Source organism: Corynebacterium sp., assembly GCF_043426755.1.
Classification (GTDB): domain Bacteria; phylum Actinomycetota; class Actinomycetes; order Mycobacteriales; family Mycobacteriaceae; genus Corynebacterium.
Genome location: NZ_JBHWRP010000068.1, coordinates 1 through 55,592 on the forward strand (window position 1 = coordinate 1; position 55,592 = coordinate 55,592).

Consider the following 55,592-nt stretch of genomic DNA (forward strand, 5'->3'; position numbering starts at 1 on the left):
AACATGATGATTGGATCCAGCAGAAGCGGTACATGTCATTGACGAGCTTGGAACAGACCAAGGTGATGATGGCCGCAAACATCATCGACTCGGGCGACATTACTGCGGAGATCATCCGGAAGGATGTGTCATGAGCCAGGGTCATTATTTAGCTCGTGATGGTCCTTAAGGTCGTTACGCTGCTTGTTTTATCGAAAGGGCAGATACACCACTCCCGCGGACTTGACCAAGCCAAAGCGTTTTCCAATGTCTCCCACCTGATGAGCGCCGTATTCAGGCGAAGATAGTGCTTGTTTGGCAAACTCCAAACGTGTATGCAACACGTAGCGACTAACGGTCGTCCCCGCTTCAGCAAACAGTCGACTGAGCTGGCGTTCACTGATATTTACGGCGGCGGCCACTCTGCCAGTACTCAAACTGGGACTAGCGATATTGAAATCGATGTAACTTTTAGCGGCAGAAAGGAGACCTTTTTCACTGCTGGCTGTCTCTCCTAAAACATTGCGAACTAGAGCGACTGCTTGTTCTTCTAGTGCGGAACCGGGAGGGCTCGCATCTCCGCGGAAATCCTGATGATCTATATGGCGTAATGAACCGTGCTCGATGTGTTGTAGTGATTCATTAATCAAGTGAGCTAGGGCCTGTTGGTTGCGTCTTTTAGTGTGGTGTATCTGTAGCCCGCGGTAAGCCTTGTGCCGGTACACGACAAGGCGACCATCGCGGGTACCTTTCGAATCAACTCTCAAATATCCCCGAAAGGAAGAAACCCACGATGGCCGCTGACCCCCATCATATCGACCCGACTGCTTACCTCGAAGAACTACTGACCCAAGCCTCACCAGACTTACTACGCCAGATGCTCGGCGACTTCATCAACCAGATCCTGTCTGCCCAAGCAGACTCAGTCTGTGGTGCTGAATACGCCACCGTCTCACCAGAACGAACCAACACCCGCAATGGGTATCGCCACCGCCAACTCGATACGCGAGTCGGCACCATTGACGTAGCCATCCCAAAACTACGCACCGGCGCTTTCTTCCCCGACTGGCTACTAGAACGCCGTAGCCGCACAGAACGCGCCCTAACCACAGTTATTGCTACCTGCTACCTCAAGGGAGTCTCCACCCGCAGAATGAATGACCTGGTAGCGACCCTGGGAATCAACAACCTGTCGAAGTCTCAAGTCAGCGAAATGGCCAAAGACCTCGACACCATGGTCGACCAGTTTCGTACCCGCCCCTTAGACCAAGGCCCCTACTACTACATCTCGTGTGACGCGCTGACCATGAAAGTCCGCGAAGGCGGACGAGTCGTGAAAACCAGTGTGTTGCTAGCGACCGGTGTCAACGCGGACGGCTACCGGGAACTACTAGGCATGCAGGTTGCTACGGCTGAATCCACCGCATCCTGGACCGGTTTCTTCCGCGACCTTATTGCCCGTGGTCTGACCGGGGTGTTCCTGGTTACTAGTGATGCCCACCTTGGTATCCAAACCGCTGTCAGTGACTGCTTGCCGCAGGCAAGCTGGCAGCGGTGCCGGACGCACTTCGCGAAAAACTTATCATCACAGGTACCCAAGACCTAAGTGGCCAACACTATCAGCGATGTTTCACACGATCTTCCAGCAACCCGACGCTGACAGTGTGTGGTCCCAGGCCCGAGAGGTTGTAGAGTTCTGCCAACAGAAATTCCTTCATGTGGCGGACTACCTGGAAGAATCACTGGATGAGTTGTTGGCGTTTACCGCGGCACCGAAAGCAGTCTGGTCCAAGATCTGGTCGAATAACCCTACTGAGCGGCTGAACCGGGAGATCCGCCGGCGTACTGACGTGGTCGGTATCTTCCCAGACCGCGGTGCTGTTATCCGCCTGGTCGGCGCGGTCCTAGCGGAACAACATGATGACTGGATCCAACAAAAGCGCGATATGTCGCTGACCAGTCTGACCCAGACCAAACAGATCATCACCGCCGGGGTCATCGACGGTATAGCCACCGACGACAAAGGAATCGCAGCATGATCACGCCGTGCTACCAGCCCCGAGACGGGCCCCAACTACCTGCCCAACACTAACCAGAGATTCGAAACACAGATACACCACTACCCAGGACTTGACCGGCCTGTTCATTTGCTGTCCCTTTTGCCCCAAACTCGAAGACCGCAGGTAGTTGACGCCTTTTAGGGCCGACAATCTCCTCATAAATAGGCTTGGGAATTGTGAGAACCAATTCTTGAAAGCGGTTGTTAAACCCTCGCAGAAATGGCATATCTGCGTCATAAACAATGGCTTGTCCTGGGCGCAGGGAGATATGCCCGCGAGTATGAAAGAAGACAGCCTCTCCTTCGGTGGCAAAAAAGACGGCGACAACTCCGGTCGGATTGTCCGCGATAAACTTCTCTGAGCGCTCAACGAATTGGGAAGTCCCAAATACACTGGCCATTCGAACTGAGGGGAGATGAAGGTTCGATTCTGTAGCGTGGAGAGGTTTGCCATCAATGGTGCGAATATCAAGGGGCAACAACGCTCGTGCATTATGCCCTTCCCACATCTGGACTCGATCATTCGGCACGATCCCATGAGTGCTAAATTTCAAAAATTTCGGAGACTCTTCGAATAAGCGATTCGGTATAGAATCCATGTTGCTGGTTACTCCATTTAAGCGATTTGTGCTCCACTTCCGATTAGTTGGTTTAACAATTTTCGGGTGCTAGCACGATGTCGAACGTTGCACGGGTCCAACTTTGCTCAAGAACACCGCCGTCGGGAGTAGGGTTGGCGGGGCTATGTTCTTCGAACTTTTTAATCAATGAGTCTTTGACCCCGAAAACAGAATCACCGATCTCTAGCTGCGGGTCTCCTTCGACGAAAATATGGGTGACCAATTTGCGTTGGCCGGGGGCATCAACCATGAAGTGCAAATGTGCTGCACGAACTGGTGAGCGTCCCGTAGCCTGCAACATTTTTCCAACTGGACCGTCGTGCGGAATCGGATACGGTGTGGGAGTTAGTCCCCAGAATCCGTATCTTCCTTCACTATTGGTACGCATCCATCCACGTCCTGCAGCTTTCTGGTCTTCATATTGCACGTCGTAAAAGCCATCTTCGTCGGCTTCCCAAACATCGATACGGGCACCTGCGATTGGATTGCCTTCGGTATCTCGTACAGTTCCTTCTACCCAGCAAGGCTGACCAGATAAGCCGCCTGAAATATCACCCCCAAATTGCACTTCTGGTGCCTGGTCGACGAAGAACGGGCCAAACACCGTAGCCTCAGTCGCATTACCGTATGCTTCGTTGTTTACCGCGATGGTCAGCATCGATGCTCCAAGGACATCAGATAGAAGCACGAACTCTTGGCGCTTGTCGTCAGTAATTTCGCCGCATTCAGTGAGAAAAGCTATACCCTTCTCCCATTCTTCTTCGGTTAGGCGAACGTCACGTATGAACGCATGGAGGTGCGTCGTCAGTGACTGCATGATTTCTTTCAATCGAGGATTGTCTGTTTCGCTGAAGGAGTTTAGAACGCGGTTTGTCACATCCTGTTCGATTGCTTCTTGGCTAGGGAAAGATTGCGAGTTCATCGTGGATCCTTTCAGGGGATGCGTGTTTACATTGCTTGGTGGAACAATTCGGTTAGCGACGCTTCCGTAACGGGCATGGGATTGTTCTCTGGGGCTACTGCGAGGATGCGTGACACAGCCTCTGGGATGTCGGTCTCGTGGAAACCGAGTTTCGAAAGGCGACGAGGAGCATTGATTGCTGTGTATAGTTGCTCAAGCCCTGCGACGACGTCGTGCGTACCGAATGCCTCGCTTAACCGGTCGATAGCGTAGTTTTCAGAGGCCTGTGCGTTGAAGCGCAGGACATGGGGAAGAACTACTGCGTGCGTTTCTGCATGTGGCAGATTGAACGTCCCGCCAAGAACATGGCAAATCTTGTGGTGAAGCCCAGAGCCTGCCGACGAAAAACTAAGTGCGGCTAAATAGCAGCCTTGCAGTGTAAGCTCCCGCGAGGTTACTTCGTTTTGGTTTTCGGTGAATCCTTGAAGGCCGTCTCTTAATAATCGAGCCCCTTCAAGGGCATGTGCGCGATTTATCGGGTCGGCCCGAGGAGCCCAGAGCGAGTCGATGCAGTGCGCCAGCGCGTTAAGAGCGGAGGCAACAACCATCTCGTGTGGCAAAGTGGCTAGAAGATTGGCATCGTAAACGACTGCCTTTGGCAGAACCTTAACGTCACTGCCTGTAGTTTTCGTTCGATTTTCGGTCATTCCCCAGGTGGCAGTTGCTTCGGAACCTGCGTAGGTAGTGGGGATTGCGACAATGGGCAGGTCTTCTGTAAGAGTAATCGCTTTTGCGAGGCCCGTAGCCGATCCTCCGCCAAGGGAAATAACAGCGTCCGCCTCAGTATCCCGTGCCACTTGACGTGCTCTGGTCGCGACCTCTGTCGGAACGTGCATGACGACGTCTTGAAAAACACTAGCTAGCGTGAGTCCTTCAGTCAGATTCCGGGCTTGCTGGTGATTACGTTCAGACGTGATGAGTAATGGACGACTTGCTCCTAAGCGCGCCAAGGCTCTGCGAAGGTGTTTGGGTGCTTCTCCAGTACCGAAATATATCTCTTGTTCCAAGAAACGATGGGTGAAAATTGTGTGAGACATGCTCTAACCCCTTGTGCCTCCACTACGCCGTTTACGTAATTTCAGTGGCTGTTGTGATTTGCTCTGTCAATTGTGCCAAATTGTGACGCAAGGCACATCCACGATGTTACTTGAAGGGGTTTTAAAGGGGGTGTATATCGGCCACTAAGGTAGTGCAACCATGAAAATGCGACGCTGCAACCGACGATCATGTCTCTAATCTCGGTGTGATGGCGCGCGGGGCCCTAAACTGCTGGAACTAAACTGTTGGATCTGGGGCGATGTGCGCGAAAAGTAGGCGCTGCGGGGCCTGTTCCAACAGTTTAGGTTCGACATTTTGCAGGAAGTGGCCCAGAAGAGTGTCCCGCAACAGCCCTAAACCTCACTTTTCTCGCGTTTGCCCGCCTTCTTGGCTGCTTTCTTCACGCTCAGCGGCTTGCTGGGGCGATCCTTGCCCTTGCTATAGGCCACAAACGCGGCTGACTCGTCGACAGTGCGGAAGTTCTCTGCCCAGGCGTCATAGTCATCGCCAACGGGAATGCCGCCCAGGGCGTCGCTAAGTGCGCGATGCAAGTTCTGGCCGTGCTTCTTCTTCAGCGTGTCGGTCACGGGGTTCTTGTGCTTCTTCTTCTGTTTGCCGAAGGGCTGCCACAGCACATCGTCGCCGGTTAACCACGGGCTGAACAACAGGATGAAGTTCAGCTTCTTGCCCTTCTCGTTGACGGGGTGAACGTGCCATCCATAGTCGACGGTGTCCCCGGCGGTGTCGGAGATGAGGAGGTGGGCAAGACGGTTCTTCAGGCCGGGCGCGGTGGAGAAGGAGACGGGGCGGGTGTTCCACACCTCGAAGCCAGCAATGCGCACGTCGCCAACCTTTGTGGGCTCAACGGGGGCGAATTCGACCAGCTCGCTGATATTGAAGAGCTTCGCGAATGCTTCCGGCTCCGCGACGGTAGAAGGAAGGGCATCTGCCCAGTCAGCAATGGGCTCAAGGTGATCCAGTATGGCGCGCTCCGCGGTGGCGGGCCAAGAGGAGTGGTAGCCCCATTGTTTGGAGCGGCGCAGGTGGCGATATAGCGCCTCGAGTTTGTCTGCGCTCTCGAGTGCGCGGGTGCGTTCGTCGGCACGCGTCGTGGTGTTGTCGGCTGCGATGGCCTTGCGGAGGGCTTTGATCGCTGGTCGCATGCTGTGTGCCTTTCTTAGTGTGCGGATTCGTTAATCTCCAGTTTACGGAAAATTCTCTTTACCTCCGTCTTTCATCCCCCGCTGGTGTTCGCATTTTTCCGCTGACAGGTCATAATGGAATGCATGACTCGACTTTTTGGAACTGACGGGGTCCGCGGCCTGGCCAATAAGACCCTCACTGCATCTCTGGCGCTGAAGCTTGGCGCGGCGGCTGCGAATGTGCTCACGAAGGATCGTGGCTCGCACAAGCGCCGTCCCATTGCTCTAATCGGGCGTGACCCTCGCGTCTCCGGTGAGATGCTGGCGGCCGCGATGGCGGCGGGTATGGCCTCGCGTGGTGTAGATGTGCTGCGGGTCGGCGTGATCCCTACCCCTGGCCTGGCGTTTCTTACCGACGATTATGGCGCCGATATCGGTGTGATGATCTCCGCTTCTCACAACCCCATGCCAGATAACGGCATCAAGTTCTTTTCCGCAGGTGGCAGGAAGTTGCCGGACGCGGTGGAAGATGAGATCGAAAAGGAGCTGGAGAATCTCGAGGAGGGCGGCCCGACGGGCACGGGCGTGGGCCGCGTGATCGAGGAGGCGCCGGATGCGCAGGATCGGTACCTGGCGCACTTGAAGGAGGCCGTGGAGTCGGATCTGCAGGGCATCACGGTCGTCGTCGATGCGGCAAATGGCGCGGCCAGCGCGGTTGCCCCGAAGGCCTATGAGGCTGCGGGTGCTACCGTGATTCCGATGTTCAACAAGCCGGACGCCTTCAACATCAATGACAACTGCGGTTCCACCCACATGGAGCACATCCGTAAGGCTGTCGTCGAGAATGGCGCGGACTTGGGGTTGGCCCATGATGGTGACGCGGACCGGTGTCTAGCCGTCGATGCTGAGGGCAACGTGATTGACGGGGACCAGATCATGGCCATCCTTGCGGTGAGCATGAAGGAGAAGACCAACTTGCGCCAGTCCACTTTGGTGGCCACGGTGATGAGCAACCTGGGCCTGAAGTTGGCGATGCAGCGCGAGGGCATCGAGATGGTGGAGACGGCCGTGGGCGATCGCTACGTGCTTGAGGCGCTCAACGAGGGCAATTACTCGCTGGGCGGCGAGCAGTCCGGGCACATTGTTTTGCCACGACATGCGACCACCGGCGACGGCACCCTGTCCGGCCTGATGCTGATGGCGCGCATGGCCGAGACCGGTAAGTCCTTGGCCGAGCTGGCCTCCGTGATGCAGGTGTTGCCGCAGGTCCTGATCAACGTGCCTGTGCCGGACAAGTCCGCGATCATGAAGTCGGAGGACGTGCAGTCCGCCATCGCAGACGCCGAAGCTGAGCTCGGCGATACTGGCCGCGTGCTGCTGCGCCCCTCGGGGACTGAGGAGTTGTTCCGCGTCATGGTGGAGGCTGCCGAGGAGGAGCACGCCCGGAAGGTCGCTGGCAGGCTGGCTGCGGTCGTCGCTGCGGTGTAGCTGTTCGCTTATCGACGAAGGTTCCATTCGGACTCGCAAAAGTTTTTTGGGTTCGGATGGAACCTTTTTGTGTCTTTGACAGTCCAATAGGGGTGACGGCATAGATGTGCCGGTGTTGAGCGATCAAACAGTGATCAAACAAGGACACAACACGAGGGGGGAGACCTTCATGAAGGGACTGGACGCAGATGTGGATGCGATCCGTGGCGCGCTGCGGCAGGCGCAGGATGATGTTTCTGCGTTGCGGGTGAAAGCGGAGCGGGATTCGCCCCATTTTCCTATCGCCGCGGCAGGCGCGGGGTTTGCGGAACGTGGTCGTCGGCTGGCTGCGGCTTTAGAGCAGGTGCAGCAGGGCACGATCAGGCGTTTGGACGCCAGGCTGCACCATTTTTCTCAGATTGCGGAGGCGACAGATGCGATCGCCAGTGCTGAAACCGATCTGCGAGAGGAGTTGAGCCGACATGACCTTAGCTAGCCCCACCACGCTGGTGTGTGAGATTCGCCGTGAACTTGATGGGCACAACATCATGCAGGCGCCGGATTCGGGCCAGATTGCCGACCAACTAGACACCGTGGAATGTTCTATGAACCTGCGCGATGGTTTCGATGCTGGAGCTGTCGACTTAGCTGTCGCGGGGCTCACGACGATGCGTGACGACGAGTGCGTGAAACCTCTCCCCGCGGTTCTAGAAGGAGTGGGTGACGGGCAACCCGCCAAGAAAGTGCAACACCACGAAGAAGACCAGCAGTTCTATGCCGATTGCGTGGCCGAATTAAGACAGCAGCTCTGTCAGGGTGCTGGGTCAATGGCGGAGATTGTGAAGTCGACTGACCTGACGCTTAGCCTCACTCTGAACGCGGTTCTTGAGCTGCTGAAGCTTACCCGGTGGACTCCAGCGGACCTGATCGACGACTGCGTGGTCGACACGGTTCTGAGTGGCTTATCTGCAGCCGGCGGAACGAGCGAGGACACCAACAGCTGTATCGGCGAAGTCCTCGATGAAATGGAGGGCCTGTGTATTGATGTCAGCGAGTTGCCGGAAGCTGACACAACGGCCGCTGAAGATTGCGTCGTCGACAGCGGCGGTGAACGCCAGCGGACCGAGGGCCTGGCTACGCACGCCGCTAGCGCCGGTGGCCTTGCCATCAACTTTGACATCGCCATAGATCTGAATGGGGGCTCCTCGCTTGATCTCGAGGAGCTGCAACAGTGGTGCCCGCCGTCGATAAGCGTCGACGACATCGGCCAGATAATGACCGGCCCGCTTGGGGAGCTCGGTGGGGCCTCATCTTTGGGTGGGCTGGGAGTGATCAACAGCGAGATATTTGAAGCCTGCGAATGCCCTCTTATTGTGGAGCCCGAACCAGAACCGGTGGAGATCCCAGTAGAAATCCCGGCGGAAGACGGTGTGATCCCACCACCAGAGGAACTGGCGGAGGTGGAAGAGCCTGCGCCGCCGCCGAAGAAGTTACTCGCCGGCACCGCTGACCCCGAGACGATGGCCGCGGCAACCCAGCCGGCGCAGCAGGATGCCGCGGTCGATATGTCGCCTCCTTCTGATCCTGCACCGCACACCGACCCAGTCGATAATCCTGCATCGCGCGTCCGAAAGGTAGAGACCTTCTAATGGATTTTTATGAATTTGCCGAACAGTTCCAGCGGCGCACCATGAAGCGCATGGCTGACTTTGAAGCGGCGTTGGCCAAAGCACAATACCAGTTGGAGGAAACCGCGCGTCAGCAGGAGATTGCACGAAAAATGAACATTAAAAAGCCGCCACGAACTTTCCCTAAGGGAACGATTCATGGCGGCCGAGTGCAAGGTGTTCTGCGGAAAGACCCACCCGGTAAGGCGGGCTAGCGGTAGACCGGGCTGGCCGGGTGCAGGTCATCGCGGTCGATGCCTGCCTGATCAGCCAACTTCCCACCCCAGTAGGAGGTCAGGTTCGGGCCTTCTGCATCGGGTGCGGAGAAGTCGGAGTACTTCTTCTCCTTGTCCAGCTGGTGCAGCAAGAAACCAGTCACCAAGCCACGTACTGTTTCTCGAGCACTGGACTGTGGCATGCCGAAACCGAGGACAAACTGGAAACCAGTGTCTTCTGAGAAGCCCTGCTGGTTGCCTTTATCGATCTCGCGGTAGGAAATTTTGCCCTTCCAGTTGTACGCCAACTTTGCAGGATTCCCGGCTTCAAAAATATCGCCCTTGTTCGAGCCGATGACCAAACCGGGGGTCTCCAGAGAGCGGGCGGCTGCGACAGCGGACGGTGCCACGTCGGCGGGGTAGATCGCCGCCACAGCGTTTACCTTCTTGTTGTCGGCTGCTGTCAAGACGGCCGCTCCTCCGCCCATGCCGTGGCCCACGACACCTAGTTTGCCGGGGCTGACGGTGACGTTGCCATTGCCCAGCCGCACACCGGCGAGAATTTGCAGGCACGTCTCTAAGTCAGAGGCGAAACCCGTGTGATCGGGGTTGAACCCGATTTCCGTATCCGGTGCGGCTACGGCGATGCCCCAGCTGGCCAAGTGGCGCAAGGTGGCGTGGTAATCGTCGACAGTCTTTGTCCAGTCGTGGCCGAATGCGACACCGGGTACGCCGTTGCCTTCGGCGGGCGTGTATACCTTGCCGGGAAGGCCGGTAAAACCGAGGTCACCGACCATGACCCGGTGGGGGCCACGCTTGGACAGTTTGTTCAGATCTTTCTTCAAATTCGCAGACACGTTTCCTACGATACTGGAAGATGCATGTTAGGGGAGGGAACAGGGCACTTAGCAGGAACTTTTCCTGGATGGTTTTTGGCCCGGTGTGCACGTGCAAAATTTGTTGGGGATCACATAAGAAATGTGTTTCATCCACACTTATTGGTGGTTTATTCTGGCAGGCATGTGTGGAATCGTCGGATATATCGGACAGCAGCAAGGCATCGATGTCGCAGTGAACGCGCTGCGCCGCATGGAATATCGCGGATATGACTCATCCGGTATTGCCGTTGCGGGGGAACAGGGCCTCCGACTGGCCAAACGTGCCGGCAAGCTTGCCAATCTTGAGGACAAGATTGACGAACTCGGCGAGGACACCTTGAAGGGTACGACGGCTATCGGCCATACCCGCTGGGCAACCCATGGTCGCCCGACGGACGAGAACGCGCATCCTCATCTGTCTTTCGACGGCAAAGTAGCCATCGTGCACAACGGCATCATTGAAAACTTCGCGGCACTTCGCGAAGGGCTCGAGCGCGACGGCATTGAGCTGAGCAGCGACACCGACTCCGAGGTGGCCGCCCACCTGCTGGCCCAGGTGTACAACGAAGGCGAGACTGCCGGCGATTTCCGTGCCTCCGCGTTGAAGGTGCTCAACCAGCTGGAGGGCGCGTTCACCGTGTTGTTCATGCACGCTGATCACCCCGACCAGATTATTGCGGCGCGCCGTTCCACTCCGCTGATCGTGGGCGTAGGCGAGGGTGAAATGTTCTTGGGCTCCGATGTGGCCGCATTCATCGAGCACACCAAGAACGCTGTGGAGTTGGGCCAAGACTCCGTGGTGATCATCACGAAGGACTCCCATGAGATCCTCAACTTTGATGGCACCCCGGGCGAGGGCAAGGAATTCACCATCGACTGGGATCTCAAAGCTGCAGAAAAGGGTGGCTTTGATTCCTTCATGATGAAGGAGATTTTTGAGCAGCCTGCTGCCGTGCGCGATACGTTGGCTGGCCACTGGGACGGGGAGCGGGTGACTCTCGACGAAAACCAGCTCTCTACGACCGATTTGAAGAGTTTCAACCAGGTCTTCGTCGTGGCGTGTGGTTCTGCGTACCACTCCGGTCTGGCCGCAAAGTATGCGATCGAGCACTGGGTGCGTATCCCAGTCCAGATCGAGGTGGCTTCGGAGTTTCGCTACCGCGATCCAGTGTTGGATGAGCGGACCTTGGTGTTGGCGATTTCACAGTCGGGTGAAACCGCCGACACCCTGGAGGCAGTGCGTCACGCGAAGACCCAGGGCGCGAAGGTGCTTGCGGTATGCAATACCAATGGGTCTCAGATCCCGCGCGAGTCGGACGCCGTGATTTATACCCACGCCGGCCCAGAAATCGGCGTGGCCTCCACCAAGGCGTTTTTGGCGCAGGTGGCGGCGAACTATATCGTCGGCTTGGCTCTGGCACAGGCGAAGGGCACGAAGTACCCGGACGAGATCAAGGCGATCTGGAGTGAGCTCGAGCAGATCCCCGCCAAAGTGGAGGAGGTGCTCAAGGTGCAAGACCAGGTCCAGTATGTTGCCACCACGCTTGGCGCGGTCAAGACCATGCTGTTTTTGGGCCGCGGCGTCGGCTACCCGATTGCCCTCGAGGGCGCGTTGAAGCTCAAGGAGCTTGCATATATCCACGCCGAAGGTTTCCCCGCCGGCGAGCTCAAGCACGGTCCGATCGCGCTGATCGAGGATGACCTGCCCGTCGTCGTGATCGTGCCCAGCCCGCGAGGCGTGTCTCAGCTGCACTCGAAGATCGTGTCGAATATCCAGGAGATCCGCGCGCGTGGCGCGAAGACCATCGTGATCGCCGAAGAAGGCGATACGGCCGTGGAGCCTTATGCGAACTGGTTGCTGCGCATCCCGCAGACCCCGACCATCATGCAGCCACTGCTGGCTACCGTGCCCCTGCAGTTCTTGGCCGCAGACATCGCCCGCGAGTGCGGCAACGAGGACATCGACAAGCCACGCAACTTGGCCAAGTCTGTGACGGTGGAGTAGCTTTTGCTTAACGGCACCTTCCTAATTTGTTTTCGCACTGCTTGAAATTGGATATAGGACGTTGATATAACCAAACAAATCGATATAACCAAACAAATCGCAACATTACGTCGTGGGGTTCTGCCGTGCAGGAATGGGGCATCGGGGCTCAGTCTTGTGAATATCCGCTCGGGACTCGTTTCTCGTAGAGCGGGGGCGGGAGCCTAAGACGGGGATCGAAGTGTAAATCGTTAGTGCTGAAGAGATCCGGTTGCGTGGCCTTGCAGGTCATTTGGTGAGTGATTTTTCGTGGAAAGAGAACACATCCACGCTGATCTTCTGGGACCACGCAGTATACCCGTCCAGTATTTCGGTTCAAACGGGGGCTCCCCCCTCTGTGTCAGGCTGGAAGTGAGTCACCACCCAGACTCATCGCCTAGCGAAAGGGGGCCCCAGGATGAGCGTCACCCCGGGGTACACCGATCAAGAGATCATCGAATACGTACACGCCTACGACTGCGCCCCACACGGCACCAAACAGCACTACCTCACCGAACACGGCCTGACTAACGACCGTATGCGCAGATGGCGCCGCATCGTCTACGACGGCAACATCGACAAAGGGCTTGACCCCAGGAACACTAAAGGCATGAACACCTCGAACCCGAAGCGGCGCTCCACTGCAGAACTCGAGTCGAAACGAGCACAACGCATTGCCGAACTCGAAGGCCGGATCACCGAACTAGAAGACTCCAACACCGTTTTGCGTAATAGTAACGAGGCCTTGGGAAAAGCTATCGGGCTCTTGCACGAGACGGGCGTGCCAAGCTCCGCCAACAGCCCGACACCCCCACCTCCCGCCGATTCCTAGACATCGACAACGCCCTGGTCAAGGAACTGTCCACTATCACCGGCTCGCAACGAGGCGCCCTGCGACAAGCAGGACTGTCCCGTTCTAGCTGGCACTACCGCCATAAGCCGCGGGCGAGAACACCCAACCCGGTCGCTCACCGGGACAGAAACTACCCCAATCGCCTTGATGCGACGACACGTGCTGAGATCACCGACCGGATCGAACAGGCGTGGGCAAACAGCCTGTCGGTCGATCACGCCTTCGCCAGTGCCTGGGATGAGTCCGTGATGGTGGCGTCCAGGCGCTCGTGGTGGCGTATCGCCGCTGACATCACTACCACCACGCGTCCGGTGATCCCGCGGAAGTCGACCACTTCGAAAGGCACGGGTGCACGGGCTAAACCGGTGGTCGCCGCTGATGGGCCAGGTCAGGTGTGGTCGTGGGATATCACTGACCTGAAGGGCCCCTATATCCGGGTGATGTACAAGGCGTATTCGGTCATCGACATTTTCTCCCGGAAGATCGTTGCCTGGCGGGTCGAGGAACGAGAAGACAAGACACTGGTCACAGAGATGTTTGAACAGGCGCTCGCCAGCCATGGTCGACCACACACCGTCCATGCTGACAACGGACCGAGCATGAAATCCGATGATCTGAAGTACGTCTTGGCTGATCATGGTGTGGACATGACGCATTCTCGTCCGTCGGTGTCCAACGACAATCCCTACTCTGAGTCAGAGTTCAGGACGATGAAGTACCGGCCGAACTATCCTGGTACCTTCGACGACCTCGACCAGGCTCGAGAGTTCATGGCCGAGTACGTGCCGTGGTACAACGCCTTTCACAAGCACTCTGGTGTGGGATTGTTTAGTCCGCAGGAGGTCCATGACGGGTCGTGGACGACAAACTGGAGCATACGAGATCAAGCACTCCAGGACTACTACGATCAACACTCGGAGCGTTTCCACCACCGACCGGTTACCCCTCTACCTCCCGGGCTGGTTGGAATCAACCACAAAGATCCTTCTACTGACTCCAAACAGCTTGACAATTAGCGCCCGGCCAGCTATTTGTGCAAGCACCGACACTACCTGTTCTGCGTTCCTGCTCGGACCTCTGCTGAAGTGCGCCGGTCTATCTTTCCGTTAGTGCGGTAGAAGCAGTTGATTCTACTGTTGATTTGTGTCTGGTACGGCTAGGGCCTTTTGTGGCTGCATCCAACTTCGGCCACGTGTCTCACCACAACCCAAAATGAGGCACGTCAGGACCTATTCGGTGTTTTGGAACTCTAAAGTCGAGATCGACAATTCTGGTAACGGTAACGCTGCGATTTGCTGTGCTTCATCGGCAGAAACGCCGACCATGCGCAACATCGCACGCGCAAAAGTCGAATCAAGGCTCTGGTGGCTGTCCATGGTTAATCCTTTTTGGATAGTGCCGTAGAGGGCACCGAAAGCACAAACAACGGCAACGTCGATGTCATCAATCATCATTCGGCCTTCCTTCACACCCCGAGAGAGATCTCTATGCGCCCTCGGTCCGAAGGTAGACATGAGTGCAGGGTGAGCGGCACCCATGTTGACAAAGAACCAACCCCAAACACGTTCTGAAAGGGCGTAGCGCACTAAATACCGCAGGGAGGCAGACCATACCTCGGCAGGATCATGCAGGCGTGAGACGGACACATCGAGCGATTGTCCCACCTTTTCGAGGGATTCTTCAGCGGTTGTTTGAAAGATCTCCTCGCGGGAGGAGAAATGGTTGTAGAAGGTTCCAGTTCCCACGTCAGCCCCGGCGGTGATATCGGCAACTGTGGTGTCTGCGCCACCTTTTTCGGATAGCAAAGAATAGGCAGATTTAAGTAGTTTTGCTCGGGTTTCCGCGCGCCGTCGCGCTTGTCGATTGGGGGTGGAAGACATGAAATTACCATAATCCAAAAGCGCTGGAAGAAGGTGGCAGCGGGGGTGAAAGCAGAAAGTGAATCATTTTTCAGAAATGAACCATGTGTCATCATGTGTCCTACGTCATATGGCGTATGTCACCTAATAGGACGGGAGGGGTTTATGTCATACCAGGAATTTGATGCTGATGTCGCAATTGTCGGCGCCGGTCCAGTTGGAACCATGCTGGCTGTTCTGCTGGGACAACGGGGCCACAGGGCAATCGTTGTGGAGAAAAGGCCAAAGTTTTACGAGCGGCCACGGGCTGTCACTTTTGACCATGAAATTGCCCGAATTTTGGGCTACATAGGCATCGATGCTGATAATCATCCAGCCATCGAGCAGTACGACAGTTTGTACTACTGGAAGAATGCAGAAGGAAAAACGCTCATGGAGGTGGACTGGAACTCCATGACCGACTCTGGATTCCGTACTCGCTATTGGTTCTACCAGCCTGATCTAGAGCGTCATCTTCGTGAACTCGCCGGGTCTCTCGATGGTGTCGAGGTGCGTCAGGGTTGGGAGGTCGTAGGGTTTGAACAGGACGAAGAGTCGGCGACCATCACGGGAAGGCTCGAAAGTACTGGCGGTTCGGATACGATCCGCGCAAAATACGTTGTCGGAGCGGACGGTGCGAACAGCTTCATCCGCGAGCAGTTAGGTAGCTCTTATGATGACCAAGGATACTTCTTTGACTGGTTAATTTTAGATGTGATCCCAAACGAATTGGGGGACTGGAACCCAGCTCATTGGCAGCTATGTGACCCAAAACGCCCAACAACAATTGTGCCTGGTGGGCCGGGGCGTCGTCGTTGGGAGTTTCAAGTTCTGCCCGGCGAAGATTTAAAAGAGATCGCGAGCGTTGAGTCTGCTTGGAAGCTGCTTGAGCCGTGGGGGTTGACTCCAGAGAATGCCAAGCTGGAGCGGTCTGCTGTTTATCGCTTTCAAGCCGCTTCTGCAAACAAATGGCGTGAGAAAAGGGGCCTCATCGCAGGAGATGCTGCGCACCTCATGCCTCCTTTCGCCGGTGAGGGAATGTGTGCGGGGATGCGGGATGCTTTGGCCTTGGGATGGCGCCTCAACAGCATTCTTGATGGTACTGGCAATGAGACCTTGCTTGATACCTATGCGACGGAGCGTCGTGAGCACGTCAATTACTACATCGACTTCTCAATGATGCTCGGGAAGGTTATTTGTATCACTGACGAGCAAGAAGCGGCCGAACGAGACGCTCGCATGCTTAAGGAAATGGAAAACTACGACGGCACCCCCGTTGACACAGACGTTGCAACGCTCGGGCCAGGGTTGTGGATTGAACAATCACCTTTGGCAGGGGAACTGTCAGCGCAGGGCTTTGTCACTTCCAACGAACTCAAAGGTCGCTTTGATGATGTCGTAGGCCGTGGCTGGACCATTATCGGATGGAATGCTGATCCAAAACAGCTTGTCGCTGATTCCCTGCAAGTAGAACTCGAGCGTTTCGGATTCCGTTATATAGAACTGGGGCCTGATGGTGCTGGAACTAAATTTACAGACTCGGGAATTTTCACCCGTTGGTTTGAGACTAATGGCCACACTTTTGCAGTAATCAGGCCTGATTTCTACACGGCAGCTACTGCGACCACTGTCGATGGCCTAAATACCCATCTTGCCACCTTGCTTTCGAAGTTAACATCGCGAGCGTTTGCGTAGTCAGAAAGGAAATATCGCAATGAGTTTGAAGTTTAATCACGAAACACTCGGCCAACGCGTGCTGTTCGGAGCTGGTGAAGCGGCGAACAACCTGGAGAGCGAAGTCGAACGCCTTAGCGCGAAGAGAATAAACGCCTTAGCGCGAAGAGAATAATGGTCATTGCCGGCAAGCGGGAAATGGAGTTGGCAAGGAGCGTAGCATCACGGACTGAGGTGGCCCTTTTTCATGATGAAGTAGTCATGCATGTGCCCGTGGAAGTCGCAAATCGCGCGCGTAAATCCGCTATGGAAAACGAGATCGACCTCATCGTTTCAGTTGGAGGGGGATCTACCACAGGTACGGCGAAGGCGATCTCTCTGACGACCGGAATTCCTTCGATTGCTGTGCCAACAACATACGCGGGCAGCGAAGCCACAGACGTGTGGGGAATGACAGAGAATCAGGTCAAGAGCACTGGGTCGGATCTTAAAGTACTTCCAGTAAGCGTGATCTACGACTCTCAACTCACATTGAGCTTGCCGGTTGATATGTCTGTCGCCTCAGGACTCAATGGGATCGCACACTGTGTTGATTCAATGTGGGCTCCCCGCGCTGATCCAATCAACGCAGCGATGGCGGCTGAAGGTATTCGCGCACTGGCCGAGGGCTTACCACGAATTAGGGAAGATTCCACTGATATTTATGGGCGTGACTTGGCTCTTTATGGTGCGTACCTATCAGCGGTATCGTTTGCATCAGCGGGCTCTGGAATCCACCACAAAATCTGCCACATCTTGGGCGGTACATTCAATCTTCCGCATGCGCAGACGCATGCAACCGTGCTTCCGTATGTTCTAGCGTTCAACCTGACCGATGCTCCGGAAGCTGAACGGCGCATGGCAGCTGCGTTTAATTCGGAATCAGCACTTGATGGTTTACAGAATCTTCGTGAAGTACTGGATGCGCCAAAGTCACTGAAGGATTACGGATTTAGGGAAGACGGAATTCCAGAGACGGTAGCGCAGGCGTTGAAAAAATCCCAGCGTCGAACCCACGTGAAGTAACAGAAGAGAACTTGACCGATTTGTTAATCGCCGCACTTAACGGCGACGACCCGGCGCACCTCGTTCGGGCATAAAAGAAGGGAAATACGTGATGTCAAAAGATCAAATCTCCTCGGAACAGGTTGTAATTGAGCAAAAGCTTGTCGACGAAGTCGTGGCCTCGTTCGAGGAAACCCAGGATCCGCGGTTAAAGCACTTAATGCAGCGTCTGGTCGTCCACCTGCACGAGTACATCCGAGATGTACGTTTGACGGAAGAGGAGTGGAACTACGCAATTGATTTCCTGACGCGAGTCGGCCACATTACCGATGACAAGCGTCAGGAGTTTGTCCTACTTTCAGATACACTGGGCGCTTCCATGCAGACGATCGCGGTTAATAATGAGGCCTATAAAAATGCGACAGAGGCCACAGTATTTGGTCCCTTCTTCGTCGAAGATGCGCCAGAAATCGCCATTGGCGGAGATCTGTCGTTCGGTGCGAAAGGGCAGCCTGCTTGGATTGAGGGAACTGTTACCGACACCAATGGTCAACCCGTGCCTGGTGCCAGAATTGAAGCTTGGGAGTGCGATGAAGATGGATTGTACGATGTGCAGTATGACGATGACCGTACTAGTTGTCGTGCGCACCTTTTTACTGATGAGAACGGTTACTACGCTTTCTGGGGCCTAACACCAGTGCCGTATCCGATTCCGCATGACGGCCCTGTTGGCCAGATGCTGCAACAAGTGGGCCGATCGCCATTGCGGGCCGCTCACCTTCACTTTATGGTGACGGCTGAAAATTTGCGCACACTAGTGACCCACATCTTTGTCGAGGGGGATCCCCAAATCGAGGCAGGAGATTCGGTGTTCGGTGTGAAAGAGTCTCTAATTAAAAAGTTCGATGAGCAACCAGCGGGAACCCCTACACCGGATGGTCGAGAACTAGGAGAGCAGTCGTGGGCCAAGTGCCGCTTTGACATTGTTCTTGCTCCGGCAGATTTTTAGGTTACCTGGCTTATTCGTAACGAAGATTTGCCCGCGAGTGCGGCAACGAGCACATCGACAAGCCGCGCAACCTGGCCAAGTCTGTGACGGTGGAGTAGCGACACAGGGGCGTAGAGTACCCTTGCCCCTATGCTCGCAGCGCTGCAATTTGCTCTTATTGACTCGATCAACCTGCTTCTTATCGCGGTGGTCGTGGCTGTCGGCATCGCCACCCCCGCGATCCGGGGCAAGTACACGAAGATCACCAGCCTGCTGATTTTCGGCGACTGGCTGGGCGTGGCCGCCCTGTCGCTTCCGGTGCTTTTGCTGTTCGACCAGATCAGCGGGCAAATCCAGGCATTCTTGGACGGCCCGATCTTCGGCTGGATCCTCATCGCCGTCGGCCTGATCGTGGGCCTAATGTCGCTGAAGGGCGACGATAATTCGAAGCTTGTTGAGTTCATCATGGCTCCGCTGCGCAACGCTGGGCCGAAAACTGTGCTCATGGGTTTCGGCCTGGGCGTGATCCAGTCCGCCACATCAGCACCGTTCTACTTCGGTTTGGCGATTCTGGCCGCCGAGGAAGTGGCCTCCCGCTATATCTTCCTGTTGTTATACGCAACGGTGGCATTGAGCTTGCCGACGATCGTCGCCCTCCTTGTGTGGGTGGTGCGGCAAAAGCCGGAGTCGATCGTCGGAAAGCTGTTTGATAAAGCGCGGAATAACCCGCAGCGATTGTCCCTGATCGCGTCGTGGGCTGTGGCCCTGATGCTGATCGGGCTGGGCGTGGCCCACCTGGCTTAAACCCAGCTGACAATCCTGGTGTAAAACTAGAAGGCATGAGCTTGCTGTCCACCCGCATTGACCTGTCCGCCATCGCGCACAACACCCGCGTGCTCAAAGAGATGGTCGCGCCGGCGAAGCTGATGTGCGTGGTCAAAGCAGACGGCTACAACCATGGCAACCACCAGGTCGTGCCCGTGATGGAGGCTAATGGTGCCGATCGTTTCGGCGTGGCCACCATCGCCGAGGCCCGCGCGGTGCGTGAACTGACCGATAAGCCGGTGTTGGCGTGGATTTGGTCGCTTGACGACGAGGCCCCCGCCGACATCCAGCTGGGCGTGCCCACCCTGGGGCATCTGCGCAGGCTTGTCGACGATCCCACCGAGCGCACCGTTTACTTGATGGTGGATACGGGGATGAACCGCAGCGGGATCGATGAACAGGAGTGGTCCGAGGCCTTTGCACTCGCCGCCGGAGCTAGCCACCTGCACGTTGAGGGGCTGATGACGCACCTGGCCTGTGCCGACGAGCCCGCGGACCCTTTCACTGACGAACAGGCCGACACGTTCCGCCGCGCTATCGCCCAGGGACGTGCGGCAGGCCTTGAGCTGCCGACGAACCACCTGGCTAATTCGCCCGCGACACTCAGCCGTCCTGACCTGTACTTCGACCAGGTGCGGCCTGGTGTCGCGCTCTACGGTTTGGAGCCGATCGCAAACACCGGCCACGGCCTCAGACCCGCCATGACGTGGCGGGCCGAAGTCGCCGCCGTCAAACCGATCGCGAAGGGGGAGGGGACCAGCTACGGGCTGACGTGGCGCGCGCCCGACAACGGCTTCACCGCCGTAATCCCCGCAGGCTACGCGGACGGGGTGCCGCGTAACTGGCAAGACACCATCGAAGTGACCATCAACGGCAAGTCGTATCCGCAGGTGGGGCGCGTGTGCATGGACCAGTTCGTCATCTGGCTGGGCGCCCAGGAACCGGAGGTGCGCGTGGGCGATGAGGCCATCATCTTCGGCCCCGGCGGCATGAGCGCTACCACGCTTGCCGATCGCGCCGGGACCATCAACTATGAAGTCGTGTGCCGCCCCACAGGCCGCAACCAACGCGAATATATTCAGACCACACTCAAGGAGGCTTAAACCATGCGCGACACCTTCCCCTACGCGGGGCAGCAGCAGTGCGATGAGTTCACCGACACGCACGCGCTCGGTGAGCAGCTTGGTCGTGCGCTCGAGGCCGGCGACGTGGTCATCCTCGACGGCCCGCTGGGTGCAGGAAAAACCACGCTGACCCAAGGCATCGCCCGTGGAATGCAGGTCAAAGGCCGAGTCACCAGCCCCACCTTTGTGATCGCGCGTGAGCACACCAGCACCGTTGATGGGCCGAATCTGATCCACATGGACGCCTACCGGCTGATCGACGAGTCCGGCTCCGGCGACCCGCTCGGCGAATTAGACGCGCTGGATCTCGACTCTGCTCTCGACGATTCCGTGGTGGTCGCCGAATGGGGCGGGGGCCTCGTCGAAAAGCTGAAGCAAGATTATCTACTGGTCACCCTTGATCGTGAGACACTGGTACGTGAAGACCCTGAATCAGAGGGTCGCATAATTTCGTGGAGGATGCACCATGCCGGCTAACACCCCAACCACATTCGACTGGGGCGAGGACTACGCCAAGTTCCGTCCCACCTACCCCGACGAGCTGCCCGGGTTGCTCGCCGGGCTTGTCGACGACACCGGCCGCGCCCTCGACGTCGGGTGCGGTACCGGGCAGCTGACAGAGATGCTCACGGAATCCTTCGACACCGTGGTGGGTATGGATATCTCCGCTTCCCAGGTGAGTGCTGCCAAGGGGGAGGCGCACTACATGGTGGCGGAGGCCTCACAGGTGCCGCTGGCTGAAAAGTCCATCAACCTGGTGACGGCGGCGCAGTCCGCCCACTGGATCGACGTGGACGAGTTCTATGCGGAAGCGCGACGCGTGGCGGCACCAGGGGCTGCCATTGCACTGGTGAGCTACGGGCTGTGCATGATCGACGAACCCGAGGTGGACCGCATCTACCAAGAGTTTTATCAGGGCGAGTTCCACAAGTTCTGGGATGCGCGCCGCGTGCACGTGGAAACGGGGCTGCGGAACCTGCCCTTCCCGTTCGAGAAAATCGATGTGGAGTGCCCGGACATCATCAAGACGATGGGCGTGGAAGACTTCTTAAGCTACATCGGTACCTGGTCGGCGTCGAAGAGTGCTCAGGCGCAAGGTTCCGGTGATCTCCTCGATGAGCTGGGCGACAACTTGCGCTACATGTGGGGCAATAGACAACTGGATGTGCGCTGGCCGGTTGCTGTTCGGGCCGGTGTACTGGGACAATAGTCCCTATGCTGGACTATTTAGCGACCAATCCTCTTTTAGCGCTTGCGCTTATCCTCGCGGTCGGTCTGGCACTGGGCAAGATCCGTATTTTTGGGATTTCACTCGGTGCCGCGGCCGTGCTTTTCGTGGCACTGGGCCTTGCCACCGCTAATCCGGAGATCCAGCTGCCGCCCCTGCTCTACCAGCTGGGGTTGGCGATGTTCGTTTACGTCATCGGCCTATCCGCCGGCCCCGTATTCTTCCGCGAGTTCGCCACCCGCGGGTGGAAGCTGACGCTATTCATGATCGTCTTGCTGGTGGTGCTGGTCGGCCTGGGCTGGGCACTGATCAAGGGCTTCGACCTGAACGCTGTGACTGGTGCCGGCATGTTTGCCGGTGCGCTCAGCTCCACGCCGGGTATGGCGGCGATCGTCGAGATGGTGCCAGACGCACAGTCGCAGGCACCGGTGGTGGGGTATTCATTGGCCTACCCAGGCGCGGTGATCGGCGCGATCCTCGTCGCCGCCATCGGCGCGGCCGTTCTGAAGGTGGACCACCACAAGGACGCTGCGGACGAAGGCATGGTCAGCGCGCCCTTGCAGTGGCGGGGCGTGGAGATCGGCGAGGGCATCCGGGGGCGTGTCGACGAGCTGCGCGCGTTGAGCGGGCAGGACGTGATCGCCACCAGGATTGAGCGCGCGCCGGGTGACCACGTGTTGGCCCACCCGCATGATGTGATTCGGCCGGGGATGCGCCTGCTGCTCAACGGCACCGACGATGCTCTGAATTCCGCGATTGCGGTGCTGGGCAGGCCTTATGACATCAAGATCGAAGACACGGGCATGATCTTCCAGGAGTACACCGTGTCTTCCAGTGAGGTGGCCGGTCGCCGCATCCGCGATATCGATCCGCTCTCGCGCGGTTTTCTCATCGCGCGTGTGCGCCGCGGCGACTCGGACTTCGTGCCGACCTCCTCGACGGTCCTGAACTACTCAGACCGCATCCGCGTGATCACAGCCCCCGGCAGGGTAGAAGAGGTCCGGGAGTGCGTGGGTGACTCGGAAAAGGCGCTGGGCAATGTGGACCTGCTGCCTTTCGCGCTGGGCCTCTCACTGGGCTTGCTGCTGGGTGCCATTCCTCTTCCTTTGCCGGGCGGGACCACGCTCACCCTTGGGTTTGGTGGCGGCCCGATTGTGGCCGGCCTGATCCTGGGTGCGATCAACCGCACCGGCCCGATTCATTGGCAGCTTCCGTTCCACGCCAACAAGACGATTTCAACGCTTGGCCTGGCCTTGTTCTTGGCGGGCGTGGGCACGTCGGCCGGCGCCGGTTTCCGTCAGGCGTTGACGGACCCTTCGTCGCTTGCCTATATGGGCGTGGGTTTCGTGATCACGGTGTTCTCCGCGGTGGTCATCGGTCTTGTCGGCGTGTGGCTGTTCCGCTTGAAGTGGGATGAGGCGATGGGCGTGTCCGCAGGCATGACGACGAATCCTGCCGTGATTACCTACTTGAATACGCAGACGGGTACTGATCTTGCGGACCGCGGTTATGCCACCGTGTATCCCACCACCATGATCGGCAAGATTGTTGCCAGCCAGGTCTTATTCTTGCTGCTGGTCTAGCTGGCGGTAGTATCGTGGCTATGAATCTCAGGAGCAAGGACAAAGGTTGGTTTGGCATCGTTATCGCGCTGTGGGTGATCGTGCTCGTCGCACTGATCTTCCTGGTGCCGAAGGGCAATGCCACCAGCGCGCCGACGAATTCCCTGCAGCAGGCCTTGGCGGATGCGGATGAACCCAGCGGCGCTGTCGACGGTCATGTGATCAACATGTCTGCAATCTACGGTGAAGGCTTGTACTACACCACGGTCTGTAACCAGGAGCCGGAACAGTTAGTGGAGCAGAAGCTGGGTTCGCGCATGGATGAGGTCACCCTCGATGGCGAACATGACTACGTGGTGATTTATGACGAGAGTATCGAAACGGACATTCAGACTGGTGAGCTGAACCCGATCCACGTCGACGCAGTTTCTACCGACGTAGTTGACCTGTGCAGCATCATCAATGACCAGTTCGCACCGACCGAAGCTTCGATGCCGTTCCACAAGGACCAGGGCGTGTGGCGCCTGGGAGTCCGCCAGTAATGTGGGTCTTGGCCCTCGATACAGCCACGCCTGATCTTGTCGTCGGGGTGCACCACACCGCCACCGGTGAGACCTTCGAGCAGGTGCACGAGGACACTCGCCACCACAATGAGCAGTTGGTCCCCACCGTGCAGGACGTGCTGCGACGCGCCGGGATCGAGTTCGCTGACCTTGGTGCGATCGTCGTCGGTTGCGGCCCCGGCCCCTTCACCGGACTGCGCGTAGGCATGGCCACCGCCAGCGCCTTCGGGCAGGCCTTGGGGATTCCCGTTCACGGCGTGGTCACCCATGATGCGATTGCTCAGCAGTGCGATGGTCCGCGCACGCTCGTAGTCACTGATGCCCGCCGCCGCGAGATCTATTGGGCGCTTTACGACGAAGGCGTGCGGATCTCCGGCCCCGACGTGGTGGCACCGGCAGACCTGGCCATCGATGGGGCGGTGGATACCATCGCCGCACCCGACCACCTTGTTGACGCATTGCCACTGGCTGCCACCGATGTGCGGCATGTCGGCCCGACGGTGAAGTCCTTGGTCGCCGCAGCAGACCTCGACGCCGACCCTGAGCCGCTGGTGCCGCTTTACCTGCGCCGACCCGACGCGAAAGAGCCGGCCCCGAAACCGAAGTCGCCCGCGATTCCAGAGGTAGAGCTGTGATTCTGCGTGAACTGCGCGCCCCTGACGCCACGCGTGTGGCGGAGATTGAAGCTGTTCTTTTCGCCGGTGATAGCCCCTGGAGCCGGGATATTTTCCTCGTCGAATTCGCTCACCCCCATACTTTTTATGTGGGTGCTTTCGACGAGGACGGTGATGTGATGGGCTACGCGGGGCTGGCCAAGTTGGGGCCGAACGATGATCCTGAGTTCGAAGTCCACACCATCGGCGTTGCCCCGGAGCACCAGCGTGCTGGCGTAGGGCGCGTGCTGATGGAGCAGCTCACCCACGCGGCCGACATGTATGACGGCGAGATCTTCCTCGAAGTCCGCACCGATAATGCAGCTGCCATCGCGTTGTATGAGGCCTTTGATTTCTATCAGATCAGCGTGCGGAGGAACTATTACAAACCGTCCGGTGCCGATGCGTACACGATGAAACGGCCCGCCCTAAGCGAAAGGAATAACGCATGATCATCCTTGGTATTGAGTCATCGTGCGACGAGACCGGCGTGGGCATTATTGAGCTTCACGACGATGGCTCCATGCACATCAAAGCCGATGCCGTGGCCTCCTCTATGCAGGAGCATGCCCGCTTCGGTGGTGTGGTTCCGGAGATCGCCTCGCGCGCCCACCTGGAGGCGATGCCTCAGGTGATGGAGCAGGCGTTGCGGGAGGCGGGCGTCGATAAGCCCGATGCGGTGGCTGCGACGGTGGGGCCGGGCTTGGCTGGCGCGCTGCTTGTGGGCGCTTCGGCTGCTAAGGCCTACGCGGCGGCGTGGGGTGTGCCGTTCTATGGTGTGAACCACTTGGGCGGGCATGTGGCTGTGGCCAAACTGGATGGGGCGGAGGAGCTGCCGCATTCGGTGGCGCTGCTCGTTTCGGGCGGGCACACCCAGTTGCTGGAGGTAGAGGCGGTGGGCAAACCGATGAAGGAGCTCGGTTCCACACTGGATGACGCTGCCGGCGAGGCCTATGACAAGGTGTCCCGCCTGCTCGGGCTGGGGTACCCGGGCGGGCCGGTCGTCGATAAGCTTGCGCAACGTGGCAACCCTCAAGCGATTAAGTTCCCGCGCGGACTCTCGCGTCCGCAGGATCTGCGTGGACCGCATCGTCACGATTTCTCCTTCTCTGGGGTGAAGACGTCGGTTGCGCGTTACGTCGAGCGCGCGGAACGTGAGGGCGAGGTGATCTCAGTGGAAGATGTGTGCGCCTCATTCCAGGAGGCCGTGGCGGACGTGCTCACCGCTAAATCCATGCGGGCCTGCGAGGATACCGGGGCGCGGACGTTGCTTCTGGGCGGGGGAGTGGCGGCGAACTCGCGTCTGCGGGAGTTGGCGCAGGAGCGTTGCGACGAGCGCGGCATCGAATTGCGGGTTCCACCGTTTGCCCTGTGCACTGACAATGGCGTGATGATCGCCGCGTTAGCAGCGCAATTAATTCATGAGGGTGCCCCCGAATCGGAACTGTCGGTGGGGACAAATACGTCTTTGGCAGTGGAAGTACCCCTAGTTGTCGCCTAATAGTCACGTATTGTTCATGTTGCCTGCGTACTTTCATGGGCATGACTATTGGATTTCTTGTCAACCCTGACCTGACCTACCGCGTCATCGAATTCGATCTTGAAGACGCGAACCAGTTCCTCGGTGGCACCATGCAGGACCGTGTTGCCGTCGCCTTCCAGGAAGACGGCGCACTGTACGCGGCGCTGTACTCCCCAGAGGCGAAGGAGTGCCGTGCTGAGCCGAACCCTGTGGCATCACTCGCACGCAACACCGCGGCCACCGGTAACCCGTCGTTCTTGACGGACCCGACTGCCGCGATTTCCGGCCCTGTGATCTTTGTCGACGCTGAAGGCGAGGATAATATTGATGCAGTGATCGAGCCGGTGAAGAATAGTATCCGTGCGGTACGTAATTACCGCGAGGATAATGAGGAGGACTACCGCCTCTGGCGCGCTGCCGTGCTGAATCTGGGCACGCTGCAGGACTAGGGCGCGCCAAGTGCGCCCCCAATGTTGAGACTTAGCACTCTCGTAGGTAAAGTGCTAATCAGGTTGTTTGGAACACAGTTGTTCACCCGCGACGACGGCTGTGCCGGTCACAACCAACCAGCACAAGAACACACACTGATGTGAAAGGTTTCAACATGGCAAACGTCAACATTAAGCCGCTCGAGGACAAGGTCCTGGTTCAGATCGTCGAAGCAGAGACCACCACTGCGTCCGGTCTGGTTATCCCTGACTCCGCTCAGGAGAAGCCACAGGAAGCAACTGTTATTGCAGTCGGCCCAGGCCGCACCGACGACAAGGGCAATAAGACCCCAGTCGACGTCAAGGAAGGCGACACCGTCATCTTCTCCAAGTACGGTGGCACCGAGCTGAAGTACGACGGTGAAGAGTACCTCCTGCTTTCGGCTCGCGACCTGCTCGCGATCGTCGAAAAGTAAGAGGTAGACCCACATGGCAAAACTTTTAGCATTCGACCAAGAAGCTCGCGAGGGCATTCAACGGGGCGTCGACCAGCTGGCGGACACCGTCAAGGTCACCCTCGGACCTAAGGGCCGCAATGTGGTCCTGTCCAAGGCCTTCGGTGGCCCGACCGTGACCAACGATGGCGTGACCATTGCCCGCGAGATCGATATCGAGGACCCATTCGAGAATCTTGGCGCCCAGCTTGTGAAGTCTGTGGCGGTCAAGACCAACGACATCGCCGGTGACGGCACCACCACCGCAACGCTGCTGGCGCAAGCGCTGGTCAGCGAAGGCCTGCGCAACGTGGCTGCAGGTTCCAACCCGGTGGCGCTGAATAAGGGCATCCAGGCGGCGACCGAGAAGGTCGTCGAGGAGTTGGAGGCACGCGCAACAGAGGTCTCCTCCAAGGAAGAGATCGCCAACGTTGCAACCGTGTCCTCCCGCGACAAGGTTGTCGGCGAGATGGTCTCCGGCGCAATGGAGAAGGTGGGCAAGGACGGTGTTTTGACCGTCGAGGAATCCCAGTCCATCGAGTCCTACGTGGATGTGACCGAGGGCATCTCCTTCGAGAAGGGCTACCTGTCCCCATACTTCATGACCGACCCTGAGTCCGGTCAAGCAGTTCTGGATGATCCTGCTGTGCTGCTCGTGCGCAACAAGATTTCTTCCCTGCCGGACTTCCTCCCACTGCTGGAAAAGGTCGTAGGCGCGAACCGTCCGCTGCTGATCATCGCTGAGGACGTTGAGGGTGAGCCACTGCAGACCCTCGTGGTCAACTCCATCCGCAAGGCACTGAACGTCGTTGCTGTGAAGGCACCGTATTTCGGTGAGCGTCGCAAGGCGTTCATGGATGACTTGGCGGTAGTGACCAAGGCGACCGTGATCGACCCAGAAGTGGGCGTCAACCTGAAGGACGCGGATCTGGACGTGTTGGGCTCCGCCCGCCGTGTGACCGTGACCAAGGATGACACCGTGATCGTCGACGGCGCCGGCTCTGCTGAGGACGTGGAAGCACGCCGCGAGCAGATCCGCCGCGAGATCGAGAACACTGACTCCACCTGGGACAAGGAAAAGGCTGAGGAGCGCTTGGCCAAGCTGTCCGGAGGTGTGGCAGTGATCCACGTCGGTGCAGCCACCGAGACCGAGGTCAACGAGCGCAAGCTGCGCGTGGAAGACGCCATCAACGCTGCACGCGCAGCGGTCCAGGAAGGCATCATCGCGGGCGGTGGCTCGGCGCTGGTGCAGATCGCCAAGACCTTGCGCGAGTACGCGGAAGAGTTCGAAGGTGAGCAGAAGGTAGGCGTTCTGGCAGTCGCACGCGCACTGTCCAAGCCAGCATTCTGGATCGCCGAGAACGCCGGACTTGATGGCGCAGTCGTCGTCGCTAAGACCGAGGACCTGCCCAATGGTGAAGGCTTCAACGCCGCAACCATGGAGTACGGCAACCTGATCGAGCAGGGCATCATTGACCCTGTGAAGGTGACCCACTCCGCTGTGGTGAACGCTTCGTCGGTCGCACGCATGGTGCTGACCACTGAGGCCTCCGTTGTGGAAAAGCCTGCTGACCCAGAGGCTCCGGCCGCTGGTGCACACGGCCACCACCACTAGATTCGAAGCAGGAAACGCTAACTCCCGCCACCCAGTACTTGGGGTGGCGGGAGTTCTTCGTCGTGAAGTGAAAAGTTACTTCGCTGTTGCCGTGACGGTCCGCTTCACGCGCTGCTTGCGTGGGCGGCGGGTGCGCAGCAGGTTCTGGCGCTCGGACTCGCTCATGCCACCCCAGATGCCGTAGGGCTCAGCGACTTGGAGGGCGTGCGCGCGGCACTGCTGCAGCACGGGGCAGGTGTAGCAAATCGCCTTCGCGCGGTTTTCGCGCTGGGTGCGGGCGCGGCCACGTTCGCCATCAGGATGGTAGAAGACCTCGGAGGCCTCCCCGCGACATGCACCATGCAACTGCCAATCCCAGAAATCTGCGTTAGGTCCTGGGAGCTGCTGCGGCTGAGACATGATTGAAACTCCTTCAAAGTGCCAATGAGACAACGTGTAAAACAAGCTGTGTGCAGGCTGTCACGCTGCGGTACGTAGAGAAGTGTGGTACCCAATAGTTAACAGCTGGTTGACGAAGGGTGACTTTTGTCTAGATGAGACTGTTTCGTCGCGGGAAAACACGTGGTGAGCTGCCACTTTGGCGAAGGTTAAAGCTAGGTGAATTCTTTTCACGCTTTAAGGAAAGTGAGCTCTAGAGTGAATGAGGAGCGTTCAAGTCTGTAAGAACGGCCAAAGTCTGTACACTCATTACCCAGTTCTAGGAATCGATTGGCAAAAGTGACAAGGAAAGCTGTGGCCGAACAAGACACGGACGTGCAGCTAGCGGAATTAGTGCCGCTAGCTGCTGCTGGTGATCGCCGCGCGCTCCAGAGCGTGATCCGGATCGTTTACCCAATGGTGTTGCGCTACTGCCGCGCCCGCATCGGTGGCGGGCGCACCCCCACGGCGGAAGACACTGCTCAAGAGGTGTGTCTGGCGGTCTCGCAGTCTGTGGATAGGTACGTGGACCGGGGCAAGCCGTTTATGGCATTCGTCTACGGCATTGCGTTTAACAAAGTGGCGGATGCGCATCGGTCAATGGCGCGTGACAAGTCGAATCCCACCGAAGAAGTTCCAGATAGCACGCATGAGGGCGAAACCCCTGAAGAATACGCGCTGGTCAGCGACGGTAGTAACAGAGTGCGCAATTTACTCGATTCATTAAGTGACAAGGCCCGCGACATTATCATCCTGAGGGTGTTCGTTGGGCTTTCTGCAGAGGAGACAGCTGAGGCCGTGGGAAGCACGGCGGGAGCTGTGCGTGTGGCCCAGCACAGGGCACTCGCGTCTTTGCGTAAACAGTTGGAGCAAGGAGAAGAGGCGTAGATTATGACACGTCAAGGAGAAGGCGAGGAACGGGCGGATATCACCGCTCAATTGCAGCCGCTTGTCGACGACGATGCATTCCTCACCTCTCTGTCAGAGGGGGTGGACCCGTCTGAAGGGGCTGACGAATTAGCCACCCTGTTTTTAGAACTGCGTGAAGACGTCGAGAAGCAGATGCCTCCAGCTCCCGTCATCGAGGGGGCTGACGAAGAGCCTGCAGTCATTTCTTTGGGTGCGCGGCGGAGGCGCCGTGGAGCTAATCCCTGGGTCGCAGGTCTGATCGGGGCCGCGGCAGCAACCGTGGTTGTGGCAGGTTCCGGGGCGGCACTATATAACGCCGCCCCTGGCTCGCCACTGTGGGGCGCTTCGACGGCCGTCTTCGGTGACCGCACCGCAGTTGTGGAGCTTGCCGGGACGCTGGATGATATGCAGGTCGCCGCAGATAATGGCGATATCGAAGGGACGCGTGCGCTGCTTGAACAGGCGCGTTCGCTAGTCGATGCGCTTCAGGATCCTTCAGACAAGTCGCAGACTTCTTCCCGCCCAACCCCGCGCCCAACGGCCACTGTCACCCACACCGAGACGGTGGAACCGGAACCGGCACCTGCCGAACGTGAAGATGAGCCGGAGGGCCCAGTCACGGTGACAGAGACAGCTCCTGCCCCGGGAGCTGGTGAACAGCCTGCCCGTGAGACCGTCACGGTAACTCAGACCCAAGTTGCTACCGTAACCGTGCAAGCCCCGGCTCGCCAGAACCCAATTCCTGCAGAGTCGCAGGCGCCGAGCGATGATGGGGGAGAGTCGGTAGATTCTAGCGCACAGCAAGGGCCGGACGCCCAGGTGGCCAGACCGCAGAACTACTAGTTAGCGGGCCTCGAGGCCATCGAGGTACCCCAGCGCATAGTCCCAGGGGACATAGGCGTTGGGGTTTGGTTCCATGACGGGTTCGTGGACGGGTGGAACTTCTCCGGCCAGGGAAGTCACCATGTTGGTTTCCATGATTTCCCAGTCATAGAAGTGGAGCATGTCGCAGTCCTCGCACAGGAAGTAGATTCCCAGAATGCCGCGAGGGCGCAGCACGCGTTGGCAGTCACGCACATACTCGAGGTCCTGGATCAATGCGACGCGCTCTTCGTCGGAAAGCGGTTCTATGTGCTCCTCCTCCAGAAACGATGCGGGATCGTTGGGGTCGTCGGCGAAAGGATCGCGGGGCATCATCGATTCGAAATTCACACTGGTCACCCTATTGTCAGATGTGGGCTTGGGCAATTCTGATTATTTCTGATTATTGTTCATACCCTACGTCACCCGCAGCATGCTCTGGCTAGGAATGTTGGTGACATAGGCATTATGATGTGTAGAAATTCAATTGTAGGTGTGCGCGAAGGAGTTCTACACGTCATGTCCGATGATCATGTATTTACTGGCGGAGACGATCCCACCAAGATTGCCCTCCGCGGCCTGACTTTTGATGATGTGCTCCTGCTGCCGGCAGAGTCCCACATCGTGCCCGGAGAAGTGAACACGTCGGCGCAGTTCACCCGCGAACTGCGTCTGGGGATGCCGATTGCATCTGCTGCAATGGACACCGTCACGGAGGCGCGCATGGCCATCGCGATGGCGCGCCAGGGTGGTATCGGCGTGCTGCACCGCAACCTGTCCTCGGAGGAGCAGGCCGAGCAGGTGGACATTGTGAAGCGTTCCGAGTCCGGCATGGTGACCGATCCAGTTACCGCGCGCCCAGACATGACCTTGTACGAGGTTGATGAGCTGTGCGCGCGTTTTCGTATCTCCGGTCTGCCTGTGATCGAAGGCGATGGTGAACTGGTAGGCATCATCACCAACCGCGATATGCGCTTTGAGCGTGACTTTGACCGCAAGGTCTCCGAGGTCATGACCAAGATGCCGCTGGTGGTGGCGAAGGATGGCGTGGCGAAGGCTGAGGCGCTTGAGCTATTGAGCGCGAACAAGGTGGAAAAGCTGCCGATCGTCGATGATGCCGGCAAGCTGACCGGCCTGATCACGGTGAAGGACTTCGTGAAGACTGAGCAGTACCCGAACGCCTCCAAGGATGACAGTGGTCGACTGCTGGTTGCCGCCGGTATCGGTACCGGTGAGGACTCCTACAACCGCGCTGGCATGCTTGTCGACGCCGGGGTGGATGCGTTGGTCGTCGACTCCGCTCACGCACACAACAACCGCGTGCTGGAGATGGTGGAGCGTGTGAAGAAGGACTTCGGCGCCCAGGCTCAGATCATTGGCGGCAACCTGGCTACGCGCGAGGCAGCCCAGGCCATGGTTGAAGCTGGCGCAGATGCCATCAAGGTGGGCATCGGCCCTGGCTCCATCTGCACCACCCGCGTTGTGGCAGGTGTGGGGGCCCCACAGATCACCTCAATTTTGGAGGCGTCCGTTCCGGCACGCAAGGCTGGCGTGCCGATCATCGCGGATGGTGGCATGCAGCACTCTGGCGACGTGGCAAAGGCGATCGCAGCCGGCGCATCCACCGTGATGCTGGGCTCCATGCTGGCCGGCACTGCCGAGGCGCCGGGCGACATCGTCGTCGTCGGGGGCAAGCAGTACAAGCGTTACCGTGGCATGGGATCGATGGGTGCGATGCAGGGACGTGGCCTGTCGGGTGAGAAGCGTTCCTACTCCAAGGACCGCTACTTCCAAGCCGACGTGACCAGCGAGGACAAGCTGGTGCCGGAAGGCATTGAGGGCCGCGTTCCTTACCGTGGTGAGCTGGACACGATTACCCACCAGATCATTGGTGGTCTGCGCGCCGCGATGGGTTACACCGGTTCTGCCTCCATCGAGGAGTTGCAGACGAAGAAGTTCGTGCAGATCACTGCGGCCGGCCTACGTGAATCCCACCCGCATGACATTCAGCAGACCGTGGAGGCCCCGAACTACCGCGGTTAGAAACGACTTGTGTTGTGGCTTATTCCACGGCTTATTCCGCGGGGCGTGTGAGCGCACCGTAGAATAAGCACCATGCGTGAGTACGTAGAAATCGGAATCGGGCGCGAAGCCCGTAAAACCTACCACCTGGGTCAGGTCGCTTTAGTCCCGTCGCGGCGGACGCGTTCGTCGAAGGACGTCGACACCACGTGGAATATTGATGCTTATTCCTTCCGCCTGCCCATCGTGGCTCACCCCACCGATGCGGTTGTCAGCCCGGAGTTTGCCATCGAGATGGACAAGCAAGGCGGCCTCGCGGTGCTCAACGCGGAGGGTCTGTATGGCCGGCACGCCGATGTGGATGCGGCGCTAGCCCGCGTCATCGGCGCTGCCGGTGGTGTGGATGACATCTTCCTGCCTGAAGGCGGCTCCTACCCGGCGGCAACGCGGGTGCTACAGGAGTTGCACGCAGCTCCTGTGGACCATGAGCTGTTGGCAGAGCGGATCGCCCAGATCCGTGATTCCGGCGCCACCGTCGCTGTGCGCGTCAGCCCGCAGAATGCCCGTGAGCTAGCGCCCGTTGTGGCTAAAGCCGGGGCAGAGATCATTTTCATCCAGGGCACCCTCATTTCTGCAGAGCACGTCAGCCAGGGTGGCGAGCCACTGAACTTGAAGGAGTTCATCGGTTCCCTCGAAGTGCCCATCGTCGCTGGTGGCGTGACCAATTACTCCACTGCACTGCACCTGATGCGCTCGGGTGCCGCTGGTGTGATCGTCGGCTCTGGCGAGACCACCTCCGATGCTGCACTGGGCATTTCCATGCCGATGGGCACAGCAATCGCGGATGCAGCGGCCGCTCGTCGCGAGTACCTCGACGAGACCGGTGGGCGCTACGTGCACATCATCGCCGACGGTGAGATCGACCAGTCCGGTGATATCGCCCGAGCCATCGCCTGTGGCGCGGACGCCGTGATGCTGGGTGCTCCTTTGGCTCATGCATCTGAGGCAGCGGGCCAGGGTGTGTTCTGGCAGTCGTCGGCAGGCCACCCGCGTTTCCCACGCGGCCTGATCATGCGCGAAGCCGACGAGGCCGACCGCGAATCCCTCGAGGTAGTGCTGCACGGCCCATCCGCTGATGCGTTTGGCACAAAGAATCTGATTGGTGGACTGAAGCGTTCCATGGCGAAGTGCGGGTACACCGATGTGAAGAGTTTCCAAAAGGTGGAGCTGGCGCTGCGCTAAGTGCGCGCTGGTTATTTCACGGCGGTTCGGTGCGTGCACTAAGCTTTGGGGCGTGAATACACCAAATCCACGCCCAGTACTCGTCGTTGATTTCGGCGCCCAGTACGCTCAGCTGATCGCACGCCGTGTGCGTGAAGCTCGGATGTACTCCGAAGTCATTCCGCATACCGCCACCGCGGCAGAGGTGAAGGAAAAGAACCCTGTCGCGCTCGTGCTTTCTGGGGGCCCTGCCTCCGTGCACGAGGAAGGCGCCCCGCAGCTTGACCCAGAGATCTTGGAGCTGGGCCTGCCGGTGTTCGGCATTTGCTATGGCTTCCAGACGATGACCCGCGCGCTCGGGGGCACGGTGGAGAAGACCGGCCAGCGTGAATATGGTCGGACAAGCTTAACGACGAAGGGTGGCGTTCTTCACGACGGGCTGCTGCAGGAACATCCTGTGTGGATGAGCCATGGTGATTCTGTGACCGAGGCCCCGGAAGGCTTCGAGGTCACCGCCTCGACCCCGGGCGCTCCCGTGGCAGCGTTCGAAAACGTGGAGCGGAAGATGGCGGGTGTGCAGTACCACCCTGAGGTGATGCATTCGCCCCATGGCCAGGAGGTGCTCACCCGTTTCCTGACTGAGATCGCTGGTCTGAGCCAGGAGTGGACCGCCGCTAATATCGCGGAGCAGCTGATTGCTCAGGTGCGTGAGCAGATCGGGCCGGAGGGCAAGGCGATTTGTGGCCTGTCCGGTGGTGTTGATTCCGCTGTCGCTGCCGCAATTGTGCAGCGCGCGATCGGCGACCGCCTGACCTGTGTGTTCGTCGACCATGGCCTGCTGCGCCAGGGTGAGCGTGAGCAGGTGGAAAATGATTATGTCAAGGCGACCGACGTGCGCCTGGTCACCATGGATGAGCGTCAGGCGTTCTTGGACAAGCTGGCCGGAGTGACTGAGCCGGAAGCGAAGCGCAAGGCGATTGGTGCAGAGTTCATCCGTGCTTTCGAGCGTGCCGTCGCCGGTGTGCTGGAAGGCGAGCAGGTGGATTACCTGGTGCAGGGCACCTTGTACCCGGACGTTGTGGAGTCCGGCGGGGGATCCGGCACCGCGAATATTAAGAGCCACCACAACGTGGGCGGTCTGCCCGACGATGTGGAGTTTGAGCTGGTCGAGCCTCTGCGTTTGCTGTTTAAGGATGAGGTTCGCGCGGTGGGCCGCGAGCTTGGCCTGCCTGAGGTGATCGTCAACCGTCAGCCTTTCCCAGGCCCGGGCTTGGGCATCCGCATTATTGGTGAGGTCACGGAGGACCGTCTTGAGATTCTGCGCAAGGCCGACGCGATCGCTCGCGAGGAGCTGACCCGCGCTGGTCTTGACGACACGATCTGGCAGTGCCCTGTAGTGCTGCTCGCTGATGTCCGCTCCGTGGGTGTCCAGGGCGATGGCCGCACCTACGGCCACCCGATTGTCTTGCGCCCGGTGACCTCCGAGGACGCCATGACCGCCGATTGGGTCCGTGTTCCTTATGAGACCTTGGAGCTGATTTCCACCCGGATCACTAATGAGGTGGATGATGTGAACCGAGTGGTGCTGGACATTACGTCCAAGCCGCCGGGAACCATCGAGTGGGAATAGCCCCCGGCACGGGTGTTTAGCGCACCCAGACCTCGCCGATGGCGTGGCGTACTTCAACGGTGAGTTTCCCGCCGGTGGCCTCGGGGTTGTAGATGCCCTTTGAGGAGGTCGCGTCGCCATCGATCGGGGCGTCGCCACAGTGGGTGTCGCCCATGCGTGAGTAGCAGGTGATCTCGGTGTGCGTTTCTGCAGGCGGGATGATGTTGACTGTCCCGACGCCGCGTTCGATCAGGACCTGGTGGTCGTCGTTAAGCGCCGGCATTTCAGAGAGATCGAGGGTGACTTCGCCGATCACGTTGGTCATCCCGAGCGTGTCGAGCTGAGCCTCCTCGGTAACGGTTACTGTAGTGTCGCCCACGTTAAATTCGTTGTTGGCGAATGCCGTTGTGGTCACGCTGACTACGACGGCGGCGACCGCAAGCAGTCCCACCACCCATCCCGTGCCCTTGCGCTTTTTGGTGGGTTCGGGCTCCGGCTGGCGGTAGTCAGGTATGTCCCAGAGCTGTGGGCTGGTGCCCAGGGGGTCCCATTCGGGCGGGGTGGTGCGGCCGACGCTGGGGTGCGGGTAGCCTTCGACGGGGCTTAACGACGAGAAGTCGGGCTGGGTGGCAGCCTCGGGGGATTCCGTCGGTGTTTCCTGCTCCGGTTCTGCGAGCAAACCTTCGGGTGGGGTGGGGGTGCGCAGGTGCAGGAAGTAAATGAGGGCGCTGACGGCCGCTAAGGTCAGTAGTCCGGAGGCGGAGCTGAGATCGATTCCTACGCCGCCGACCAGGCCAAGGCCGAGGATCGTGCTGACGACCAGGAGGAGATAGCCGGTATCGCGATCATTCTTTTCCGGGTCGCTCAAGGTGGCCTTGTCGGCGTTGATGCAGTCCCAGGGCGATTTGCTCATGCCAAAGCGTGGCATGAGCAGCATGAGGATGAGGTAGGCGACCAGCGAGCCGCCCCAAGCGAAGAATAAAACGACGAAGACGATGCGCAGCAGAGTGGGGTCGATGCGGTAGCGGGCGCCCAAGCCCTCGCAGACGCCGGCGAAGTAGGCGTTGCCGCCTTGGGATTTGGGGATGCGTGGTGCGCGTGTGGCCCAGATGTCGTTGAGGGTGTCGTTGAAAGTGCTCATGCTTTTAGTGTGGTTGCTGGTGGTGCTTTTTTGAATCGGGATCTGCCCTGAACTTTGATTTCAGGGTTTCCCCCGATCCTTTCTTGGGGGCGTCATGGAAGAATCAGCTCTATGAGTGATCGTCGCCCCTATGCCTCGATGGACCCCATTATGGTGTACCCACGTTATACGCGCGCCAAGAACGGGCGCGTGCTTGCCGGTGTGTGCGCGGGCCTTGCCCAGCATCTGGGTGTGGATGTGAACTGGGTGCGCGTGGGTTTTGCCGCGGCGGCGTTCGTCTCTGGGATCGGCGCATGGGCTTACGCTCTTGCGTGGATGTTCTCGCAGCAGAGCGCGCGTGACGACGAGGTCCCCGGCGCTGGGCGCTGGACTGGGACGACGAACTGGTTGCTCATTGGGGTGGGTGTGCTCGGTGCCTTCATGCTTCCTGGTGCTTTTTCGGGTGTCAGTGCCGTGGTGCTGGTGGCGCTCGGGATTGTTGCTGTGGGTGCGGTGCTGGCGTGGCAGTCCTTCGATAGCGGGCACTGGTCGGTGGGAAATCGGATCGCTCTGATTGCGGGCGTGGCGCTGGTGTTCATTGGTGTGCTGGCCATGGTGGCGTTGTGGGAAGACGGTGGTTTTGGTGGCGCGGTGGCTTCGGTGTCCATCACGCTGCTTGGGGTGGGCGTGTTGATCGTGCCGCTGGTGATGCGCTTGACGAATTCGTTGATGCAAGCCAGGGAACAGGAGGCGGTGGCTACCCAGCGCACGGAGATTGCCTCGCGTTTGCATGACTCGGTGTTGCAGACGCTGGCGCTGATCCAGAAGCGGGCAGACAGTCCCGAAGCGGTGGCGCGCTTGGCGCGCGGCCAGGAGCGGGAGCTGCGGGCCTGGCTCTTTGATGCGGAGGAGAAGCAGTCCACGACAGTCTTCGCCGCGTTGAACAAGGCCGCCGGTGAGGTGGAGGACCTCGTCGGCATGCGCATCAGCGTGGTCACAGTAGGGGAGGATGTGGCCTTTTCTACCAGCACCGAGCCGTTGGTGTTGGCTGCGCGGGAGGCCATGGTGAATGCGGGCAAACATGCCGGGGTGGACCAGTTGGACGTGTATGCGGAGAACCTGGCAGGGGAGATGAGTGTGTTTGTGCGTGATCGTGGGCCGGGTTTTGATCTGGATGAGATCCCGGAGGGCCGCCATGGGGTGCGTGATTCCATCGTCGGCAGGATGGAGCGTGCCGGGGGATCGTCGTCGATACGCACAAGCGAGAATGGAACCGAAATTATGGTGAGTTTGCCGGTACTGTCATGACTATGGTGAAGGTTTTCTTGGTGGACGACCACTCTGTATTTCGTGCGGGCGTGCGTGCGGAGCTGACGGGCAAGGTGGAGATCGTCGGCGATGCGGGCACAGTGGCGGAGGCCGTGCGCGGCATTGAGGGATCGTCACCTGACGTAGTGCTTCTCGATGTGCACATGCCCGATGGCGGGGGCCGTGCCGTGATCAAGAACGCGCAGACGGATGCGAAGTTTCTGGCGCTGTCAGTCTCTGATGCTGCGGAGGATGTGATCGCGTTGATTCGGGCTGGTGCGCGCGGGTATGTGACCAAGAATATTGATGGCGCGGAGCTAGCCGAAGCGGTGGGGCGTGTGCACGGCGGGGATGCGTACTTCTCGCCGCGGTTGGCGGGCTTTGTGCTGGACGCTTTTGCGTCGGCGGGCACGGTGGAGGACCCGGAGGGGGAGCCGGAGAAGATCGAGGACCCGGTGGTGGACGCACTGACGCGCCGCGAGCTGGAGGTGTTGCGCCTGCTCGCGCGTGGCTATACGTACAGGGAGATCGGGGAGGAACTGTTTATCTCTATCAAGACGGTGGAGACGCACGCCTCGAATATCTTGCGCAAGACGCAGATGTCTAACCGCCACCAGCTCACACGCTGGGCGGCCGACCGGGATCTGGACTAGGAGCTTTAGGCGAACGCGAGCTTGCGGGTGCCGTCGACGTGGGGAAATACTAGCCACGCAAGTCCTGCCACCACGATTCCGGTGGCCACCACGCCAAATGCCGGCCACGGGGCGACCAGGGGAGCCAGCATGAGTGCGAGCCACCACAGCATGAGCGGCACGATCTGGCCGAGGGTGGGGAAAGTGTCTACCTGTTTAGCGTGGGCGTAGGCGCGCATCTCTCGTCGGTAAGGGTGCGCAAACACAAGGATGACGGCACCTGCCACGCAGGCCAGCGCCAACACCACCTTGAGCCCCAGGCCCAGCCCGCTGAGCACGAGCGCGACCGACGCGCCTGTCAGCAGGGAGGCCACCGCTCGGACCACAAAAGGGGTGGGAATGGGTGTCTGGTGTGCACGCATATCGCCGTAGGCCGTCATGGATCTCTACGCTACCAGCCGGTTCGAAAGCTCATAAAAACTTAGAAAGCACGTTCGAAAAATTAGTTGCACATGTCGGCTTCGCGGAGCATACTAATGCTTGTGACGGGAACAAGTGTTCGGAAGCTGGAGGGGCTGGATCGCCATGAAACGATCGCCGCCCTGCGCTCGCGCATGGCCGAAATCGGCGGCGAGGTTCCCGAACGCGTTGTCGATGATACTGACGTGGTGCCTGTCGGAGAAAATCTGCAGGTGCTGCTGCCGCATGGAGGTGTGCCGCGCCGGGCGGTGACGCACTGCAGCGACACGGCCTCCCTGATCGTGGAGCTGTTGGAGCAAGTGACCAGCACGGGCCAGCACGCGGGAGTGGTGGGGTGGCCGGACTTATCCTATGCGGGCCTGTCGCGCGTGGATCGCGTGATTGCGGTGCCAGACCCGGGAACGGATCCGCTGCAGGTGGCCTCGGTGCTGGTGGAAGGCTTGGACCTTGTGGTGTACCGCACGGGCGTGGAGTTGAACCTTTCCCCAGTGCGCGCCCGACCTTTGCTGGCGCGGCTGCGGCAAGGGAAGGCGGCCCTGGTGATGGTGGGGACGAAAGTGCCATCGCCTGCGCTGACTATTGCCGCGGAGGTGACACAGTTTCGCGGGATCGGCCAAGGCAGCGGCCGGATCACCGGCTGGGACATGCAGGTGCGTACAGAAGCGAAGGGGTACCGGCCGGCCTCCGGGGTGGTCACGGTGGGCGAGGCCGAGCAGAAGCCGGGCCTGCGGGTGGTGAAGTAGATGCGGGTGGCAGCGCTCTGGTTTCCTGACTGGCCGGTGCACGCCGCACGCCTAGCAGGAGACAGTGCCGACAGTGCCGACGGCGCACTGACTGAACCCATCGCGATCGCCGCCCACTACCGCGTGGTGGTGTGCTCAGCGCAGGCAAGGCGCGCGGGAGTGCGGCGCGGAATGAAGGTGCGCGCGGCCCAGGCGGTGTGCCCACAGCTGACGGTGTGCGAAGCGGACCCGGACCGGGATGGGCGCATCTTCGCCTCTTTGGCTGCGGGTTTTGATGACGTGGCTTCTTCTGTGGAGGTGTTGCGTCCCGGTCTTGTGATCGTCGACCTTGCGGCCGCCGCCAAGTTTCATGGCAGCGAGGACACGGTGCTGGAGATGCTCATCGATACCGCGGCGCGCAAAGGAATCGAGGCCCAGGCGGGTGCGGCCGATGAGATCGCTACCGCTGTGCTTGCGGCGCGCCGCGGGGTGATCGTCGATAAGTCTGCGGACTTCCTGGCCACCCAGCCCATCGGGGTGCTGGTGGCGGAAGTCAGTTTCGGGATTGATCCTGAGGTGGTGCGTTCCCTGTCGCAGCTGGGTGTGCATATGCTGGGGGATTTGGCGGCGTTGCCATCCACGGCGGTGACCACGCGTTTTGGCCAGGCGGGGATCGCTTGTCACCGCATTGCGCGTGGTGCGCCTGATCGTCGGGTCGCCCCCGAACTGCCCACCACTGAGTGGGCTGTGGGAATTACACCCGAGGAGCCGATTGAGCGTGTCGACGCCGCAGCCTTCGCCGCCCGCCACCTTGCCGCAGCCTTGCACGAAAAGCTGAAGAATCTGGGGCAGACCTGCGTGCGCCTTAAGGTCATCGCCGAGCTTGAAAACGAGACCCGGCTCGAACGCGTCTGGCGCACCCGGGAGGCGCTGACGGAGGCCGCTACGGCGGACCGAGTGCGCTGGCAGCTCGACGGCTGGCTGACCGGTGGGGGTGCGGGTGCGATCGTGTCGTTGGTCCTGGAGCCGCTGGAGCTAGCGCGCCCGGACGCGGTGGAGCAGTTGTGGAATGAGGGAAGTTCTTCGGATGGGGCACGGCGCGTGGTGGAGCGGGTGCAGTCCACGCTGGGCACTGATGCCGTGGTCCAACCCGCTCTGGTGGGTGGCCGGGGTGTGGGGGAGCGGGTGGCACTCGTCCCCTTTGGCGACCATGCTCCTGAGGTACGCGATGCGCCATGGCCTGGGGCGATTCCCGCGCCGCTGCCGGCCCGGCTGGGTGGTGGCGTGGCGCACCCGGCATCGCGCATCGTCATGGTGGATAGTGCAGGTCAGCTGATTCAGGTCACCGCAGAGGCGTTGCTCAGCGGGCAGCCCGCCGCCTTGAAATGGGGTGACTCCTATTATGCGGTCACCGGGTGGGCGGGACCGTGGCCTGTGGATAGTGGCTGGTGGGGGTCGGACCCGCAGCGGGTGGCGCGCCTCCAGGTCGTCGGCACGCGCGCAGGTGACGACGAGAAGCAATACGGATGGTTACTGCAGTGGAACAAACAGCAATGGCGCATCGAGGCGCTGTATAGCTAGAAATTTTAGGCGCGGATATCAATGACTAAGCGCAGCGGATCCTCGAGCGCTTCCACCGAGTAGGGGGCCTCTTTGTGCAGGCCGATGATGAAATGATGGCGACTGCCCGTAATACCAGCGTCGAAAATCTCAGGGATATTGGCCTTCTCGTCGGACATGCTCAAGTTTGGAGTATTCTCGCCTTCCTCCACGCCGTCAATATTGACTAAGAGGAATGCCTGACCTTTGACGTTGATGCCCTCGCCGCTGACCGGGTGCGCGGCGTGGCTGACGTAATCGATAAACCAGCCGGGTTCGCCCTCGCCTTCAAAGTCGAAGACGACGCGCTCGAAACCCTCGTGGTGGCCCACGCGAATATCGCTGACTGTGAGCTGGCCGGGCGCTTCGGGGCGTTGCGTTTTCGGGCCACTGTCGGCAGTGCCCAGGGGTGATACACCGCCGAGTGGTGCAGTGGCATCAGCTGGCCTCAACGTGGAGTTTGGGTCACCTGCACACGCGGACAGCATAGCTGCGGTAAGGACAGCACCGCAGAGGGAAAGAAGGGGTTGAATACGCATCGGTTCAATACCGTATAACTCGCGGCGAGAGATGTGAAATAAATTCGACGAAAAATGGAAAAGGTAACCAAACTGTTGTAAAGGATTGGGCCGGGGTGGTCTTAGTAATTCTTGTAGGGTGGAGCTATGACCCAGGCACCCACAATTCGCTGTTCAGACATTGCTCCCGAACCTCTGCCGGGCTCCGCGAAGCAGGCCTCCATCTACGTCATCTTCGAGTGGCCCCATGCGTGGAGCAAGGACGTGCTCGATGGAGGCACGTTCGGCCCAGAATTGACCGCCAAGTTGAAGGCGCATCTCGACGAAGCGGGCGCCACCCTGCAGCTGATCCGCCACCCGACGCGCGAGGGCCGCAACATCGAGGACCACCACCTCTATGTTGTGTTTGCTGAGCAGGCAACAATTGAGGTGCTACACGTTGACGGGCCCGAGGCAATTTTGGATCTGGACTTAAGCGCGCCGCTGCGTTGCGGCGGGGTGCAGCGGACCCGCCCGCTGGCGCTTGTGTGTACGCATGCTAAGCGAGACGCGTGCTGTGCCATCAAGGGGCGCCCGATTGTGACGGAGTTGGAGAAGCGCTACCCGTTTTCTGAGCGTGGTGATGTGGTCTGGGAGACATCGCATACAAAGGGGCACCGGTTCGCGCCGTCGACGTTGCTGATGCCGTGGGGTTATAGCTTTGGGCGGATGAACTTGGAGGCCACGATTTCGATGGTGGAGGCCGCCCATAGGGGCGAATTTTTCGTTCCAGGGAACCGGGGGCGCGGCACCCTAGCGCCTTATGCGCAGGTGGCGGAGATCGCGGTGGCGCGACAGTTGACTCAGTCCGGGGCAAGCGTAGCCTATGGCCAGTTGCGCATTGTGGACGAGGATGTCGTCGAAGATGCGGGCGTGGCTACGGTGACCGTGGAGGATACCGCTGAAGGCGCGGAGCGGCAGCGCTACCAGGTGATGTTGAGCGTCCGAACCGTCGCTGGCATTATCCCTTCGTGCGGTAAGGAGCCGGAGAGCGGACCAGTCTGGGATGTCGCGTCCATTACTGCGTTAGAGTGACGCAATAAATTGTGGCTACCATACATAACGGTTAGGTTAGTCCACATGAAACAAGAACTTGCGCCGGTGGGCGTGTGGGCGTCTTTCAAGTACGCCTTTTCTTCTGTTCCGCGCGCAACGCGTGAGATCATTGCTGGTCTTACCGTTGCGTTGGCGTTGATTCCAGAGGCGATTAGTTTCTCGGTCCTGGCAGGCGTGGCCCCGGCGGTGGGCCTGTATTCCTCCGCGGTCATGGCGATCGTGATTGCTTTTACGGGTGGCCGCCCTGCCATGATTACGGCGGCGACGGGTGCGGTCGCGCTAGTGATCGGCCCAGTCTCACGCGAATACGGCCTAGAGTATCTCCTGGCCACGGTGATTCTGGGCGGTGCCATCCAGATCGTCCTGTCCCTGCTGGGAGTGGCGAAGCTGATGCGCTTTATCCCGCGCAGCGTGATGACCGGCTTCGTGAACGCCCTGGGTATCACGATCTTTATGGCCCAGTTGCCGCACCTGATCGATGTGCCGTGGCTGGTCTACCTGATCTTCGCGATCGGCCTTGTGATCATGATCTTTTTGCCGAAGCTGACCAGCGCGATTCCCGCACCACTGGCCACCGTGGTGGTCCTAACGCTGGCCGTGTGGGCATTCGGCAGTGACGTGCCCAACGTGGCGGACCAGGGCGAACTGCCAAATTCTTTGCCGGGGTGGATCATCCCGGATGTGCCGTACACGTGGGAGACACTGCAGATCATTTTCCCTTATGCCTTTTCCATGGCTGTGGTGGGCCTGATGGAGTCGCTGATGACGGCGAAGCTTGTCGACGATATCACCGACACACACTCCAATAAGACCACCGAGGCGCGCGGCCAGGGCATTGCCAATATTATTGCTGGTTTCTTCGGCGGCATGGGTGGTTGCGCGATGATCGGCCAGACCATGATTAACGTAAAGGAATCGCACGCGCGCACCCGCCTGTCCACGTTGGCGGCCGGCGTCTTCCTCCTCGTGCTGATCGTCGGCTTGGGCGATATTGTTGGCCTGATCCCGATGGGGGCCTTGGTGGCCATCATGGTGATGGTGTCTGTGGGCACGATCGATTGGCATTCGGTGAAGCCTTCCACGCTGAAGATGATGCCGAAAGAAGAGAACATTGTCATGCTCACCACCGTCGTCGGCACCTTGCTCACCAGTAATCTGGCCATCGGCGTGGGCGCGGGCGTGATCGCGGCGATGATTGCCTTTGCTACGCGCGTGGCACACCTGGCGCGGATCGAGAAGATCGACGACGGCCGCTACAAGGTGCACGGCCAGCTCTTCTTCGCCTCTTCGAATGATCTGGTGTACCAGTTCGATTACACCGATGAGGCGGACCATGTTGTCGTCGATATGCACGACGCGGACGTGTGGGATGCCTCCACCATCGCTGCCCTAGATGCCGTGACCGCGAAGTATGCGGAACGCGGCGCCACGGTCGAGTTCGTGGGGCTGAAGGGCAAGACCGCGAAGTGGGTCAATAACCTGTCGGGGCGTTTGGACGGCTAAAGCGCGCTGAGCAGCACAGGGGCGACGTGATCAATGACCTGATCCGTCGCCCCTTTCACCTCCGTGGGGGAGTAGGGGAAGCTGAACGAGTGGTCGGCGATGGCGTGCATGGGCAGATCATTCCAGGAATCGCCGAAAGTGTAGAGCTCATAGTCGCTAACACCCGCGTGCGTGAGGACATCGGTGATGCCGGCGCCTTTGTCACGCCCGGTGGCGATGACGTCGACGAATTCGTGGTTCGTCGTAAAGTGCGCCTGGGGAAAGTGCGTGGTGAGCGTATCGACGACCCGCTGATGCAGCTGCGGGTTCCCGGGCACCCAGAGGGCGACCACGGCGATGTCGGTGGTATGTACTTCGCTGACGGGCGCAGGCACGAAGCCGCGGGTCAGTTCGGTGGTGGTGCCGGTGTTGTTGGCGAAGGTGAGGTCGTGCTCGCCGGCTGTGGTGCCATAGACGGCCACGCCTTCGTGGTCGAGGAAGTGGCGCACAACTTCTTCGGCAAGGCTGGGGTTGAGGAAGTGGCCGAAGAGGAGGTTGCCTGCGTTGTCGGTGCCGGCGCACCCGTTGGACAGCACGTTGTAGTCGAAGCTGCGGTCTGTGCCGCTGAGCCCGTAGGCGAGGGAGGAGCGGGAGCGTCCGGTGGCAGAAATGGCAAGATGCCCGGCTTCACGCCAGGCATCTATTGCTGCGATGTCTGCGGGGCTGACCTCTCCATCGCGGTGGAGTGTTCCATCGAAATCGAATGCGGCAACCTTCATGCGGGCCAGTTTAGCGGCGCATTGCTTTTTTGGAGAGCCAGTTGCCCAGGAACTGAGCCAGCTGCACGATCACGACGATGACGATGACCGCCGCAAAGGTGACTTGTGGTTCGAAGGAACGGTAGCCGTAGACGATCGCAAAGTCACCGATACCGCCGCCGCCGATATAGCCAGCCATCGCGGACATATCGATTACGGCGATGAAGATGAAGGTATAGCCCAAGATCAGCGGCCCAAGGGCTTCGCGCAGGATCACCGAGGTGATGATCTTCCAGGGCCCGGCCCCCATGGAGCGTGCCGCTTCGATCACCCCTGGGTCGATGGACACCAGGTTTTGTTCCACGATGCGCGCCACGGTGAAGGTGGCGGCGAAGCACATCACGAAGGTGGCTGCTTCGGTGCCGATGGAGGTGTTCACCACGGCCACCGTGACGGGGTAGAGCATGGCGATCATGATGATGAAAGGGATCGGCCGGAAAAAGTTCACCAGCACGTTGATGATCCAGTAGATCACCTTGTTGCGCAGGATGCCGGACGGGCGGGTGGTGTACAAAAGCAAGCCCAGGATCAGGCCGAAGAAGCCGCCGACGAGCATGGTGATCACCACCATGTACAGCGTTTCGCCGATGGCATCGACGAAGGTGGGGCCTAACCGGTCCCAGTCGGCTTGGGCAAGGATCATCTCGTTCATCGCACAATCTCCTGGATATCGGTGGTGTTTTGCAAGGTGGAATAGAACTTCTCGACGACGGCGTCCGGCCCGCCCACACGCACCGTCATCTTGCCGAAGGAGTGCTGCTGCAGGGTGGTCACGCCACCGTGCACGATCGAAATCGACCCGCCCTCAGACTTCAGCGCGGAGGCCGCTTCGAAGAAGCCAGACTCCTCCGTCAGGTCGATAGTGAACAGGCGCCCGCCTTCAGCCTTCAAGCTTTCGGTTTCCACCAGGTCGGGCGTGTTGCGTAACGACGAGGCCACGAACCGCTGCGCCACGTGGGTCTGTGGGTTCGAGAAGACCTCGTACACGCTGCCGTATTCGACCACGCGGCCATCTTCCATGACCGCGACCTTGTCAGCGATGGAGCGAATGACATCCATTTCGTGAGTAATCACCACGATGGTGATGCCGAATTCTTCGTTGACCTTGCGCAGCAGTGCCAGGACTTCCTGTGTGGTTTCAGGGTCCAAGGCGGAGGTGGCTTCGTCGGCAAGCAACAAGGTGGGGTTGGTGGCAAGCGCACGGGCGATGCCGACGCGCTGCTTCTGGCCGCCGGAGAGCTGCTCCGGGTAGTTCTTGCCGCGGTCGCCAAGGCCGACGAAGTCGAGGAGTTCGGCGACGCGCTGTTTGCGCGCGCCTTTGTCCATACCCGCCAGTTTCAGGGGGTATTCGATATTGCCGGCGGCGGAGCGGGAGTTGAACAGGTTGAACTGCTGGAAGATCATGCCGATATTGCGACGCAAGACGCGCAGTTCGCGTTCGGGCATGGGGACTACGTCCACCCCGTCGAGCAGGAGCTGTCCGGAGGTGGGGGTGTCCAGCCCGTTGATCATGCGGACCAGGGTGGATTTACCGGCACCGGAGTAGCCGATCACGCCCAAGATTTCGCCGGGCTCAACGGTCAGTGTGACACCGTCGAGAGCTCGTACCCCTCCGTCGAAGACTTTGGTGATGTCACGGAATTCGATCCGTGTGCCGGTAGAAGCCACTACTTGTAGTCCTCCTCCAGACGCGCAAGCACGTCATTCAGCTCGCCCTTGTCGCGGGAGACCTCTACTGCGGTGCCTTCGGAGTCCTCGGCGACTGCCTCCATGACCTCAGGGGAGTGCCACAGTTCGACCAGCTTGTTCAGGGCTTCGTCGTCAATGTCTTCCGAGCGTGCGGCGAAGACGTTGATGTAGGGCTCTGCCTCGGTGGAGTTCGGGTCATCTTCGAAGACTGCTTCTTCGGGGGAGATGCCGGCGCGTCCCAACCAGGAGTTGTTGATGATGGCAGGCTTGCCTTCGCCGTAGACGGTTGGGGTCTGTGCGGCGTCGATTGGAGTGACGCTGACCTTGGACGCGGCGGTGTCAATGTCAGCCGGAGATGGGTCGAGGAGGCCCTCTTCCTTCAGGGTGACCAGTCCGGCCTGGACCAGCACGTTGATGGCGCGGCCCTGGTTGGATGGGTCGTTCGGGATGGCCACTTCTTCGCCCTCGATGCCGTCGATGGAATCGTGGTCCTTCCAGAACAGCGCCAGCGGGTAGATCTCGGTGGATCCGACAACCTTGAGGTCCTGGCCTGCGCCCACGTTGTATTCGGCGAGGTACTTGATGTGCTGGAACTTGTTCACGTCGATGACACCCTGGGCGAGGGCCTCGTTGACGGGCGAGTAGTCAGAGAACTGCTCAATTTCCAGCTCGATGCCCTCTTCCGCGGCGAGGTCAGCGAAGACCGACCATGCCTTCTGGTCCGAGTCGGTGGTGCCGATGCTGATGACGGTCGAGCCGTCTGCGTTGGTGTCTGAGGATTCGTTGCCACACGCGACTAGGCCGGTTGCCGAGATTGCGAGTGCCGTTGCTGCTGCGAGAACGCGGTTCAAACGCATGAGGGGATCTCCCTTGCTTGTTGTTGTAGAAAACTGTTGGAGGATAACCTAGCACCTAGTGGACCGCTTAGTCTAGTTGGCCCGCGCAACTAGTCGCGCTTGCGCCTGGCACAAACATTCGAATGATGTTAGTTTGGGTCCCGTGAGATTTAACGGCGGGGCACCTTTATCGTGGTCGCGGCTTGAGCGCATTTTGTCGGGCCGCCCTGGGCCCACGCCTGTCTCCGTCGAGCATCTTTCGCTTGACGACGAGGCCCCTGCCGGGCATTCCGCTGTCCTTTTCGCCGAGCTGCACGGGCATTCCAGCTTTAATTTCTTGAGCGGGGCCAGCGAGCCGGAAGAGTGCGTGGACCGCGCGGTAGAGCTAGGCCTGCAGGGCCTCGCACTGCTGGACAGGGACGGTTTTTATGGCGCTGTCAAGACCGCCGAGGCCGCCGCCAAGCGGGGTCTGCCCACCGTGTTCGGCGCGGAGCTGACGTTGGATGGCCGCGTCCTGGCGGTGCTGGCGCGCGGGCCCGAAGGCTATAAGAGGCTGTCGCATTTGATGACGCAGGCGCACATGATCACTCGCGACAAAGATCGGGTGGCCTACCCGCCGCTAGAGATGATCGCGGACCAGCTTGGTGGCGAGTGCTATGTGCTGGCGGACCATGAATGGGCCGGCCAGATCGATCGCCTGGTCGAAGTTTTTGGTATAGACCGAGTGGTTTTGGAATATCAGTTCACCATGACCCCGGAGGATGCCGATCACCACGCCCAACTGGATCGGTTTCCCCAGTTAAAAGGTATTGTTACCGCGGTGCCGGGGGCCGCCACGCGGGACCGAGCACGGCTGGCGGCGGCGAAGCGCGCGTTGGCTCGTCGTGAAGCACTGGAACAAGCCCAAGGGTTCATCCACCCGATGGGCGCGGGCTGGATGCGCTCCGGCGAGCAGATGCTGCGGCTGGCACCAGAGCGTGCCGGGGAGATTGCCACCACGGTCGATATTGCCCGCGAGTGCGCGTTTACCCTCAATCTTGTGGGGCCGAACCTGCCGGATGCGGGCACGATCGATGATCTCACCCGCTTGACGTGGCAGCGGGCGGAGGTGCGTTATGCGTCGCGCCCTGAAGAGGTGAAGCAGCGCGCCTGGCAGCAGATCCGTTATGAACTCGATGTGATTGAGCGCCTGGGTTTTCCGGGCTACTTCCTGATCGTGAATGACTTGGTGGATTTTTGCCGCGACTCCAATATTTTGTGCCAGGGACGTGGCTCTGCGGCGAACTCGGCGGTGTGTTTCGCGCTGGGGATCACGAATGCGGAGCCGATTAGCGCGGGCCTGCTGTTCGAGCGGTTTTTGTCGCCGGATCGCGACGGTCCGCCGGATATTGATATTGATATTGAGTCCGGCCGGCGCGAGGAGGTGATCCAGTACGTCTACGACAAATACGGTCGCGATAATGCGGCACAGGTGGCGAACGTGATTACCTATCGTCGAAAAGGCGCGATGCGTGACGCTGCCCGCGCCTTGGGCTACCCGCAGGGCACGATCGACGGCTGGGCGAAGGGCTTGAGCGACCCGCCGGAGGACGTCACCACGCTTGCCGACGAATTCTCTGGCCAACCGCGCCACCTGGGCATTCACTCCGGTGGCATGGTGATTTGCGATCGCCCCATCGCCGATGTGGTGCCGACGGAGTGGGCCCGCATGGAGAATCGTTCTGTGATCCAGTGGGATAAAGATGATGCGGCCTCGGCCGGCCTGGTGAAGTTTGATCTGCTGGGCCTGGGCATGCTGGAGGCCCTGCACCACATGATCGATCTGGTGGAGCAGACGACGGGCGAAAAGGTGCAGCTGTGGGATCTGGATCTTGCTGATCCTGCCGTCTATGACATGCTGTGCCGCGCCGATGCCGTGGGTGTTTTCCAAGTGGAGTCACGCGCGCAGTTGTCGACCTTGCCCCGGTTGAAGCCGCGCAAGTTTTTTGACCTCGTCGTCGAGGTCGCCCTGATCCGTCCGGGCCCGATCCAGGGCGGCTCCGTCCACCCGTATCTGCGCCGCCGCGATGGCAAGGAGGAAGTCACCTATGACCACCCGGTGCTAGAAAAATCTTTGGGCAAGACGCTGGGCGTGCCGCTGTTCCAGGAACAGCTGATGCAGGTGGCGGTGGATGCTGCTGGCTTTTCCGGCGGGGAGGCGGACTCTTTAAGGCGGGCCATGGGCTCGAAGCGCTCCCCGGCCAAAATGGAGGCGCTGCGTTCCCGCTTCTTCGATGGCTGCTGGGAGACCAACCGGATCGATGAGGAGACGGCGACGAAACTGTGGAACAAGATCGTGGCGTTTGCCGCCTATGGCTTTCCTGAGTCCCACTCGCAGTCCTTTGCTTCCTTGGTGTATTTTTCGGCGTGGTTTAAGCACTATCACCCAGCGGAATTTTGCGTGGGTTTATTGCGGGCCCAGCCGATGGGCTTTTATTCGCCGCAGTCATTGATCCAGGACGCGCGCCGCCACGGTGTGCGTGTGCTGCCCGTCAGCGTGAATGACAGTGGGGAAGAGGCCAGGGTGCTGGACCCGCGGACCATTCGGGTGGGCCTGAACCTGGTTAATGGTTTAGGCAACGGTGCCGCGCGGGTAGAAAAACACCAGCCCTATACGGGGATCCCGGACCTGTCGCGTCGGGCCGGTTTGTCGGTGGCTCAGGTGGAGGCTCTTGCCAAGGCGGGAGCGTTGGATTGTTTCGGAGTGGATCGTCGTCAAGCACTGTGGCAAGCGGGCGTGGCCGAAAAGGAGGGGATGTTGCCGAATACCTCGGCCATCGAGGCCCCAGCCTTACCGGGTATGACGGCGCTGGAGTTGTTGGCGGCGGATGTGGCGCAGACCGGGGTGACTCCTGATACGCAGCCAGTGGCCTTCGTGCGCGATCTGCTCACCCAGCGCGGGGCGTTGAGCGCGACTCAGTTGCGTGAGGCGGAGGATGGGGCGCGCATCCGTGTGGGTGGTATTGTGACGCACCGACAGCGCCCCAATACCGCCAGCGGCGTGACGTTTTTGGGGATGGAAGACGAAACCGGGCTGATCAACGTGATGATCACACCCGGTTTGTGGAAACGGCATCGCGTGCTGGCGCGCACCGCGAAAGCCCTGGTGGTGCGCGGTATTGTGCAGAACGCTACTGGGGCAGTGACGGTTGTGGCTGATAAGTTGGAGCCGCTTGAGCTGAGCGAGGTGCTCTCGCGCGGATCACGCGATTTCCGATGACCACCGCCAGGAAAATCAGCGCGTAGAATACCGCCAGCGTTGCCGAAGTGGCCAGGTCAAGCACGTACGCGGCACCGAAGCCGACGATGGCGCCGACCGCGGCGATCGCCACCGTCACGACGAACATGTGTGAAATCTTGTTGACCATCTGGCTGGCGCTTGCCGCGGGCGCGACGATGAGCGCGAGCACCAGCAGGGCACCGGCCGCGTTGAACGCTGCGGTCACAGTGACCGCCACCAGAAACATGAACGTGCTCGACAGTACGCGGATGGGGATCCCCGTGACCACGGAGAAGTCCGGGTCGAAGGTACTTGCCACCATCTGCCGGTGGCACAGCAGCAGGAACGCCACGTTGAGGGCTAAAACGGCGAGCATCAAGTACATGTAGCTCGGGCCGAGGTCATAGCCCCCGATGATGAGGCGGTCGAAAGCCGCCAGGTTGAGATCACCCACCAAGACGAGGTGGGTATCCAGGTGGATATCGGAAAAGTGCGCTGACACCATGATCACGCCCACCGCGAACAGGGTGGGGAAGAGAAGGCCCTGGGAGGCGTCGCGGGTGATCAGGCCGGTGTTGTACAGCCATTCGGCACCCCACACCACCACCAGCCCTGCGGCTGCGGCGCCGACGATGAGCCACGGGGAGTCGAGGTTATTCGTGATGGCAAACCCCACGACGATGCCGGGGAAGGCTGCGTGCCCGATGGCGTCGACAAGCATGGAGTTGCGGCGCAGCACGACGAACACTCCAGGCACCGCGCAGGTGACGGCGGTGACGATGGTGAGCAGGAAACCTGCCATGAAGATACTCATGCCCGTGCCTTTCGTGGGGAGAAGATAAGGGACAGCAGCAGGATCGCCGCGAGCGTGACGACGATGACTGGTCCCGTGGGTAGCGGCCCCCATGCAATCGAGATATAGGCCCCAAGTGCGCTGGCACCCGCGCCGATCAGGGCGGCGAGCAGCACCATGGTGGACACGGAGCGCGAGAATTGGCGGGCCGCGGCCGCCGGGGTGATCACGAACGCGACCATGAGCACCAACCCCACCGCCTTAAGCCCGATGACCGTCGCGATGACCAAGGTGGTGAACATGACCGCGTCGGTGGCGTGGCGTTGAAAGCCCATCATCTGTGCGTGTTCTTGGTCGAAGCTGGAGACGCAGAGTTCTTTCCACGCAGCGACCATGATGAGCAGCGCGAGCCCGCCGACGATGAGGCTGACCACGATGTCATCGCGCGTAAGTGTTGAGGCGTTGCCGAAGAGGTAATCTTTAACGCCACCTTTGCCGGGGATGGGGCGGCGGTCGATGTACTGCATGATCAGCATGCCTGCGCCGAAGAAGCCGGTGAGCACGACGGCCATGGCGGTATCGAGGGCCACGGTGGAGTTGTGTTTGATCCAGCTGACCAGCCAAGTGGCGGCCACGCCGACGATCACCGCGCCCACGATCAGGCCGAACATGGAACGCCCCTGCAGTCCGATGGCGGACAGGAAAAGGAAGGCGAGCAGCGTTCCGGGCAGTGCTGAGTGTGAGATCACGTCGGAGATCAGCGACTGTTTCCGCAAGTAGGCGAAGACGCCTAGGGCACCGGCGACAAGGCCGATGGCAGTCGTGCCGATCAGGACTGTGACGTAGGTGTAGTTGGTGAAGAATTCGGTAACACTCATAGTTTTACTGGCGCTTGTCCGTATGCGGCCTGGATGGTGTCGCGGTTGAAGGCCTCGCTGACTGGCCCGGCAGTCACGACGGAACCGCCGGACAACAAGGTGACGTGGTCGCAGAGATCGGGCACAGTGTTCAGGTCATGGTGCACAACGACGATGGTCTTGCCTTGGGCGCGCAGCGAGTGGAACACGTCGACGATCGCCTGCTGGGAAATGTGGTCGATGCCTTGGAAGGGTTCGTCCATGAACAACAGGTCCGGCTGCCCCGCTAGGGTGCGTGCCAAGAAGACGCGCTGGCGTTGACCACCGGAGAGCTCGCCGATCTGTCGCGTGCGCAGATCGGTGATGCTGACATCCACCATCGCTTGTTCGGCGCGTTGACGTTCCTTGGTGCCGGGGCGGCGGAACCAGCCGAGCTGGCCGTAGGTGCCCATCAGGACCACCTGTTCCACGGTGATGGGGAAGTCCCAGTCCACCGAGGTGTGCTGCGGCATGTACCCGATGCGGTTACGGACGCGCCCTAAAGGCTGGCCGAAAAACTCGACGGTTCCGCGCTGGCGCTCGATCAGCCCCAGGGCGGCCTTCATCAGGGTGGATTTGCCGGACCCATTGGGCCCTACAATCCCCATCACGATGCCTTCTGGGACGAGGATATCCACACCTTTGAGCGCTTGAACGTTGTTATAGCTGACAGATATATCGTGTGCTTGGAGAGCAGGAGAACTCATTTGAGCCCCTCAGAGACCGTGGTGGCGTTGTGCTCCAGGACACCGAGGTAGGTGTCGGTGGGAGCGGTGGGGCCAAGCGAGTCCGCGAAAAGTTCCTCCGTGGAGACGGTGACACTCCAACCGCGGGATTCCACGGCCTCCTTCAGTGAGGTGATGGCTTGCGGGTTTGCTTGGTTGTCCTGGAAGATCACGGGGACTTTGTTGTCGGCGATATAGTCGGCCAGCTCCGACAGTTCGGTGGCGGACAGTGCCGCTTCGGTGGAGATGAAGTCGGTGGCCCGCACCTCTAGATCATAGGTGTCGCCGAAGTAGGCGAAGGCGTCGTGGCCGGTCACCAGGATGCGAGGGTCCGGGATGTCCTCCATCATGGCGGAGACTTCCTCGTGCTTGGCGCTGATCTTATGGTTGTACTGCTCGGCGTTGGCGGCGTATTCGTCGGCACGCTCAGGATCGATCTCTCCGAGTTTGGTGGCGATGGCATCCACAACCTGTTGCCACGCCAGCGGGTTATTCCACACGTGGGGGTCATGCAGCGCGTTACCTTCGTCGTCGGTGTCATCCCAGCCCAGGAGCATGTCTTCGTCCACGGCTTCCGCGACGGCTACTTGCTTGTCGCCGAAGGATTCGAGCTGGTCGATCATCTGCGCTTCCAGGTAAAGGCCGTTCCACAAGACCACATCCGATTGGGACATGGTTTCGATGTCCTTGGTGGAGGGCTGGTAGGTGTGCGGGTCGCCGCCGGGGCCGACGAGGGTGACCACGTTGGCTTCGGGGGCAATATTGGCTGCCGCGTCGGCGATGTACCCGGTGGTGGCGAAGATGTCGAGGGTGCCGTCGGAGCCCTGTGCGGACTCGGAGACAGAGCAGGAGGCGAGCCCGGTTCCGAGCGCTACGGCCAGGGCCGCTGCAAGAATTCGCATTGTCGTACCTATTTCTTTGTCGTTACGTTTTCAGTTGTTCAACCCATTGAACAACGTTAAACCTAATCTACGAACACGGGGGTTGTCCAGTAGGATGTGGGCCATGCATATTCGCGATCTCCCCGAGCGCAGCCAGGACTACATCAAAACCATTTGGGATATCACCGAGTACTCGGGCGAACCCGCCGCCCTCGGGGAGATCGCTACCCGCCTCGAACAGAAAACGCCCACCGCCTCCGAAGCCATCAAGCGCCTGGGCAACCAAGGCATTGTTCACCACGAGCCCTATTCCGGCATTCGGCTCACCGACAAGGGCACCCAACTAGCCATCCAGATGGTGCGCCGCCACCGCCTCGTCGAAACCTTCCTGGTCACCGTGCTCGGCTACAGCTGGGACGAGGTGCATGACGACGCTGACCTGCTCGAACACTCCATCTCCGACAAGCTGCTCGAGCGCATCGACGCCCACCTGGGCCACCCCACCGTCGACCCACACGGCGACCCCATCCCGCGCGCCGATGGTTCGCTTGTCGACGATGACACCGCCTCGCTTGCAGCCGTCGAACCTGGCACCTACCAGCTGGCACAGGTCAACGATTCAGACCCCGAATTGCTCCGCTACCTTGATGCTCACGGCCTGATCCCGGGCGAGGTGATCGTCGTTAAGCAACCTGCAAGCGTGGGCCTGCTCACCGTGACCACCGAGGCCGGGGACGAGGTCACTCTGGCCGAATCCTCCCTGGGCGCGATCAGGGTCCGCCGATGAGCGAGATGAACCCCGTCTCACCGAAACTGGTGTGGGTGCAGTACCTCTCCAGCGCGATCTGGATTCTGGCGCTGCTGGCCGCGGCCGTCGTGGCCTACGTGCGCTGGGGTGGCTATTGGTGGATCGCGATCGCCGTCGTCGTCGCGCTGGTCGCGTGGTATGCCTGGCTGATTCCCGCGCGCGTGCGCCTGCACCGCTGGCAGGAGACTGGCGACGAGCTCCTGATCACCCGCGGCAAAATGTGGCACACCTTCACCGTGGTGCCCTACGGGCGGATCCAATTCGTTGACGTGAATGCCGGGCCCATCATGCGCGTCTTCGGGCTGAAGAACGTGGTACTGCACACCGCCTCGTCGACATCCGACTCCACCGTGCGCGGCCTACCCGCCGATC

At 59.8% G+C, this 55,592-nt stretch carries 54 protein-coding genes and 4 pseudogenes (1 of these 58 running past the window's edge); 38 read left to right on the forward strand and 20 right to left on the reverse strand.

What is annotated here, in order from left to right:
* Positions 1–134: pseudogene (locus ACHFGA_RS06275) on the forward strand (IS256 family transposase); the annotation flags it as partial.
* A 54-nt stretch (positions 135–188) separates the two neighbouring features.
* Here the strand turns inward: ACHFGA_RS06275 and ACHFGA_RS06280 are convergent.
* Entirely contained in the window at positions 189–629 is a 441-nt protein-coding gene (locus ACHFGA_RS06280) for a hypothetical protein (protein WP_394281558.1), read from the reverse strand.
* A gap of 143 nt (positions 630–772) precedes the next feature.
* Between ACHFGA_RS06280 and ACHFGA_RS06285 the strand changes: the two are divergent.
* Positions 773–2,018: pseudogene (locus ACHFGA_RS06285) on the forward strand (IS256 family transposase).
* Between the two features lie 97 nt (positions 2,019–2,115).
* Here the strand turns inward: ACHFGA_RS06285 and ACHFGA_RS06290 are convergent.
* The 4 genes and pseudogenes from ACHFGA_RS06290 to ACHFGA_RS06305 all read right to left on the reverse strand — a co-directional run.
* A pseudogene (locus ACHFGA_RS06290) lies at positions 2,116–2,547 on the reverse strand (AraC family transcriptional regulator); the annotation flags it as partial.
* 142 nt (positions 2,548–2,689) lie between these two features.
* Complete coding sequence (locus ACHFGA_RS06295) at positions 2,690–3,580, reverse strand: intradiol ring-cleavage dioxygenase (RefSeq protein ID WP_394281559.1); 891 nt, start codon at positions 3,578–3,580, stop codon at positions 2,690–2,692.
* A gap of 26 nt (positions 3,581–3,606) precedes the next feature.
* Complete coding sequence (locus tag ACHFGA_RS06300; protein WP_394281560.1) at positions 3,607–4,656, reverse strand: maleylacetate reductase; 1,050 nt, start codon at positions 4,654–4,656, stop codon at positions 3,607–3,609.
* Between the two features lie 354 nt (positions 4,657–5,010).
* Entirely contained in the window at positions 5,011–5,820 is an 810-nt protein-coding gene (locus ACHFGA_RS06305; protein WP_394281561.1) for a hypothetical protein, read from the reverse strand.
* 123 nt (positions 5,821–5,943) lie between these two features.
* Here ACHFGA_RS06305 and glmM point away from each other — a divergent pair, with 123 nt between their 5' ends.
* The 4 genes from glmM (at position 5,944) to ACHFGA_RS06325 (ending at position 9,148) form a co-directional block, all read left to right on the forward strand.
* On the forward strand, positions 5,944–7,287 hold the full coding sequence (gene glmM / locus ACHFGA_RS06310; RefSeq protein WP_394281562.1) for a phosphoglucosamine mutase: 1,344 nt from the start codon (positions 5,944–5,946) through the stop codon (positions 7,285–7,287).
* 169 nt (positions 7,288–7,456) lie between these two features.
* On the forward strand, positions 7,457–7,762 hold the full coding sequence (locus ACHFGA_RS06315) for a hypothetical protein (protein WP_394281563.1): 306 nt from the start codon (positions 7,457–7,459) through the stop codon (positions 7,760–7,762).
* Complete coding sequence (locus ACHFGA_RS06320; protein ID WP_394281564.1) at positions 7,749–8,915, forward strand: hypothetical protein; 1,167 nt, start codon at positions 7,749–7,751, stop codon at positions 8,913–8,915. The genes ACHFGA_RS06315 and ACHFGA_RS06320 overlap by 14 nt, the downstream gene beginning before the upstream one ends.
* Positions 8,915–9,148 carry a hypothetical protein gene (locus ACHFGA_RS06325; protein ID WP_018582526.1) on the forward strand — a complete coding sequence of 78 codons (234 nt, stop codon included), beginning with the start codon at positions 8,915–8,917 and terminating at the stop codon, positions 9,146–9,148. Before ACHFGA_RS06320 ends, ACHFGA_RS06325 begins: the two co-directional genes overlap by 1 nt.
* On the opposite strand, the gene ACHFGA_RS06330 is transcribed toward ACHFGA_RS06325, so the two are convergent.
* Positions 9,145–10,005 (reverse strand): dienelactone hydrolase family protein, encoded by an 861-nt coding sequence (locus tag ACHFGA_RS06330; RefSeq protein WP_394281565.1) that lies wholly within the window; start codon positions 10,003–10,005, stop codon positions 9,145–9,147. The two genes, ACHFGA_RS06325 and ACHFGA_RS06330, sit on opposite strands and share 4 nt — an antisense overlap.
* Positions 10,006–10,168: 163 nt before the next feature.
* Between ACHFGA_RS06330 and glmS the strand changes: the two genes are divergently transcribed.
* From glmS to ACHFGA_RS06345, 3 genes are all read left to right on the forward strand, one after another.
* Positions 10,169–12,031: a glutamine--fructose-6-phosphate transaminase (isomerizing) gene (gene glmS / locus ACHFGA_RS06335; protein WP_394281566.1), complete on the forward strand. Its 1,863-nt coding sequence runs from the start codon at positions 10,169–10,171 to the stop codon at positions 12,029–12,031.
* A 436-nt stretch (positions 12,032–12,467) separates the two neighbouring features.
* On the forward strand, positions 12,468–12,881 hold the full coding sequence (locus ACHFGA_RS06340) for a hypothetical protein (protein ID WP_394281567.1): 414 nt from the start codon (positions 12,468–12,470) through the stop codon (positions 12,879–12,881).
* Between the two features lie 35 nt (positions 12,882–12,916).
* Positions 12,917–13,918, forward strand: a complete 1,002-nt coding sequence (locus ACHFGA_RS06345) for an IS3 family transposase (RefSeq protein WP_394281644.1) — start codon at positions 12,917–12,919, stop codon at positions 13,916–13,918.
* 213 nt (positions 13,919–14,131) lie between these two features.
* Here the strand turns inward: ACHFGA_RS06345 and ACHFGA_RS06350 are convergent, their stop codons facing one another.
* Complete coding sequence (locus ACHFGA_RS06350) at positions 14,132–14,782, reverse strand: TetR/AcrR family transcriptional regulator (RefSeq protein WP_394281568.1); 651 nt, start codon at positions 14,780–14,782, stop codon at positions 14,132–14,134.
* Positions 14,783–14,926: 144 nt separating this feature from the next.
* Between ACHFGA_RS06350 and ACHFGA_RS06355 the strand changes: the two genes are divergently transcribed.
* From ACHFGA_RS06355 to groL, 15 genes and pseudogenes are all read left to right on the forward strand, one after another.
* Positions 14,927–16,495 carry a bifunctional 3-(3-hydroxy-phenyl)propionate/3-hydroxycinnamic acid hydroxylase gene (locus ACHFGA_RS06355; RefSeq protein ID WP_394281569.1) on the forward strand — a complete coding sequence of 523 codons (1,569 nt, stop codon included), beginning with the start codon at positions 14,927–14,929 and terminating at the stop codon, positions 16,493–16,495.
* Between the two features lie 19 nt (positions 16,496–16,514).
* Positions 16,515–17,613: pseudogene (locus tag ACHFGA_RS06360) on the forward strand (maleylacetate reductase).
* A 17-nt stretch (positions 17,614–17,630) separates the two neighbouring features.
* A complete protein-coding gene (locus ACHFGA_RS06365; protein WP_394281570.1) occupies positions 17,631–18,527 on the forward strand; it encodes a dioxygenase in 897 nt (298 codons plus the stop codon).
* Positions 18,528–18,656: 129 nt separating this feature from the next.
* Positions 18,657–19,310 carry a hypothetical protein gene (locus ACHFGA_RS06370; RefSeq protein WP_394281571.1) on the forward strand — a complete coding sequence of 218 codons (654 nt, stop codon included), beginning with the start codon at positions 18,657–18,659 and terminating at the stop codon, positions 19,308–19,310.
* A 35-nt stretch (positions 19,311–19,345) separates the two neighbouring features.
* On the forward strand, positions 19,346–20,434 hold the full coding sequence (alr, locus tag ACHFGA_RS06375) for an alanine racemase (RefSeq protein WP_394281572.1): 1,089 nt from the start codon (positions 19,346–19,348) through the stop codon (positions 20,432–20,434).
* A gap of 3 nt (positions 20,435–20,437) precedes the next feature.
* Positions 20,438–20,932, forward strand: coding sequence for a tRNA (adenosine(37)-N6)-threonylcarbamoyltransferase complex ATPase subunit type 1 TsaE (gene tsaE, locus ACHFGA_RS06380; protein ID WP_394281573.1), 495 nt, complete (start codon positions 20,438–20,440; stop codon positions 20,930–20,932).
* Positions 20,922–21,665 (forward strand): class I SAM-dependent methyltransferase, encoded by a 744-nt coding sequence (locus tag ACHFGA_RS06385; RefSeq protein WP_394281574.1) that lies wholly within the window; start codon positions 20,922–20,924, stop codon positions 21,663–21,665. The genes tsaE and ACHFGA_RS06385 overlap by 11 nt, the downstream gene beginning before the upstream one ends.
* 5 nt (positions 21,666–21,670) lie before the next feature.
* Positions 21,671–23,266: an aspartate:alanine exchanger family transporter gene (locus ACHFGA_RS06390; protein WP_394281575.1), complete on the forward strand. Its 1,596-nt coding sequence runs from the start codon at positions 21,671–21,673 to the stop codon at positions 23,264–23,266.
* Between the two features lie 20 nt (positions 23,267–23,286).
* Positions 23,287–23,787, forward strand: a complete 501-nt coding sequence (locus ACHFGA_RS06395) for a hypothetical protein (RefSeq protein ID WP_394281576.1) — start codon at positions 23,287–23,289, stop codon at positions 23,785–23,787.
* Positions 23,787–24,443 (forward strand): tRNA (adenosine(37)-N6)-threonylcarbamoyltransferase complex dimerization subunit type 1 TsaB, encoded by a 657-nt coding sequence (gene tsaB, locus ACHFGA_RS06400; RefSeq protein WP_394281577.1) that lies wholly within the window; start codon positions 23,787–23,789, stop codon positions 24,441–24,443. Before ACHFGA_RS06395 ends, tsaB begins: the two co-directional genes overlap by 1 nt.
* Complete coding sequence (gene rimI, locus ACHFGA_RS06405) at positions 24,440–24,913, forward strand: ribosomal protein S18-alanine N-acetyltransferase (protein ID WP_394281578.1); 474 nt, start codon at positions 24,440–24,442, stop codon at positions 24,911–24,913. The genes tsaB and rimI overlap by 4 nt, the downstream gene beginning before the upstream one ends.
* Positions 24,910–25,962 carry a tRNA (adenosine(37)-N6)-threonylcarbamoyltransferase complex transferase subunit TsaD gene (tsaD, locus tag ACHFGA_RS06410; protein ID WP_394281579.1) on the forward strand — a complete coding sequence of 351 codons (1,053 nt, stop codon included), beginning with the start codon at positions 24,910–24,912 and terminating at the stop codon, positions 25,960–25,962. Before rimI ends, tsaD begins: the two co-directional genes overlap by 4 nt.
* Positions 25,963–26,003: 41 nt before the next feature.
* Positions 26,004–26,432: a hypothetical protein gene (locus ACHFGA_RS06415; protein WP_394281580.1), complete on the forward strand. Its 429-nt coding sequence runs from the start codon at positions 26,004–26,006 to the stop codon at positions 26,430–26,432.
* A gap of 155 nt (positions 26,433–26,587) precedes the next feature.
* Positions 26,588–26,887 (forward strand): co-chaperone GroES, encoded by a 300-nt coding sequence (gene groES / locus ACHFGA_RS06420; protein ID WP_018582538.1) that lies wholly within the window; start codon positions 26,588–26,590, stop codon positions 26,885–26,887.
* Between the two features lie 13 nt (positions 26,888–26,900).
* Positions 26,901–28,520 carry a chaperonin GroEL gene (groL, locus tag ACHFGA_RS06425; RefSeq protein WP_394281581.1) on the forward strand — a complete coding sequence of 540 codons (1,620 nt, stop codon included), beginning with the start codon at positions 26,901–26,903 and terminating at the stop codon, positions 28,518–28,520.
* 75 nt (positions 28,521–28,595) lie between these two features.
* Here the strand turns inward: groL and ACHFGA_RS06430 are convergent, their stop codons facing one another.
* Positions 28,596–28,919 carry a WhiB family transcriptional regulator gene (locus ACHFGA_RS06430; RefSeq protein WP_394281582.1) on the reverse strand — a complete coding sequence of 108 codons (324 nt, stop codon included), beginning with the start codon at positions 28,917–28,919 and terminating at the stop codon, positions 28,596–28,598.
* Between the two features lie 318 nt (positions 28,920–29,237).
* Here ACHFGA_RS06430 and ACHFGA_RS06435 point away from each other — a divergent pair, with 318 nt between their 5' ends.
* Together ACHFGA_RS06435 and ACHFGA_RS06440 are read left to right on the forward strand one after the other, a co-directional pair.
* Positions 29,238–29,825: a sigma-70 family RNA polymerase sigma factor gene (locus ACHFGA_RS06435; protein ID WP_394281583.1), complete on the forward strand. Its 588-nt coding sequence runs from the start codon at positions 29,238–29,240 to the stop codon at positions 29,823–29,825.
* 3 nt (positions 29,826–29,828) lie between these two features.
* Entirely contained in the window at positions 29,829–30,689 is an 861-nt protein-coding gene (locus ACHFGA_RS06440; protein ID WP_394281584.1) for a hypothetical protein, read from the forward strand.
* Here ACHFGA_RS06440 and ACHFGA_RS06445 read toward each other — a convergent pair whose 3' ends face one another.
* Entirely contained in the window at positions 30,690–31,058 is a 369-nt protein-coding gene (locus ACHFGA_RS06445) for a DUF5319 domain-containing protein (protein ID WP_394281585.1), read from the reverse strand.
* A 168-nt stretch (positions 31,059–31,226) separates the two neighbouring features.
* Between ACHFGA_RS06445 and guaB the strand changes: the two genes are divergently transcribed.
* The 3 genes from guaB (at position 31,227) to guaA (ending at position 35,580) form a co-directional block, all read left to right on the forward strand.
* Positions 31,227–32,750, forward strand: a complete 1,524-nt coding sequence (gene guaB, locus ACHFGA_RS06450; protein ID WP_394281586.1) for an IMP dehydrogenase — start codon at positions 31,227–31,229, stop codon at positions 32,748–32,750.
* Between the two features lie 72 nt (positions 32,751–32,822).
* Positions 32,823–33,971 (forward strand): GuaB3 family IMP dehydrogenase-related protein, encoded by a 1,149-nt coding sequence (locus tag ACHFGA_RS06455; protein ID WP_394281587.1) that lies wholly within the window; start codon positions 32,823–32,825, stop codon positions 33,969–33,971.
* 52 nt (positions 33,972–34,023) lie between these two features.
* Positions 34,024–35,580 (forward strand): glutamine-hydrolyzing GMP synthase, encoded by a 1,557-nt coding sequence (guaA, locus tag ACHFGA_RS06460; RefSeq protein ID WP_394281588.1) that lies wholly within the window; start codon positions 34,024–34,026, stop codon positions 35,578–35,580.
* A 16-nt stretch (positions 35,581–35,596) separates the two neighbouring features.
* Here the strand turns inward: guaA and ACHFGA_RS06465 are convergent, their stop codons facing one another.
* On the reverse strand, positions 35,597–36,700 hold the full coding sequence (locus ACHFGA_RS06465; RefSeq protein ID WP_394281589.1) for a PspC domain-containing protein: 1,104 nt from the start codon (positions 36,698–36,700) through the stop codon (positions 35,597–35,599).
* A gap of 111 nt (positions 36,701–36,811) precedes the next feature.
* Between ACHFGA_RS06465 and ACHFGA_RS06470 the strand changes: the two genes are divergently transcribed.
* Both ACHFGA_RS06470 and ACHFGA_RS06475 read left to right on the forward strand, forming a co-directional pair.
* Positions 36,812–37,987 (forward strand): PspC domain-containing protein, encoded by a 1,176-nt coding sequence (locus ACHFGA_RS06470; RefSeq protein WP_394281590.1) that lies wholly within the window; start codon positions 36,812–36,814, stop codon positions 37,985–37,987.
* A 2-nt stretch (positions 37,988–37,989) separates the two neighbouring features.
* The gene (locus tag ACHFGA_RS06475) at positions 37,990–38,640 is read left to right on the forward strand and encodes a LuxR C-terminal-related transcriptional regulator (RefSeq protein ID WP_394281591.1); all 651 of its coding nucleotides are present in this window, start codon (positions 37,990–37,992) and stop codon (positions 38,638–38,640) included.
* Between the two features lie 5 nt (positions 38,641–38,645).
* Here the strand turns inward: ACHFGA_RS06475 and ACHFGA_RS06480 are convergent, their stop codons facing one another.
* Positions 38,646–39,059 (reverse strand): hypothetical protein, encoded by a 414-nt coding sequence (locus ACHFGA_RS06480; protein ID WP_394281592.1) that lies wholly within the window; start codon positions 39,057–39,059, stop codon positions 38,646–38,648.
* A gap of 96 nt (positions 39,060–39,155) precedes the next feature.
* On the opposite strand from ACHFGA_RS06480, the gene ACHFGA_RS06485 reads away from it, so the two are divergent.
* Positions 39,156–39,842, forward strand: coding sequence for a hypothetical protein (locus tag ACHFGA_RS06485; RefSeq protein ID WP_394281593.1), 687 nt, complete (start codon positions 39,156–39,158; stop codon positions 39,840–39,842).
* Positions 39,843–41,402, forward strand: a complete 1,560-nt coding sequence (locus ACHFGA_RS06490) for a Y-family DNA polymerase (RefSeq protein ID WP_394281594.1) — start codon at positions 39,843–39,845, stop codon at positions 41,400–41,402. It begins immediately after the preceding gene.
* Between the two features lie 5 nt (positions 41,403–41,407).
* Here ACHFGA_RS06490 and ACHFGA_RS06495 read toward each other — a convergent pair whose 3' ends face one another.
* A complete protein-coding gene (locus ACHFGA_RS06495) occupies positions 41,408–41,959 on the reverse strand; it encodes a hypothetical protein (RefSeq protein ID WP_394281595.1) in 552 nt (183 codons plus the stop codon).
* A gap of 126 nt (positions 41,960–42,085) precedes the next feature.
* Here ACHFGA_RS06495 and ACHFGA_RS06500 point away from each other — a divergent pair, with 126 nt between their 5' ends.
* A complete protein-coding gene (locus ACHFGA_RS06500) occupies positions 42,086–43,012 on the forward strand; it encodes a sucrase ferredoxin (protein WP_394281596.1) in 927 nt (308 codons plus the stop codon).
* A 45-nt stretch (positions 43,013–43,057) separates the two neighbouring features.
* Positions 43,058–44,536: a SulP family inorganic anion transporter gene (locus ACHFGA_RS06505; protein ID WP_394281597.1), complete on the forward strand. Its 1,479-nt coding sequence runs from the start codon at positions 43,058–43,060 to the stop codon at positions 44,534–44,536.
* On the opposite strand, the gene ACHFGA_RS06510 is transcribed toward ACHFGA_RS06505, so the two are convergent.
* From ACHFGA_RS06510 to ACHFGA_RS06525, 4 genes are read right to left on the reverse strand one after another with little or no spacing between them, the layout of a single operon-like run.
* Positions 44,533–45,294: an HAD-IIB family hydrolase gene (locus tag ACHFGA_RS06510; protein ID WP_394281598.1), complete on the reverse strand. Its 762-nt coding sequence runs from the start codon at positions 45,292–45,294 to the stop codon at positions 44,533–44,535. The genes ACHFGA_RS06505 and ACHFGA_RS06510 overlap by 4 nt on opposite strands.
* A gap of 10 nt (positions 45,295–45,304) precedes the next feature.
* The gene (locus ACHFGA_RS06515; protein ID WP_394281599.1) at positions 45,305–45,985 is read right to left on the reverse strand and encodes a methionine ABC transporter permease; all 681 of its coding nucleotides are present in this window, start codon (positions 45,983–45,985) and stop codon (positions 45,305–45,307) included.
* Positions 45,982–47,001, reverse strand: coding sequence for a methionine ABC transporter ATP-binding protein (locus tag ACHFGA_RS06520; RefSeq protein WP_394281600.1), 1,020 nt, complete (start codon positions 46,999–47,001; stop codon positions 45,982–45,984). Before ACHFGA_RS06520 ends, ACHFGA_RS06515 begins: the two co-directional genes overlap by 4 nt.
* A complete protein-coding gene (locus ACHFGA_RS06525) occupies positions 47,001–47,879 on the reverse strand; it encodes a MetQ/NlpA family ABC transporter substrate-binding protein (protein ID WP_394281601.1) in 879 nt (292 codons plus the stop codon). Before ACHFGA_RS06525 ends, ACHFGA_RS06520 begins: the two co-directional genes overlap by 1 nt.
* Before the next feature lie 142 nt (positions 47,880–48,021).
* Here ACHFGA_RS06525 and ACHFGA_RS06530 point away from each other — a divergent pair, with 142 nt between their 5' ends.
* Positions 48,022–51,117 (forward strand): error-prone DNA polymerase, encoded by a 3,096-nt coding sequence (locus ACHFGA_RS06530; RefSeq protein ID WP_394281602.1) that lies wholly within the window; start codon positions 48,022–48,024, stop codon positions 51,115–51,117.
* On the opposite strand, the gene ACHFGA_RS06535 is transcribed toward ACHFGA_RS06530, so the two are convergent.
* The 4 genes from ACHFGA_RS06535 to ACHFGA_RS06550 are packed head-to-tail and all read right to left on the reverse strand — an operon-like array spanning position 51,029 to position 54,433.
* Complete coding sequence (locus ACHFGA_RS06535) at positions 51,029–51,931, reverse strand: metal ABC transporter permease (protein WP_394281603.1); 903 nt, start codon at positions 51,929–51,931, stop codon at positions 51,029–51,031. The genes ACHFGA_RS06530 and ACHFGA_RS06535 overlap by 89 nt on opposite strands.
* On the reverse strand, positions 51,928–52,788 hold the full coding sequence (locus ACHFGA_RS06540) for a metal ABC transporter permease (protein ID WP_394281604.1): 861 nt from the start codon (positions 52,786–52,788) through the stop codon (positions 51,928–51,930). The genes ACHFGA_RS06535 and ACHFGA_RS06540 overlap by 4 nt, the downstream gene beginning before the upstream one ends.
* A complete protein-coding gene (locus ACHFGA_RS06545) occupies positions 52,785–53,513 on the reverse strand; it encodes a metal ABC transporter ATP-binding protein (protein ID WP_394281605.1) in 729 nt (242 codons plus the stop codon). Before ACHFGA_RS06545 ends, ACHFGA_RS06540 begins: the two co-directional genes overlap by 4 nt.
* The gene (locus ACHFGA_RS06550) at positions 53,510–54,433 is read right to left on the reverse strand and encodes a metal ABC transporter substrate-binding protein (protein ID WP_394281606.1); all 924 of its coding nucleotides are present in this window, start codon (positions 54,431–54,433) and stop codon (positions 53,510–53,512) included. The genes ACHFGA_RS06545 and ACHFGA_RS06550 overlap by 4 nt, the downstream gene beginning before the upstream one ends.
* A 103-nt stretch (positions 54,434–54,536) precedes the next feature.
* Here ACHFGA_RS06550 and ACHFGA_RS06555 point away from each other — a divergent pair, with 103 nt between their 5' ends.
* Positions 54,537–55,199, forward strand: coding sequence for a metal-dependent transcriptional regulator (locus ACHFGA_RS06555; protein ID WP_394281607.1), 663 nt, complete (start codon positions 54,537–54,539; stop codon positions 55,197–55,199).
* A gap of 5 nt (positions 55,200–55,204) precedes the next feature.
* On the forward strand, positions 55,205–55,592 hold the 5' portion of the coding sequence (locus ACHFGA_RS06560) for a PH domain-containing protein (protein ID WP_394281645.1). The gene runs 62 nt beyond the window's last position; the window shows 388 of its 450 coding nt (coding positions 1–388); it begins with the start codon at positions 55,205–55,207; its stop codon lies beyond the right edge, outside the window.

Excerpts from the sequence above, each read along its gene's own strand:
- ACHFGA_RS06340 (WP_394281567.1), top strand. The coding sequence starts at position 12,468 with ATGAGCGTCACCCCGGGGTACACCGATCAAGAGATCATCGAATACGTA.
- ACHFGA_RS06540 (WP_394281604.1), bottom strand. The coding sequence starts at position 52,788 with ATGAGTGTTACCGAATTCTTCACCAACTACACCTACGTCACAGTCCTG.
- tsaE (WP_394281573.1), top strand. The coding sequence starts at position 20,438 with ATGCGCGACACCTTCCCCTACGCGGGGCAGCAGCAGTGCGATGAGTTC.
- ACHFGA_RS06325 (WP_018582526.1), top strand. The coding sequence starts at position 8,915 with ATGGATTTTTATGAATTTGCCGAACAGTTCCAGCGGCGCACCATGAAG.
- tsaD (WP_394281579.1), top strand. The coding sequence starts at position 24,910 with ATGATCATCCTTGGTATTGAGTCATCGTGCGACGAGACCGGCGTGGGC.
- ACHFGA_RS06510 (WP_394281598.1), bottom strand. The coding sequence starts at position 45,294 with ATGAAGGTTGCCGCATTCGATTTCGATGGAACACTCCACCGCGATGGA.
- ACHFGA_RS06525 (WP_394281601.1), bottom strand. The coding sequence starts at position 47,879 with ATGCGTTTGAACCGCGTTCTCGCAGCAGCAACGGCACTCGCAATCTCG.
- ACHFGA_RS06555 (WP_394281607.1), top strand. The coding sequence starts at position 54,537 with ATGCATATTCGCGATCTCCCCGAGCGCAGCCAGGACTACATCAAAACC.
- ACHFGA_RS06350 (WP_394281568.1), bottom strand. The coding sequence starts at position 14,782 with ATGTCTTCCACCCCCAATCGACAAGCGCGACGGCGCGCGGAAACCCGA.
- glmS (WP_394281566.1), top strand. The coding sequence starts at position 10,169 with ATGTGTGGAATCGTCGGATATATCGGACAGCAGCAAGGCATCGATGTC.
- guaB (WP_394281586.1), top strand. The coding sequence starts at position 31,227 with ATGTCCGATGATCATGTATTTACTGGCGGAGACGATCCCACCAAGATT.
- ACHFGA_RS06535 (WP_394281603.1), bottom strand. The coding sequence starts at position 51,931 with ATGAGTATCTTCATGGCAGGTTTCCTGCTCACCATCGTCACCGCCGTC.
- ACHFGA_RS06305 (WP_394281561.1), bottom strand. The coding sequence starts at position 5,820 with ATGCGACCAGCGATCAAAGCCCTCCGCAAGGCCATCGCAGCCGACAAC.
- ACHFGA_RS06355 (WP_394281569.1), top strand. The coding sequence starts at position 14,927 with ATGTCATACCAGGAATTTGATGCTGATGTCGCAATTGTCGGCGCCGGT.
- ACHFGA_RS06485 (WP_394281593.1), top strand. The coding sequence starts at position 39,156 with ATGCTTGTGACGGGAACAAGTGTTCGGAAGCTGGAGGGGCTGGATCGC.
- ACHFGA_RS06365 (WP_394281570.1), top strand. The coding sequence starts at position 17,631 with ATGTCAAAAGATCAAATCTCCTCGGAACAGGTTGTAATTGAGCAAAAG.
- ACHFGA_RS06515 (WP_394281599.1), bottom strand. The coding sequence starts at position 45,985 with ATGAACGAGATGATCCTTGCCCAAGCCGACTGGGACCGGTTAGGCCCC.
- groES (WP_018582538.1), top strand. The coding sequence starts at position 26,588 with ATGGCAAACGTCAACATTAAGCCGCTCGAGGACAAGGTCCTGGTTCAG.
- ACHFGA_RS06480 (WP_394281592.1), bottom strand. The coding sequence starts at position 39,059 with ATGACGGCCTACGGCGATATGCGTGCACACCAGACACCCATTCCCACC.
- ACHFGA_RS06500 (WP_394281596.1), top strand. The coding sequence starts at position 42,086 with ATGACCCAGGCACCCACAATTCGCTGTTCAGACATTGCTCCCGAACCT.
- ACHFGA_RS06370 (WP_394281571.1), top strand. The coding sequence starts at position 18,657 with ATGCTCGCAGCGCTGCAATTTGCTCTTATTGACTCGATCAACCTGCTT.
- ACHFGA_RS06315 (WP_394281563.1), top strand. The coding sequence starts at position 7,457 with ATGAAGGGACTGGACGCAGATGTGGATGCGATCCGTGGCGCGCTGCGG.
- ACHFGA_RS06550 (WP_394281606.1), bottom strand. The coding sequence starts at position 54,433 with ATGCGAATTCTTGCAGCGGCCCTGGCCGTAGCGCTCGGAACCGGGCTC.
- ACHFGA_RS06475 (WP_394281591.1), top strand. The coding sequence starts at position 37,990 with ATGGTGAAGGTTTTCTTGGTGGACGACCACTCTGTATTTCGTGCGGGC.
- ACHFGA_RS06390 (WP_394281575.1), top strand. The coding sequence starts at position 21,671 with ATGCTGGACTATTTAGCGACCAATCCTCTTTTAGCGCTTGCGCTTATC.
- ACHFGA_RS06440 (WP_394281584.1), top strand. The coding sequence starts at position 29,829 with ATGACACGTCAAGGAGAAGGCGAGGAACGGGCGGATATCACCGCTCAA.
- tsaB (WP_394281577.1), top strand. The coding sequence starts at position 23,787 with ATGTGGGTCTTGGCCCTCGATACAGCCACGCCTGATCTTGTCGTCGGG.
- ACHFGA_RS06320 (WP_394281564.1), top strand. The coding sequence starts at position 7,749 with ATGACCTTAGCTAGCCCCACCACGCTGGTGTGTGAGATTCGCCGTGAA.
- ACHFGA_RS06300 (WP_394281560.1), bottom strand. The coding sequence starts at position 4,656 with ATGTCTCACACAATTTTCACCCATCGTTTCTTGGAACAAGAGATATAT.
- ACHFGA_RS06490 (WP_394281594.1), top strand. The coding sequence starts at position 39,843 with ATGCGGGTGGCAGCGCTCTGGTTTCCTGACTGGCCGGTGCACGCCGCA.
- ACHFGA_RS06470 (WP_394281590.1), top strand. The coding sequence starts at position 36,812 with ATGAGTGATCGTCGCCCCTATGCCTCGATGGACCCCATTATGGTGTAC.
- ACHFGA_RS06385 (WP_394281574.1), top strand. The coding sequence starts at position 20,922 with ATGCCGGCTAACACCCCAACCACATTCGACTGGGGCGAGGACTACGCC.
- alr (WP_394281572.1), top strand. The coding sequence starts at position 19,346 with ATGAGCTTGCTGTCCACCCGCATTGACCTGTCCGCCATCGCGCACAAC.
- ACHFGA_RS06545 (WP_394281605.1), bottom strand. The coding sequence starts at position 53,513 with ATGAGTTCTCCTGCTCTCCAAGCACACGATATATCTGTCAGCTATAAC.
- ACHFGA_RS06415 (WP_394281580.1), top strand. The coding sequence starts at position 26,004 with ATGACTATTGGATTTCTTGTCAACCCTGACCTGACCTACCGCGTCATC.
- ACHFGA_RS06430 (WP_394281582.1), bottom strand. The coding sequence starts at position 28,919 with ATGTCTCAGCCGCAGCAGCTCCCAGGACCTAACGCAGATTTCTGGGAT.
- groL (WP_394281581.1), top strand. The coding sequence starts at position 26,901 with ATGGCAAAACTTTTAGCATTCGACCAAGAAGCTCGCGAGGGCATTCAA.
- ACHFGA_RS06505 (WP_394281597.1), top strand. The coding sequence starts at position 43,058 with ATGAAACAAGAACTTGCGCCGGTGGGCGTGTGGGCGTCTTTCAAGTAC.
- glmM (WP_394281562.1), top strand. The coding sequence starts at position 5,944 with ATGACTCGACTTTTTGGAACTGACGGGGTCCGCGGCCTGGCCAATAAG.
- ACHFGA_RS06295 (WP_394281559.1), bottom strand. The coding sequence starts at position 3,580 with ATGAACTCGCAATCTTTCCCTAGCCAAGAAGCAATCGAACAGGATGTG.
- ACHFGA_RS06395 (WP_394281576.1), top strand. The coding sequence starts at position 23,287 with ATGAATCTCAGGAGCAAGGACAAAGGTTGGTTTGGCATCGTTATCGCG.
- ACHFGA_RS06455 (WP_394281587.1), top strand. The coding sequence starts at position 32,823 with ATGCGTGAGTACGTAGAAATCGGAATCGGGCGCGAAGCCCGTAAAACC.
- ACHFGA_RS06465 (WP_394281589.1), bottom strand. The coding sequence starts at position 36,700 with ATGAGCACTTTCAACGACACCCTCAACGACATCTGGGCCACACGCGCA.
- ACHFGA_RS06495 (WP_394281595.1), bottom strand. The coding sequence starts at position 41,959 with ATGCGTATTCAACCCCTTCTTTCCCTCTGCGGTGCTGTCCTTACCGCA.